Annotated in this window: 48 protein-coding genes (2 of these 48 cut by a window edge); 28 read left to right on the top strand and 20 right to left on the bottom strand. The window is 38.5% G+C overall.

Annotated features, from left to right (window positions below; translation table 11 throughout):
* On the top strand, window positions 1-816 hold the 3' end of the coding sequence (locus GQR39_RS13030; RefSeq protein ID WP_165725461.1) for a bifunctional diguanylate cyclase/phosphodiesterase. 1,095 nt of this gene lie to the left of the window's left edge; the window shows 816 of its 1,911 coding nt (coding positions 1,096-1,911); its start codon lies beyond the left edge, outside the window; the stop codon is at window positions 814-816.
* A gap of 115 nt (window positions 817-931) precedes the next feature.
* Here GQR39_RS13030 and GQR39_RS13025 read toward each other — a convergent pair whose 3' ends face one another.
* The 7 genes from GQR39_RS13025 to GQR39_RS12995 all read right to left on the bottom strand — a co-directional run bounded on the left by GQR39_RS13025 (window position 932) and on the right by GQR39_RS12995 (window position 7,713).
* Window positions 932-1,636, bottom strand: coding sequence for a TorF family putative porin (locus GQR39_RS13025; RefSeq protein ID WP_165725462.1), 705 nt, complete (start codon window positions 1,634-1,636; stop codon window positions 932-934).
* Between the two features lie 9 nt (window positions 1,637-1,645).
* Entirely contained in the window at window positions 1,646-2,863 is a 1,218-nt protein-coding gene (locus tag GQR39_RS13020; RefSeq protein WP_024592192.1) for a BCCT family transporter, read from the bottom strand.
* Window positions 2,864-3,021: 158 nt separating this feature from the next.
* A complete protein-coding gene (gene betA, locus GQR39_RS13015) occupies window positions 3,022-4,689 on the bottom strand; it encodes a choline dehydrogenase (RefSeq protein WP_024608401.1) in 1,668 nt (555 codons plus the stop codon).
* Between the two features lie 11 nt (window positions 4,690-4,700).
* Window positions 4,701-6,164 (bottom strand): betaine-aldehyde dehydrogenase, encoded by a 1,464-nt coding sequence (gene betB / locus GQR39_RS13010; protein WP_024591762.1) that lies wholly within the window; start codon window positions 6,162-6,164, stop codon window positions 4,701-4,703.
* Between the two features lies 1 nt (window position 6,165).
* The gene (gene betI / locus GQR39_RS13005; RefSeq protein WP_197113118.1) at window positions 6,166-6,741 is read right to left on the bottom strand and encodes a transcriptional regulator BetI; all 576 of its coding nucleotides are present in this window, start codon (window positions 6,739-6,741) and stop codon (window positions 6,166-6,168) included.
* Between the two features lie 409 nt (window positions 6,742-7,150).
* Entirely contained in the window at window positions 7,151-7,456 is a 306-nt protein-coding gene (locus GQR39_RS13000; RefSeq protein WP_165735801.1) for a hypothetical protein, read from the bottom strand.
* Window positions 7,456-7,713 (bottom strand): DUF3081 domain-containing protein, encoded by a 258-nt coding sequence (locus GQR39_RS12995; protein ID WP_165735800.1) that lies wholly within the window; start codon window positions 7,711-7,713, stop codon window positions 7,456-7,458. Before GQR39_RS12995 ends, GQR39_RS13000 begins: the two co-directional genes overlap by 1 nt.
* Window positions 7,714-7,859: 146 nt before the next feature.
* On the opposite strand from GQR39_RS12995, the gene GQR39_RS12990 reads away from it, so the two are divergent.
* On the top strand, window positions 7,860-9,140 hold the full coding sequence (locus tag GQR39_RS12990) for a flavohemoglobin expression-modulating QEGLA motif protein (protein ID WP_008169642.1): 1,281 nt from the start codon (window positions 7,860-7,862) through the stop codon (window positions 9,138-9,140).
* 71 nt (window positions 9,141-9,211) lie between these two features.
* On the opposite strand, the gene GQR39_RS12985 is transcribed toward GQR39_RS12990, so the two are convergent.
* The 4 genes from GQR39_RS12985 to GQR39_RS12970 are packed head-to-tail and all read right to left on the bottom strand — an operon-like array spanning window position 9,212 to window position 13,816.
* The gene (locus GQR39_RS12985) at window positions 9,212-10,015 is read right to left on the bottom strand and encodes a DUF1338 domain-containing protein (protein ID WP_165735799.1); all 804 of its coding nucleotides are present in this window, start codon (window positions 10,013-10,015) and stop codon (window positions 9,212-9,214) included.
* A gap of 36 nt (window positions 10,016-10,051) precedes the next feature.
* Window positions 10,052-11,518 carry a succinylglutamate-semialdehyde dehydrogenase gene (gene astD, locus GQR39_RS12980; RefSeq protein ID WP_165735798.1) on the bottom strand — a complete coding sequence of 489 codons (1,467 nt, stop codon included), beginning with the start codon at window positions 11,516-11,518 and terminating at the stop codon, window positions 10,052-10,054.
* Between the two features lie 7 nt (window positions 11,519-11,525).
* Window positions 11,526-12,560 (bottom strand): arginine N-succinyltransferase, encoded by a 1,035-nt coding sequence (gene astA, locus GQR39_RS12975; protein WP_007580762.1) that lies wholly within the window; start codon window positions 12,558-12,560, stop codon window positions 11,526-11,528.
* A gap of 50 nt (window positions 12,561-12,610) precedes the next feature.
* Entirely contained in the window at window positions 12,611-13,816 is a 1,206-nt protein-coding gene (locus GQR39_RS12970; protein WP_121954574.1) for an aspartate aminotransferase family protein, read from the bottom strand.
* A 194-nt stretch (window positions 13,817-14,010) separates the two neighbouring features.
* Here GQR39_RS12970 and GQR39_RS12965 point away from each other — a divergent pair, with 194 nt between their 5' ends.
* The 3 genes from GQR39_RS12965 to GQR39_RS12955 all read left to right on the top strand — a co-directional run bounded on the left by GQR39_RS12965 (window position 14,011) and on the right by GQR39_RS12955 (window position 16,140).
* Window positions 14,011-14,439, top strand: coding sequence for an Lrp/AsnC family transcriptional regulator (locus GQR39_RS12965; RefSeq protein ID WP_002958609.1), 429 nt, complete (start codon window positions 14,011-14,013; stop codon window positions 14,437-14,439).
* Between the two features lie 277 nt (window positions 14,440-14,716).
* Window positions 14,717-15,091: a hypothetical protein gene (locus GQR39_RS12960; RefSeq protein WP_121954573.1), complete on the top strand. Its 375-nt coding sequence runs from the start codon at window positions 14,717-14,719 to the stop codon at window positions 15,089-15,091.
* Window positions 15,092-15,192: 101 nt separating this feature from the next.
* Window positions 15,193-16,140, top strand: a complete 948-nt coding sequence (locus GQR39_RS12955) for a cellulose-binding family II protein (RefSeq protein WP_240918208.1) — start codon at window positions 15,193-15,195, stop codon at window positions 16,138-16,140.
* Between the two features lie 280 nt (window positions 16,141-16,420).
* Here GQR39_RS12955 and GQR39_RS12950 read toward each other — a convergent pair whose 3' ends face one another.
* Complete coding sequence (locus GQR39_RS12950; protein WP_007580756.1) at window positions 16,421-17,353, bottom strand: hypothetical protein; 933 nt, start codon at window positions 17,351-17,353, stop codon at window positions 16,421-16,423.
* A gap of 383 nt (window positions 17,354-17,736) precedes the next feature.
* On the opposite strand from GQR39_RS12950, the gene GQR39_RS12945 reads away from it, so the two are divergent.
* The 10 genes from GQR39_RS12945 (at window position 17,737) to rluF (ending at window position 33,332) form a co-directional block, all read left to right on the top strand.
* Window positions 17,737-18,039, top strand: coding sequence for an isoamylase early set domain-containing protein (locus GQR39_RS12945; RefSeq protein WP_121954768.1), 303 nt, complete (start codon window positions 17,737-17,739; stop codon window positions 18,037-18,039).
* 9 nt (window positions 18,040-18,048) lie between these two features.
* Window positions 18,049-20,043 carry a 4-alpha-glucanotransferase gene (malQ, locus tag GQR39_RS12940; protein WP_165735797.1) on the top strand — a complete coding sequence of 665 codons (1,995 nt, stop codon included), beginning with the start codon at window positions 18,049-18,051 and terminating at the stop codon, window positions 20,041-20,043.
* Entirely contained in the window at window positions 20,044-22,284 is a 2,241-nt protein-coding gene (glgB, locus tag GQR39_RS12935) for a 1,4-alpha-glucan branching protein GlgB (protein WP_165735796.1), read from the top strand.
* Window positions 22,277-24,340, top strand: a complete 2,064-nt coding sequence (gene glgX / locus GQR39_RS12930; RefSeq protein ID WP_165735795.1) for a glycogen debranching protein GlgX — start codon at window positions 22,277-22,279, stop codon at window positions 24,338-24,340. Before glgB ends, glgX begins: the two co-directional genes overlap by 8 nt.
* Complete coding sequence (locus GQR39_RS12925; RefSeq protein WP_165735794.1) at window positions 24,333-26,870, top strand: glycogen/starch/alpha-glucan phosphorylase; 2,538 nt, start codon at window positions 24,333-24,335, stop codon at window positions 26,868-26,870. Before glgX ends, GQR39_RS12925 begins: the two co-directional genes overlap by 8 nt.
* A 14-nt stretch (window positions 26,871-26,884) precedes the next feature.
* On the top strand, window positions 26,885-28,186 hold the full coding sequence (gene glgC, locus GQR39_RS12920) for a glucose-1-phosphate adenylyltransferase (RefSeq protein ID WP_002958601.1): 1,302 nt from the start codon (window positions 26,885-26,887) through the stop codon (window positions 28,184-28,186).
* A gap of 81 nt (window positions 28,187-28,267) precedes the next feature.
* Window positions 28,268-29,803 (top strand): glycogen/starch synthase, encoded by a 1,536-nt coding sequence (locus tag GQR39_RS12915; protein ID WP_165735819.1) that lies wholly within the window; start codon window positions 28,268-28,270, stop codon window positions 29,801-29,803.
* 89 nt (window positions 29,804-29,892) lie between these two features.
* Complete coding sequence (locus GQR39_RS12910; RefSeq protein WP_165725473.1) at window positions 29,893-31,107, top strand: HDOD domain-containing protein; 1,215 nt, start codon at window positions 29,893-29,895, stop codon at window positions 31,105-31,107.
* 30 nt (window positions 31,108-31,137) lie between these two features.
* Entirely contained in the window at window positions 31,138-32,208 is a 1,071-nt protein-coding gene (locus tag GQR39_RS12905; RefSeq protein ID WP_165735818.1) for a DUF418 domain-containing protein, read from the top strand.
* 86 nt (window positions 32,209-32,294) lie between these two features.
* Window positions 32,295-33,332 (top strand): 23S rRNA pseudouridine(2604) synthase RluF, encoded by a 1,038-nt coding sequence (rluF, locus tag GQR39_RS12900; RefSeq protein ID WP_165735793.1) that lies wholly within the window; start codon window positions 32,295-32,297, stop codon window positions 33,330-33,332.
* A gap of 190 nt (window positions 33,333-33,522) precedes the next feature.
* On the opposite strand, the gene GQR39_RS12895 is transcribed toward rluF, so the two are convergent.
* Window positions 33,523-34,107: a hypothetical protein gene (locus tag GQR39_RS12895; RefSeq protein ID WP_165735792.1), complete on the bottom strand. Its 585-nt coding sequence runs from the start codon at window positions 34,105-34,107 to the stop codon at window positions 33,523-33,525.
* Window positions 34,108-34,828: 721 nt separating this feature from the next.
* Here GQR39_RS12895 and GQR39_RS12890 point away from each other — a divergent pair.
* On the top strand, window positions 34,829-35,161 hold the full coding sequence (locus tag GQR39_RS12890) for a PBPRA1643 family SWIM/SEC-C metal-binding motif protein (RefSeq protein ID WP_007580735.1): 333 nt from the start codon (window positions 34,829-34,831) through the stop codon (window positions 35,159-35,161).
* Between the two features lie 109 nt (window positions 35,162-35,270).
* Here GQR39_RS12890 and GQR39_RS12885 read toward each other — a convergent pair whose 3' ends face one another.
* Window positions 35,271-38,339 (bottom strand): efflux RND transporter permease subunit, encoded by a 3,069-nt coding sequence (locus tag GQR39_RS12885; protein ID WP_165735791.1) that lies wholly within the window; start codon window positions 38,337-38,339, stop codon window positions 35,271-35,273.
* Window positions 38,340-38,341: 2 nt separating this feature from the next.
* Window positions 38,342-39,424 (bottom strand): efflux RND transporter periplasmic adaptor subunit, encoded by a 1,083-nt coding sequence (locus GQR39_RS12880; protein WP_165725477.1) that lies wholly within the window; start codon window positions 39,422-39,424, stop codon window positions 38,342-38,344.
* A 122-nt stretch (window positions 39,425-39,546) separates the two neighbouring features.
* Between GQR39_RS12880 and GQR39_RS12875 the strand changes: the two genes are divergently transcribed.
* Window positions 39,547-40,443 carry a LysR family transcriptional regulator gene (locus GQR39_RS12875; RefSeq protein ID WP_165735790.1) on the top strand — a complete coding sequence of 299 codons (897 nt, stop codon included), beginning with the start codon at window positions 39,547-39,549 and terminating at the stop codon, window positions 40,441-40,443.
* Window positions 40,433-40,744: an MGMT family protein gene (locus tag GQR39_RS12870; RefSeq protein ID WP_165735789.1), complete on the top strand. Its 312-nt coding sequence runs from the start codon at window positions 40,433-40,435 to the stop codon at window positions 40,742-40,744. The genes GQR39_RS12875 and GQR39_RS12870 overlap by 11 nt, the downstream gene beginning before the upstream one ends.
* A gap of 163 nt (window positions 40,745-40,907) precedes the next feature.
* Here GQR39_RS12870 and GQR39_RS12865 read toward each other — a convergent pair whose 3' ends face one another.
* The 3 genes from GQR39_RS12865 to GQR39_RS12855 all read right to left on the bottom strand — a co-directional run bounded on the left by GQR39_RS12865 (window position 40,908) and on the right by GQR39_RS12855 (window position 42,945).
* Window positions 40,908-41,306 carry a hypothetical protein gene (locus tag GQR39_RS12865; RefSeq protein ID WP_165735788.1) on the bottom strand — a complete coding sequence of 133 codons (399 nt, stop codon included), beginning with the start codon at window positions 41,304-41,306 and terminating at the stop codon, window positions 40,908-40,910.
* Between the two features lie 554 nt (window positions 41,307-41,860).
* Window positions 41,861-42,448, bottom strand: a complete 588-nt coding sequence (locus GQR39_RS12860; protein WP_165735787.1) for a hypothetical protein — start codon at window positions 42,446-42,448, stop codon at window positions 41,861-41,863.
* Window positions 42,445-42,945, bottom strand: coding sequence for an AHH domain-containing protein (locus tag GQR39_RS12855; RefSeq protein ID WP_240918207.1), 501 nt, complete (start codon window positions 42,943-42,945; stop codon window positions 42,445-42,447). Before GQR39_RS12855 ends, GQR39_RS12860 begins: the two co-directional genes overlap by 4 nt.
* 568 nt (window positions 42,946-43,513) lie before the next feature.
* Between GQR39_RS12855 and GQR39_RS12850 the strand changes: the two genes are divergently transcribed.
* Window positions 43,514-46,039 carry a metallophosphoesterase family protein gene (locus GQR39_RS12850; RefSeq protein WP_165735786.1) on the top strand — a complete coding sequence of 842 codons (2,526 nt, stop codon included), beginning with the start codon at window positions 43,514-43,516 and terminating at the stop codon, window positions 46,037-46,039.
* Between the two features lie 133 nt (window positions 46,040-46,172).
* On the opposite strand, the gene GQR39_RS12845 is transcribed toward GQR39_RS12850, so the two are convergent.
* Complete coding sequence (locus GQR39_RS12845) at window positions 46,173-46,802, bottom strand: hemolysin III family protein (RefSeq protein ID WP_165735785.1); 630 nt, start codon at window positions 46,800-46,802, stop codon at window positions 46,173-46,175.
* Window positions 46,803-47,021: 219 nt separating this feature from the next.
* On the opposite strand from GQR39_RS12845, the gene GQR39_RS12840 reads away from it, so the two are divergent.
* The 3 genes from GQR39_RS12840 (at window position 47,022) to GQR39_RS12830 (ending at window position 51,697) form a co-directional block, all read left to right on the top strand.
* Window positions 47,022-49,373 carry a TonB-dependent receptor gene (locus GQR39_RS12840; RefSeq protein ID WP_165735784.1) on the top strand — a complete coding sequence of 784 codons (2,352 nt, stop codon included), beginning with the start codon at window positions 47,022-47,024 and terminating at the stop codon, window positions 49,371-49,373.
* An 88-nt stretch (window positions 49,374-49,461) separates the two neighbouring features.
* A complete protein-coding gene (locus GQR39_RS12835; RefSeq protein WP_010552983.1) occupies window positions 49,462-49,812 on the top strand; it encodes a hypothetical protein in 351 nt (116 codons plus the stop codon).
* A gap of 400 nt (window positions 49,813-50,212) precedes the next feature.
* Complete coding sequence (locus GQR39_RS12830; RefSeq protein WP_165735783.1) at window positions 50,213-51,697, top strand: cellulase family glycosylhydrolase; 1,485 nt, start codon at window positions 50,213-50,215, stop codon at window positions 51,695-51,697.
* A gap of 64 nt (window positions 51,698-51,761) precedes the next feature.
* Here GQR39_RS12830 and GQR39_RS12825 read toward each other — a convergent pair whose 3' ends face one another.
* Entirely contained in the window at window positions 51,762-53,453 is a 1,692-nt protein-coding gene (locus tag GQR39_RS12825; RefSeq protein ID WP_165735782.1) for an alkaline phosphatase D family protein, read from the bottom strand.
* A 298-nt stretch (window positions 53,454-53,751) separates the two neighbouring features.
* On the opposite strand from GQR39_RS12825, the gene GQR39_RS12820 reads away from it, so the two are divergent.
* From GQR39_RS12820 to phrB, 6 genes are all read left to right on the top strand, one after another.
* Entirely contained in the window at window positions 53,752-54,024 is a 273-nt protein-coding gene (locus GQR39_RS12820) for a hypothetical protein (protein WP_165722969.1), read from the top strand.
* Between the two features lie 235 nt (window positions 54,025-54,259).
* Entirely contained in the window at window positions 54,260-54,838 is a 579-nt protein-coding gene (locus GQR39_RS12815) for an LON peptidase substrate-binding domain-containing protein (RefSeq protein ID WP_165735781.1), read from the top strand.
* A 68-nt stretch (window positions 54,839-54,906) separates the two neighbouring features.
* Window positions 54,907-55,530, top strand: a complete 624-nt coding sequence (locus tag GQR39_RS12810; protein ID WP_010552978.1) for a sigma-70 family RNA polymerase sigma factor — start codon at window positions 54,907-54,909, stop codon at window positions 55,528-55,530.
* Window positions 55,523-56,203 (top strand): ChrR family anti-sigma-E factor, encoded by a 681-nt coding sequence (locus tag GQR39_RS12805; protein WP_024591091.1) that lies wholly within the window; start codon window positions 55,523-55,525, stop codon window positions 56,201-56,203. Before GQR39_RS12810 ends, GQR39_RS12805 begins: the two co-directional genes overlap by 8 nt.
* 8 nt (window positions 56,204-56,211) lie before the next feature.
* Window positions 56,212-57,165 (top strand): DUF523 and DUF1722 domain-containing protein, encoded by a 954-nt coding sequence (locus GQR39_RS12800; RefSeq protein ID WP_165735780.1) that lies wholly within the window; start codon window positions 56,212-56,214, stop codon window positions 57,163-57,165.
* Window positions 57,165-57,671 carry the beginning of a deoxyribodipyrimidine photo-lyase gene (phrB, locus tag GQR39_RS12795; protein ID WP_024592206.1) on the top strand. Its footprint extends 888 nt past the window's final position, so 507 of the gene's 1,395 nt are visible here — the first part of the coding sequence; the start codon lies at window positions 57,165-57,167; its stop codon lies off the right edge, out of view. The genes GQR39_RS12800 and phrB overlap by 1 nt, the downstream gene beginning before the upstream one ends.

The raw sequence follows: 57,671 nt of genomic DNA, 5'->3' as shown, positions 1-57,671 counted from the left end.
TACCATTATTTACTTGAAGAGCTGCGTTTAGCGGTTGCGTGTAAAGATTTTTACTTATCTTTTCAGCCAATTGTGCATGTTGAAGATTGTATGATTGATTATTTCGAAGCGCTTACACGCTGGGACCACCCAGTTGAGGGTATGATCCCTCCTTCAGAGTTTATTCCGATAGCAGAAGAGTCTAATTTAATATTAGAGCTTGGCGATTGGATTATGCTTGAATCGTGTCGGCAAATGGCTGCTTGGCACAATGCAGGTATGCGCAAAGTAAAAATATCAGTAAATGTTTCGGGCATTCAATTAAAGCACCGTGACATTTATGATTGGGTAATGAAGAAGCTCAAAAAAACCGGCTTACCGGCGACGTCTTTGATGCTAGAAATTACCGAATCAACTTTCATTAAAGCCAGTCCAAGAATTATTAAAGAGCTAAGTAGGCTAAGAGAAGAGGGGATTACTATTGCTATTGATGACTTTGGCACAGGTTTTAGCTCGTTGAGCACATTAGCAGATTTACCAATTGATGTTATTAAAATTGATCGCTCTTTTATAGCTCAAGCTAATAAAAGCCAAAAATATAATGATATATTAAATACAATTAGTGAGCTTGGACAAAAGCTTGGCCTTAAAATTGTAGCTGAAGGCGTTGAAGAAATAGGGCAGTTTGAACTTGTTAAAAAAATGGGTGTGAGTTCTGTTCAGGGTTATTTAGTAAGTCGACCTGAGTCATCAGCTAATGTAGGTAATAAAGTATTACGCAATAACACCAGTAACCTTTCAGCATCGGGTACAAGTGCGTGGGATATTGTTAGTTAGTTAGTTAGTTAGTTAGTTAGTTAGTTAGTTAGTTAGTTAGTTAGTTAGTCAGTTTACAAATAAAAATGCCACTCTAAGTAGAGTGGCATTTTTTGTTTAATCAGTAATTATTGTATTAAAGATCAAATGTGCGTGAAATAGCAAGTACAATACGCTCATCAGCATAATCGTAATCTAAGCTTGTGTTTTCAGCAGCTACTTCAATACCAAAACCTTCGTAGCTTGTTTGATATGCTAGACGGTAGTGATAATACGATTTGTCTCCCTTAGCTTGATCCCACTCAAACTTATCACCATCAAGTGAGTTTGAAATATCAAAGCTTGCACGTAGTGCATGATTAGGAGCTAGCTCATAAGTGTGAGCGATCATCGAAATAACGTGGCCTGTATCGTAACCAAAGTAATCCCAGCTGTACCAAAAGTTAAGCTCAGTTTGGCCGTATTCACTTGCATAACCAAATTTAGTGTAAGCTTCAGCGTAGTTACCATCGCTGTTATTACCTTGATAAGTGTAATAAGCGATACCGTAATCAACGCTAAATTGCTCATCAAGTTGTACATATTTACCTACGTAAGCATCAAGTTCAAAATCAGTATCGTCACCAAAATCTACGTTTGAAGCCCATGCACCGGCGTAAACACCGCTATCAAAGGCATAGTCTAAGCTGCCTTGAATTGCAGGATCGCTATCTGTTTGTGTTACACCATTAAAAGTGTAGTCAGACGCTGCAGTGATTGTTGTTGACCAATCAGCAGCTGCGGTTGTTGATAAAACTGCAAATGGTAGTGCTACTACAAGTTGTTTTAGTTTGTTATTCATTATTAATCCCTAGTGTACTGTGTCTATTTTTGTGTAATCAATTTCGTTTGCTTTTGGTGAGCTGTCTATGTTTGTAACTGTTTTAAACTTGCTGTATCCGATAAAACCAGCACAGATAAAGAACAATCCAATAACCAATGCGCCTACCCACTGAATTTGTAAAAATTCTAATTTAAACAATAGTGTAAGTAACGATAAAGCGACAACATTTCCGATCATGTATTTCATTTTGCCAAAACGCTTTACGGTAAAGTTTAGGTTATCTGTATATAAACGCACTAACGAATCGAGTGAGTTAATTACAAATACAATACCTACAAATACCATTGCAAAGTTTTTAATGCCTTGAGTTGGAATGCCGGCTTCATGGTAGTGATAAAGTACGCTAAACCAAATCGCAATAGGAATAGAAGGGAAAATCAACATAGCACCTAATACTTGGTATGTTTTAAGTCCACCAACAAAGCGTGATGTAAATTGACCAATCATTATGCTCCACGCAAACCACCAGAATAAGTAGAACTCATGGTAATCATTAAGCGGTAAAACAAATTCATTAATGTTCGCAAAGTAAGTACCAATAGAGCCTAAGTTATCTGTAAATGCTGACATTTGACTATCACCAATCACAAATGCGCCAGCCCACATAAAGGCGATTAAAGCTAAAAATAACCAGGTAGTAGAAATACTTAAAATACGTACATATTTAATATCAGTACTTGAGTACACAGCAAAACAGATAGCAGCAAACACAATTAAGTAAAACTCAGAAACTATACTTGTTCCATCACCTAATTCGGGTAAATACCACGGTAGGTTTGTAAGCAGCAAATAAGCGGTAAATGCACATGTACCAATAATTACAACGTTATTGATAAATTTAACCCAAGGAATTTCGAAAAATTTCACTTTAGGTTCTATTACACAGAAATAAAAGCACGTAAGAAAGTAAAATCCCCAGATCAAAAATCCCCAGTAGCCAAACTCAATAGCCAGTGGATTTGCAAACGCGTATTCTGGGCTTGCTTTTATGTCTGCATAACCTGCAAACTCAGTTAAAGGAAACATGATAAGGCCAACATCTAGGCCAGAAGTAAATAGTATTGCTATAAACGTAAAGGTTCGAACTGGTGTTACACCTACTACGCGAACATTACCCCATTTAATTAAAATAGTGATAATGGCAAGTAAGGTAAAAATGATCCCTGCATTAAGCCAAATAGTCATTGTTACCCTCCAGTAATGAATAAAAATAATTCATAAGCACTCCGTATTTTATTGTTTTATTCTCGCATTAACACAACGTAACCTATTTACATCGTGTGCCACTGCAAGGCACGCATTGGTTTAGCCCGACGAGACTAAACCTAAGCATGTGGCTAAAGTTAGATCTCCGTACTACGTTGTGTTTCTTGCCAGTTTTTTGTTATGGCAACATTCACATCCGATTTCTGTAATGGGTCTTTACCTAAAATTATGTCAGCTGCTTTTTCGGCAACCATAATAGTAGGAGCATTCAAGTTTCCGTTAGGAACAGTTGGGAATATAGATGAGTCAACAACACGTAGTCCTTCAATACCATGTACTTGCGTATTTGAGTTAACAACGGCCATATCATCTTCACCCATTTTACATGAGCAAGAAGGGTGGTAGGCACTTTCTACGGCTTGGCGTACAAAGGCATCTATTTCTTCATCTGTTTGAATATGTTTACCGGGTTGAATTTCTTCATCGCGGTATTCATCAAAGGCACTTTGTTCGATTATGTCGCGTGTTAAGCGAACGCACGCTCTAAAACCTTCAATATCGTCTTGGTGTTCAAGGTAATTAAATAAAATGGTTGGTGGTTGCTCAGGATTCGCAGAAGCAATAGTGACACTACCGCGACTTTTTGGTTTGTTATGACCAACATGTACCTGAAAACCATGACCTGCAAATGCACTTCTACCATCGTAACGCATAGCCGCTGGTAAAAAGTGATACTGAATATCTGGCCATTCAACACCTGGTTTTGAGCGAATAAACGCACACGATTCAAAATGATTCGTTGCACCTAAACCCGAACGCGTTAATAACCAGCGCGCGCCAATCAATCCTTTTGAAACAATGCCTAGTTTGCCGTTAAGCGTGATAGGTTGCTTACACTTGTATTGAAAGTAAAACTCAAGATGATCTTGTAAGTTTTGACCAACACCAGGTAAATGATGCTGTACTTCAACGCCTGCTTTTTCAAGCGCTTGAGTATCACCAATACCAGAGAGTTGTAAAATATGTGGAGAGCCAATTGGCCCTGCACTTAGTACAACGTCTTTTGCAGCATGTGCAGTTTTAACGTCGCCATTTACTTTGTATTCAATGCCAGTGGCTTTTTTGCCATCTAAAATCACGCGTTGTGCTAATGCACCTGTAATAATTGTTAAATTACTACGCGATTTAACAGGGTCTAAATACTCACGAGAAGCAGAGCTGCGCACGCCGTCTTTTACGGTCATGTGCATTGGGCCAAAACCCTCTTGCTGTGACGCATTATAATCATCTGTAGAAGCATAACCGGCTTGTACACCTGCTTTGATAAAGGTGCGGTAAAGCGGGTTTTTCATTTCGTTGCCGTTATTAACGCCAAGCGGGCCTTTGCCACCACGGTAAGTATTTTCACCAAGGTAAAAGCTTTCTGCTTTTTGAAAATACGGTAAACACGATTGGTAATCCCAGCCGTTTGCACCGTGTTGCTGCCATTCGTCAAAATCTTTTGCGTGGCCACGTACATATACCATGCCATTAATAGATGACGAGCCGCCTAATACTTTGCCTCGAGGACAATGCATCTCACGGTTATCTAAATGAGGCTCAGGCTGCGTATGAAACTGCCATGCGTATTTGTCACTATTCATAGGAATAGATAACGCGGTTGGCATTTTTATAAAAATACTTTTATCGCTACCGCCAGTTTCAAGTAGTAATACGCGGTTGCTTGAATCTTCAGATAAACGGTTTGCTAAAACACAACCCGCCGAACCCGCGCCAACAATAATATAGTCGTAATGATTACTCATAGTAAGGCGCCTTAAAATGGGCTTTCTATGTCGGCCATACCAACATAAATAGACTTAGTTTGCGTGTATTGATCAAGAGTTTGTATACCATTTTCACGGCCAATACCCGATTGCTTATAACCGCCAACTGGCATTTCAGCAGGTGAGTTACCGTATGCATTAATCCAACAAATACCGGCTTGTAACTTATGAATCACGCGGTGCGCACGTTTAATATCGCTAGTAAATACGCCTGCAGCTAAGCCTAGGTGAGTCCCGTTAGCGCGTGCAATAACATCGTCTTCGTCGTCAAAAACAAGCACGCTCATTACAGGGCCAAATATTTCTTCTTTAACGATAGTCATATCGTCATTACAATCAATAAACACAGTCGGTGCTACAAAATAGCCATTAGGTGCAGATTTAGGTGAAAGCGTTGTACCACCGGTTAATAGCGTTGCACCTTCTTCAATACCTTTATTAACGTAGCTCATTACTAGTTCTTGGTGCTTTTTAGAAATAAGTGCGCCAAAGTTAGTATTTAAATCTTGTGGGTCGCCAGCAATAATGTTTTTCTCAGTGCGCGCTTTAAGCTCATCAATAAACTGCTGATATACATTTTTATGAACGTAAATACGTGTACAGTTAGTACAAATTTCGCCTTGCGTATAAAAGTTACCTAACATAGCAGCGCTAACTGCTTGCTCAATGTTGGCATCATCAAATACTAATAATGGAGATTTACCACCAAGTTCCATCGTGACATCTTTTAAAGTACCGGCAGCACTTGCCACTACTTTTTTACCTGTGCCTACTTCACCCGTAAACGATACTTTATCAATATCGCTATGCTGTGTTAGCCACTGGCCTACATCGCCCGCGCCTTGAACAACATTAAACACACCTGCAGGTACGCCAGCTTCAACAAAGACTTCTGCAAGTTTAAGTGCGCCCAGTGGTGTTTCTTCTGATGGTTTAAATATAAATGCATTACCAGCTGCAAGGGCAGGGCCCGACTTCCAACATGCAATTTGTAGTGGGTAGTTCCATGCACCAATACCCGCACAAATACCTAATGGCTCTTTACGTGTGTAGTAAAAATCATCACCAACCATTTGTTGTTGGCCTACTTGTGCTGGCGCGAGGCCTGCAAAGTATTCAATTACATCAGCGCCGGTTTCAATATCAACACAATTTGCTTCTTGCATTGGTTTACCGGTGTCGAGTACTTCTACAAGTGCCAGCTCATCGTTGCGCTCGCGTAAAATAGCCACTGCTTTTAATAAAATGCGACTACGTTCAATGGGTGTCATTGCTGACCACTGAGCAAAACCTTGCTTTGCACTGGCAATGGCTGCGTTTTGAATAAATTCGTCGGCAATTTCTACTGCGTAAATAACCTCGCCCGTTGCTGGGTTTGTTACATCAAATGTTTTGCCGTTCTGGTTTGCAAGAAAATGGCCGTTAATAAAATTTTGATAGACAGGTGTAGTCACGCTAGGCTCCATATTGCTTGATAAGTGAAAGTACATAGCTTTTTGCTAACTTTTCACTGTGTTTAAACTGATTATTGTCTGATTTACTCAGTACTGCTCTTAACCATAGGCCATCGATCATTGCGGCGCTAAGTTCTGCAGCTTGCTTTGCTTGCTCAATAGGCATTAATTGCTTAAAAGAAAATGCTAAATTACTTTGCAAGCGTTTACTGTTTACGTTTTGTAGTCTGTGTAATTCTTCATCATGCATCGATTGCGCCCAAAAACTTAACCACGTTCGGGTTGTATCATTACGCTGTTGTACAAGCGCAAAGTTGGCTTCGATAATAATCATTAAACGTTCAATGGCATTCGTTTGGTTATTTACTTTACTTATCAAGCCTTGTTTTAAGCTTGATAATAAGTATCTAACAGTGGCTTCAATTAACCCCTGCTTACCACCAAAATAATGACTAATAATGCCTGACGATAAACCGGCATTTTTACTAATGCTGTTTATAGTTGTGCCTTGTAGTCCATTAGTTGCAACTGACTCTATAGTCGCGTCAATTAGCTGCTGACGTCTGACAGGTTCCATTCCGACTTTAGGCATAATTTTTATTAATTGAACGTTCAATAAACATAAGCTTAAGGTAATAGCTCTAACAATTCAAGGCTGAAGTAAATATCTAGATGCCAAAATGTAGATTAATCATTAATAAAAGCGCAACTAATGCGATAAAGAAGATAAGGTTTTACTTTGTTTTATTTTATTTAAAACAAAGGCTTGTGAATTTTATTTTGAAATTAAATAATAGTAATGATTTGTTTACAGCAATAAATGAATAAAATGTTCAATAATCATTAGTGCAGTAATAGTTAGAGTACTAATAGTATTAATTTAATACAAAAGCGCACTAAACCTGCAATTGCTTAGTGCTCTAATAAAATTATATAGAGAGTAAACTTTGTGGTTTTATCGTTTTAAAGTGCTTGGTTTTGAAAGGTCAGGCATTATTAATAACGCCTTTAAAAAGTAGGGGGTAACGTCTTAGTCTATTGCCAATATAGTCATCAGCTAAAATTTGCTGGCAAATAAAGTCTATATCTTTGCTTGCTTCAAAAACCCAATCAAAGCGCTCTATAGCCAGTAAAAAACCACGCTTTAAATGAGTTTGAGCACGGTATTGTTCTAAATTGTCTTGAATAATTGAGACTTTGCTTGGAGCAGCTTTAAGCTCTTCTACTACTTGGTTTATAAAAGTAGTATTGAGCTTACTGGTAGGGCGGTGTCTACGTTTTCGTGGGTGCATTAGCTCTCGTTTGCAATGTTATATAATTTTTTCAAGAAGTCGTCTTTATGCTTTTCATGTTCGTAGTCAAGGTGGTAAGTATTATGAAAACCAAAGCGCAGTTCTACGCCGCTACCTTGTAAGTATATGGTGTAACCATCTACGTCTGAATAAGCAGTAACACCTTGATAATGCTTGCCTTCATCAGTCATTTCACCTTTTTGAATTATACGTTCATATACGGCTAAAATCTGTTTATTGTCGATTTCGTTTTTCATGTTTTATGCCCTTCGTTTAGTAACTCATACGATACAGATATGAGGGTCGATCAGCCTAAAAACAATAGCTAAAAAAGTGTGATATTACTTTGTAATTTCGCTTTTTTAAATTATGCTCAAAACTCATTTATTGTTGAGCTTAGAGCATGATAGACAAGGCGTTACTACTAAAAACTCGTGAGTTATCGGATCAATTAATTGCATTGCAAACGCCAATTAGGATACTCGATGCTATTAATTGGGATAAACAAACTAAAGAGGAGTTTTTTAGACAGAAATGTCAAAAAAACCCACTCATCGATCGTGCATATTATCAACAGCGCGACCTTGGTTTTGTACCTAGCGAGTTACGCCAAGCATTTTCTACTTTGCACCGTAACATTATTAACCAATTGGGGCAGTTAAATCCGATTGCTCAATATATGGGAAAAATGTGCACCGAGTATAAAACGGTATTAAGTATGCTTGAATATCGTGGTACGCCAGAGTTTCATGACTTATCGGTGGAGTTATTTGGTCACCCTAAAGACTTATTCCATGCTGGTGAGCCCTCACTTTCTGAGCTAGCTAATATGCTAGATAAACCGCTGCAAAATTTACTTATAGCCGACATACTGCCTGACGACCCTAAAAATATTGATGCTGTTGATGCTGTGCGTATTTTGTCTGAGCAAGTAAATGCCAGTATGGCAGGCATAAATGTAGAGGTAATGCTTAGCGATGGTATTGTCAGTGATGCAGCCGCAGGTGCTAATAATATAAAGCTTAATCAAGATGTTAAGTTTTCTCAGCGTGAACTTGATATATTGGAAGTTCACGAAGGGTGGATACACGTAGGTACCACTCAAAATGGTTTAGCACAGCCGTATTTAACATGTTTGAGTAAAGGCACGCCTAGCTCAACTATTACCCAAGAAGGCTTAGCAGTACTTACCGAAATTATTACTTTAAAATCGACTCCAAGGCGTTTATCTAAATTAGTTAACCGTATTCAAGCGGTTACAAAGGTAATAGATGGCGCTGAGTTTGTAGACATTTACCGTGATTACGTAGCGCAAGGTTTATCAAAAGATGACAGCTACACACTCGCGCAGCGTGTATTTAGAGGAAGTACGCCAACAGGTTTGCCTTTTACAAAAGATATTGCTTACATTAAAGGCTTTGTACTAGTTTATAACTTAATACGCGTTGCAATACAGCTTGGTCGAATCGATAGACTCCCTTTATTACTGGTAGGTAAAATATCAATAGATGACTTTAGATTAATATCGCAGCTTCATGATTTAGGTGTAATAGAGAGTCCACAATTTGTGCCACCACACTTTAAAGACTTACGCGGTTTGGCAACTTGGTTGAGCTTTGGCCGCTTTATTGGCGATTTATCGTTTGAAAAGTTAGAAAACGATTATAAACCGTTATTTTTATAATTAATCAACATAACTTACCGACATAAAAAAAGCCCATAACGGGCTTTTTAAATAAAGTACTTTAAATGTAATTATCGAGCGTTGGTGCTTTCAAATATTTTGTCAGCTGAGGCTGCAACAAAACCAGTATAAAGCTCACCGTCGGCTTTAGGGTAACGAATAGCAAACTCATAAAAACAGCTAGGGATGCTCATATCACCGTCACTAAAGGTAACAGAGTATTCATCAGCAAGTGTTGACGATTGCTCTAGTAACACCTCTGGTGAGCCTTTAACTTCGCCGCCTGACGTATTAAGCGAAAAGCCAGCGTCTTTAAGGGCTTGGTTAACATCATGAATGTTATTAAACTTAGCAAGCGTATTAATATTTACAGTAAAGTGGTTAGCACGGTAACCCCACGCCGACATCCATGCTGCATATTCGCTTTCAGCTAGCAGTTGTTTATAAGTATCAGTGCTTACTTGCCAATGCGTGCCTGAATACAAAAAGTTATCAGCTGTTACTGCGCTTTCGTCAATTTGGCTTACCATATTGGTTACGATGGCTTGTAACTCAGGCGAGCATTTTTCTACTAGTAGCTCAGAAATAAACACTTTTGGCTGATTAGGATCGCTATGCTCGTAGTGTTTTGCGTAAAGCTTTTTAGCTTCAAAATGGTACTCACCACATTCTTTGTAACCAATAGCTAAAAAATGAGCTGCGAGCTTTTCAAGACCTACTTTTTCAATATTAAACGTACGCAGCGCAATATGATCGTTAATAATGTCATCTTTTTGCGTTGACCCTAAAAGGTCATGAATTTTGTCTGCCGATGGTGTTACGTTTAAGTAGTTTTTCCAAAGGCTCTCAAATAATGTGTTTACATCAGTATGCATGTTAAATCCTTAAATCTAAAATTTTGGTTTTATTGCTTATTCAATTATCAAGCCTGGCGCTAGGGTTTGCGGTAAACTCACTTTGTCTGACTCAACAGATGCTACAGGGTATGCGCAATAATCGGCGGCATAATAGGCACTTGCTCTGTGATTACCACTGGCGCCTATGCCGCCAAATGGAGCTGCGCTAGAGGCACCCGTAATAGGGCGGTTCCAGTTAACAATCCCTGCACGAATGCGCTTTAAGAAGTGAGTGTAGTCATCTTCACTGTCGCTAAGTAAACCTGCAGATAAGCCAAAGCTTGTGTTGTTAGCTTCAATAATTGCGCTGTCAAAGTCGTTGTAACGATACACTTTAATAAGCGGTCCAAAATGTTCTTCATCTGGCATGTCGGTAATGTTTGTTACATCAACAATACCCGGGCTTACAAAACCGGTGCCTGATTTTAATTGCTTAAGTTCAACAAGGATTTGCGCGCCTTTTGACACTAATTCACTTTGCGCAGCGACCATGCCTAATGCTGCTTTTTCGCTTATCATTGCACCCATAAAAGGCTGCTCTGTAGCAAAACTGTCGTCTACAACTATGTTTTTAGTCGCGCTTATTAGCTTTTCTAAAATAGCATCGCCATTGAGCGATTTTTCAATAAATAAGCGGCGTGCACACGTACAGCGCTGACCTGAGGTAATAAAGCCTGATTGAATAATATCGTGCACAGCAGCGCTTACATCACTCACATCTTTTACAATAAGAGGATTATTACCGCCCATTTCAAGTGCTAAAATTTTGCCAGGGTGTCCTGCAAATTGCTTATGTAGTAAGTGACCTGTGTTTGAGCTACCGGTAAAAAACAATCCATCTATATCTTTATGAGAAGCAAGCGCTTTGCCTGTTTCAATTTCACCTTGGACAAGGTTAATAACACCCGCTGGCAAGCCCGCTTTTAGCCAAAGTGAGAGGGTGAATTCTGCAACGTGCGGTGTCAGTTCTGATGGCTTAAATATCACGGTGTTGCCTGCTAAAATTGCAGGAACAATATGCCCGTTTGGTAAATGCCCCGGAAAGTTATACGGGCCAAAAATAGCCACAACGCCATGCGGTTTGTGTCTAATAAACGCTTTTGCACCTGGCATTGGGTTTTCGGTTGCACCGGTACGCTCATGGTATGCTTTTACAGATATAGCTACTTTGCCTGTCATTGCGCCCACTTCGGTGCGGGTTTCCCATAATGGCTTACCTGTTTCGCGTGCAATTATGGTCGCAAATTCTTCACTGTGTTCTTTTAATTGAGCTGCGAAGTTTTCTAAAATGGCTATACGCTCTTCAAGCGGCTTATCTGCCCATTGTACCTGTGCTGCTCTGGCTGCTTTTATAGCTGAATCTACTTGATCAGCGTTTGCGCCATTACCTTGCCATACCACATCGCCATTACTTGGATTGATTGACTCAAATGCTGGACCAAGGCCCACATGCCACTGGTTATTAATTAGGTGTGTATTCATAAATAATTTACAGGCGGAAAAATCGCGCTGCATCTCCTTGACTTAAATTAAGTGCTTTAGCCACATCTTGGCTAATGACGAGAGTATGTTTTGCATGATTGTAATGTGCGTCTTTGGTAAATGTTGCTCTAAAGCCACTTACGCCTTGATTACATACAGCCAGCGTATCAGAGCTATTTTGTGATATGTGATCAAGCTCACCAATAGTAATAGGGCAAACTTGAGAGTCACGAATGCTGCGAATATTACCAAGCTTTGCTTCAACCGTTGGACCTGCGTCAAATAAGTCAACGTAGCCTCTGTGCTCAAAACCTTCTTTTTCTAATAATTTTAGCGCAGGTTTTGTTTTTTCATGCACATGCCCAATAACTGCTTGGGCTTTCTTGCTAAGCAAGTTCACATAAATAGGGTATTTAGGCATTAACTCGCTAATAAATACCTTATCGCCTAAGCCAACTAAGTGATCCGCTTCTGGAAATTCAATACTAAAAAAGTGCTCTTGCAGCCATTGCCAAAAAGGAGAATGGCCGTCTTCGTCGCTAACACCGCGCATTTCTGCGATAACAGTATCGGCAAAACGCTCGCTATGCTGAGCCATAAACAAAAAGCGTGAACGTGATAAAAATCGACCTGTTAAACCTTTACGGCTATTTTCGCGCAAAAATAATGTACATATTTCAGAGCAACCTGTGTAGTCGTTACACATGCTCAAAATATCAACGGTGTTATATACATTTAAAGTAGGCGAGTGGTGTACTGTTTTACCTAAATGATAATGATATAAAGGCACCGATAAACCTACTGCGGCTTCTATAGCGGTTGTGCCAATAACGTCACCTGTTTCACTGTCCTCTAAAACAAATAAATAGCTTTCATCAAGTGGCTGGTTAATGTTTTTGGCAAAGCTTTTTTCAGCACGTTCAATTTTTTCTTTAAGCTGTGCATCGTCCACAGGTAAAGAGGTAAACCCATGACCGGATTCAATCGCTATTTGTTTAAGCGCGTCAAAATCATTGGCAGTAATAGGACGTAATACTTGCATTTATTGCTTGCTCCAATAGCACGCCTGTAGGCGTGCTAATTTAAACTATATTAACCGTTTACTACATCGCTAACGGCTTTTTCAAAGCGCGCTAAGCCTTCTTTAATATCTTCGAACGGAATAACTAAAGACGGTGTAAAGCGAATTACATTCATGCCAGCTACAAGGTTCATTAAACCATTATTAGCACTTGCTACTAAAAAGTCGCGTGCACGTCCTTCAAATTTGTCATTTAGTACTGCGCCAATTAATAAGCCTTTACCACGTACTTCGCTAAATACGTTGTATTTTTCGTTAATTGCGTTTAATCCGTCACGGAATAATTGCTCGCGCTCTTTAACACCGTTTAGTACGTCTGGTGTATTTACTGTATCAAATGCCGCTTCAGCAACAGCACAAGCAAGTGCGTTTCCGCCATAAGTAGAACCGTGAGTACCAATTTTTAAATGCTCAGCAATTGGTGTACGAGTGATCATAGCGCCAATTGGAAAACCACCGCCTAATGCTTTTGCCGTTGTTAAAATGTCAGGAACAACACCTAAACCTTCATAAGCGTATAAATCGCCTGTGCGACCAACACCCGTTTGTACTTCATCAAAAATAAGTAACGCGTTGTGTTTAGTACACAGCTCACGTACTTTTTTAGCAAAATCATCTGTTGGTGAAATAATACCGCCTTCACCTTGTAATGGTTCCATCATAACAGCACATGTTTTATCGCTGATCAGTGCTTCAAATGCTGCTATATCGTTAAAATCACAATGTACTATGTCAGCAGGTTTAGGACCAAAGCCGTCAGAATATGCAGCTTGCCCGCCCACAGTTACTGTAAAAAATGTGCGACCATGAAAACCTTTATTAAATGCAATAATTTGCGTTTTTTCAGCGCCATATACGTCCAGTGCATAACGACGCGCTAGCTTAAGGGCTGCTTCGTTTGCTTCTGCGCCTGAGTTTGCAAAGTAAACTTTATCAGCGAATGTTGCTTCAACCATTTTTTGAGCTAAACGAAGTGCTGGCTCATTAGTCATAACATTCGATAAATGCCAAATTTTTTCGCCTTGCTCTTTTAATGCTTTAACTAATGCAGGATGACAGTGACCCAAACAGTTAACGGCAATACCACCAGCAAAATCGATAAACTCGTTATCATTTTGATCCCAAACGCGTGAACCTTCACCACGAACTGGAATGATTGCTGATGGATTATAGTTTGGTACCATTACGTCGTTAAATAAGTCTCTTGTTACTTGCATTTTTACACCTAAATTTAATGGGCTTAGATAAAAGATTAGTTGCTAACTCAAAGAAGAATATAGCCTTTATTCTTCAGCAAACACGTTATTATTTCTTGTAGAGGTCATTATCGAAGGTTAGCTGTTAAAATTGCAGTGCTATTTTGTGAAAAATGATTAAAATAAAAGTCAAAATAACGAAGAAAATAACCATTATGATAACCCCACAAGATGAAAAGCTACTTTCTGTACTAAAAACAAACGCTAGAGCGAGTATTTCTGATCTTGCTCGCATGCTTGACTTATCTCGTTCAACGGTACAAAGCCGTATGCTCAAACTAGAAGAAACGGGTGTAATTAAAGGCTATAGCGTTGATTATGGTGACGACTACCTCAGTAAAATGGTATCAGCTCATGTGTCTATAAAAGTAAGACAAAAACTAACAACTAAAACAAATATTGAGCTTAAGCAAATTGATGCAATTTCGCAGCTCTATGCCATAAGTGGTGAGTTTGATTTAATTGCTGTAGTACAGGCTCAAAATTTAGAGCAGCTTAGCCATTTACTAGACGATATAGGAAATTTGGATGGAGTAGAGCGCACAACATCTTCTGTTATTTTAGAAACTAAATTTAAGCGTTAATCGCCATTTAAGCCCTGAATTGTTTAATACTGTTTATATATTAGAAATGACTATAAACATTACTAAATAACGTGTAGTAAATAGTTTATAAATTCTTGATTTATTTATCTTGCATGCTAAAATTAAGAATAGTTGGTAATTGCGTTTTTAGTAATTACATAACAAGGATTTATTTGCTACTTACATGGATGTAGAGAGTCTCCCTCCCTCGTACTTATGTAAAAAATCGAACTATTTTATAAACAATGCAATACTAATTATTGTGTTAAGGGTAATTATGAAAACGGTTTTTACAGTGATATTATCAATCATACTTATAGGCTATTATTTAACTGCCAAAGCTAGTCATTTTTCGTCAAAGAAGAATACAGAAGTTAATACGTATAGTGATATCTATTTTAAACTCGAAACATCCTCAGTAAATATCAATGAAATAATTGCTGGCGCTACAGATTTTGCTTTAACTATGTGCGCAGATAAAGCCTATCAGGAAGCTTTAGGTAATACTGTTGCTAGCTGCAATTCTCAATTTGAAGAATCTAAAAATGTTTGCTCAAAGCATATTATGAAGAATGCTAAGCAGCACTATACAGACAAAGCTACAGTAACACTGCTAACAGAACGGTTTATTAAGTGTGTAAGCGCTGCATAGCTAGGAAATTAGAGCTGTTACCTAATAATTACAGCAAATAATGCAATTTTAATCTGTTTGGCTACACTTATTTTAATTTGTACATTATTTAGCAATGAATTATGCCTGCATATTTTTTTACCCTCTTATTGGGTTTAACTGAGCCTCTTCAGTTTGGAACAAACTTACCCACCACTGCACCTGATAATGCAGTCAACCAAGTTGAGTGTATTTTATTTGAAATGGGAGCCCCTTTTCAGCTACAAACCTTGCCATGGTTACGTGCACGTCGAGAAGTAAAGTTAGACCGCTTAGATGGTTATTTCACTACTCATTTAATGCCTGAAATGAAGGCCTATGGGCGCATATCATCCCCCATCTTTTTAGAAAGCTGGTACTGGTTTACTCATCCAGAGAGCATTAATAAACCAAAAAATAAAATGCGTTATGGTGCAGTAAGAGGGAGTTATCAGGCTAATTGGTTTAAAACTCAGAATATTATTGCTGAGGTAGAAGTAAATTCATTAGAAGAAATAGTAAATGTTATGCACCATAAGCGGATTGATAGAATTCTACTTGATTTAGACGATTTTGAATTAGCAGCCTCTAAGCTAGGCATTAATGAAGATGAGTATCAAAGAGAATTTTTTAGGTATGTACCTTTGGGATTATTTGCTTCGCATTCACTTATTAAACGCTTTCCTAAATTTATGCAGCAGTTTGATGAAAATATAAATACTTGCGCGCAGGCTCCATTTTCACTATCAAAAAGTGAAGAAAAGCAAATACTTGATAGGTTGTCCAGTAGTGCTAAAACCTTACTAAACTTACCTAGTTTATTAGAACAAGTTCAAATAAGTAATGAGTCTCCCTTAAGTGAATCTGAAATTAAAAGACTAGACCAGCTATGGATAAAAGAAAGTAAACAAGTAAAGCACCCTGATGGATTAGCTATGCTTAATTTACCGTTATCTAAAGTATTTAAAAAATGGCAATCTCAATTCAAAGGTGTTGTTACTGAGCTAATATTGACTGATAACCAAGGAAAAACATCGCTATTAGTAAGCTAACCAGTGACTACTGGCAAGGAGATGAAAATAAGTTTACTAAAACATTTAAACAGTCAAAAGATTTTAACTTTGATAGCGTCACATATGATGCATCAACACATCATTTTCAAGTTCAGCTAAGTTTTCCTGTTTTAGATGATAATAGTAGTCATATTGGAGTGTTGATTTTAGGTATTGATGTAGAAAAAGCACTTCATTCGTCAAACGAAAAGAGTAATTAACTCATTACCTTTCACATAAGTTAGCTAAGCTTTAATACTTTAGCTTAGCTAACTAGATGCTATGGAAGTGTTTTTTCTGAAATAGGTTTTTTTCTTATAACTTCTTTTTTGGCTTTATCAAGCTTTATAAAATAAGCATTACCGCCTATGCCTTTAAACTCTTCATCTGTAAATACAATCGTATTGTCATCAAAAAAGGTGACAGCTTCTTTTTGAGTAACAATCCCTAAGTCTATTTTTGATACATCACCAGAGAAAAACTTATCACCTTCAAAGTTTTCAAATAACCAAAGACTTGTTGAATCAAGTAAGACTAATTTTTTACGATCGGGGCTGAGCGCCGCAGAGGTTATCCAGCATAGTTTTTCAAGCGTGGTACACGTTTTAAAAGAGTCAATTAGCTCAGCATCAAAATTTGCTGCATGATCGCCCACTTTATACACTTTAGTAATACCATCGAAAGGTTCAGTGCGGTTTTTAGTAAATAAATATAAATGACGACCTAGTGCTACAAATGCTTCTAAATCAAAATTTCGGTCATTGGGTTTTATTGGACTGCCATCCATTTCAGGGTAGGTAAACTTAATTATTTCGGCTTGGGTTGTGTTTGTTTTTATATCTATAGGGTTTTCTATTTTATAAATAGTGAGCCATCTACGATCATTTTTGTTATTACCAAAATCCCCTAAAAAAAAGTGCCCAAATTTGTTTTGGGTCATGTCTTCCCAATCAATGTTTTTAGCGTTTTCAACTAAAATTTCTTTGGCGATAGAACCATCTTTGTTAAGGCGGTAAAGCTTTGGTTCGTTGCCTCCGTCGTTAATAGCCCATAGACGTTTTTGTTTATCAAATTCAATACCTGAGATTTCTTTTAATTTAGGATCAACTGAGATTTCTTTTTTACTATAAAGGGTATAGATTGAAGAACCAACAAGTGTGGCTATTATTAAAAAAATGATGGCTATAGTTATTAAAATGCTTTTTTTCAACATGAAAATTATGATATTTCAGAGTATTAAGATGCTGTGTATTATCGCTGATGAAAGTACAGAACAAAAGAATTTTATAAATTTAGGTAATACTTTTGGATTATTTAACTTTAAATTCGATTAAATAAATAATATGTGATGTACGCTTAGTTGGTTCAAATATTGCTCTGTACTACTGAGCTTTTTAAAAAAGATTGTTTATATACTAACCGCACTTTTTAAGTGCAGAAAAAATGAATTGTTGCACTGTAATAATGCGTAAATAAAGTTTTGGTTAACTTACAACGTGTTTAATGATTTTGAATGGAATCCACATCGCCTTTTTGTTTAGTTGTATGGCCTGTGGCAAAGATTAAGTACCCTTTTTGGTTTAGTTGGAGCCTGCTATGTTGAATAAACGTTTTTTTAAAACAAAAGATGAAGCTGAAGTAACCTTTGAATTTTCTCATCCAGAGGCAGAAGAAGTTTGCTTATTAGGCGAATTCAATGATTGGCAACCTGTGCCAATGAAGCTTAATAAAAAACAAGGTGTGTTTAGATTTAAGCAACGCTTACCTATCGATCAACAATTTCACTTTCGTTATTTAATAAATGGAGACATTTGGGATAACGACCACCAAGCTGATGGTTATATTGGCAATACATTTGGCACAGAAAACAGCATAGTAAATACTCAACGCATTAATTAAGGCGATTCAATGGATGCTCTTTCGCAGTTGTTTTACCTGCATGGTATTGGCTTTGAATTCACTAAGTATACAGGTGAACAGGTGTTTTTTAGCGAAGACACGCGTAAACGTGCTTTGCAATGTTGCGGTGTTGATACAAATAACGAAGCCGAAATAACTCAACTAACTTATGATTTAGATGCATCGCTTTGGCTGGATTTAGTACCCAGTGTGAGTTTGGTTGACCAAAAAAAATGCGCTTTAAAGCTTCGTATAGACGAACGTCAGCAGTATTTAGCCGCCAACATTAATGTCCCTTCTCTTGGGATGAATATAGCGGTTGAGAACCTTTATAATTTGGTAGTTACAGGTGAATATTACTTACATGGCGTTCGCTATATTGAGCTAGCACTACCCATAGAAACTATGCCAATTGGCTATCATGACGCTAGTGTTCAAGTAGGTGAACAGCATGCAATTACGCAACTTTGGTGTGTACCTGAGCAAGTTTATCAAGTGGAGGACACAAAGCGCACAGGGTTATCTATTCAGCTTTACACATTAAAAAATAAAGCGCATTTAGGTATTGGCGACTTTGACGATTTACTAACGCTTACAAAATTATGCAGCTCGCAAAATATGGATTACATATTACTTAATCCACTGCATTTGTTATTCGCTGATATGCCAGAGCGTGCAAGCCCTTATAGCCCTAGTAGTCGGGCTTTATTAAACCCTCTTTATATTTCTATAGTATTAAGCGAAGACGCACAAAATAACGCAGTTCTACATGACCTCATGCAACAAGACGACGTAATTACACTTATAAAAAGTAATGATCAATTTATAGATTATGAAAATGTAAGCCGTATAAAGTATGCGTTATTTGAAGCGCTTTATAATCAGTTTGAATTAACGGCAAGTGATGAGCGTCGCCAAGCGTTTACTGATTTTTGTAATACTCATTCAACTACGTTAAATACCCTCGAATCAGATAACTTAACATTTGATTATTACCTGCAGTGGCAAGCGCATACGCAATTGGCACTGTGTCAACAAAGTTGTGCAGAGCGAGGTATGGCTATTGGCTTAATCAATGATTTAGCTGTTGGTTGTGCGGGTGATGGAGCTGAATTTAAAAATCAAAAGCCACTGTTTAGCCAAGGTGCAAGTGTCGGTGCTCCACCTGATCCATGGGCCGAAGCTGGCCAAAATTGGGGGCTTCCAGCACTAAACCCTCATAGTCTTAGTAATAATCACTACCAATTTTATCGCTCGCTCATTCGCGCAAACATGCAAAATGTAGGTGGGCTTAGAATTGACCACGTAATGGCTATTAGGCGCTTATGGTGGTGCTTTGAAAATAATGGCGAACAAGGTGGCTGTTATGTTTACTACCCGTTTGAGCACTTACTCGCCATTTTAAAAATTGAGTCACATATTAATCAGAGTATTGTTATTGGAGAAGATTTAGGCGTTGTGCCGCCAGAGGTAAGGCAGGCTCTAGCTTCAAGCGGTATATTTTCTAACAGTTTATTTTATTTTGAAAAACAACACAGTGGAGAGTTTTTATCGACAGATGAGCTAGCAGCACAGTGTTTGTTAATGATAGCCAATCATGATGTACCGCCTTTTACAGGTTGGTGGCAGCATGCTGATTTAAATATTAAGCAACAATACAAGCTTATAACTTGCAGTGAATACGAGCAATTAAAGCAACAACGAGTAGAAGAGCAGCATAGGATACTACGGTTTATTAATCGCCATACCAATACAACCGAGCTTTTATTACATAGTAATTCAGTCGAAGTATATAACGCACTAGCATTGTGTTTGGCAGGTTCTCAATCGCGTCTATTTGCAATTCAAATAGATGATTTAGATGAGCAGAAATATCCGGTTAATATCCCCGGGACAGATAAAGAATATCCTAATTGGCGACGTGTATTAACGCATACCAGTGAAGAAATATTTACTAAAAATGGCTCACTTTTAGCTGCTATCGATTCAATAAGGAAAAGTTAAATGAGCAGTACAATTAATAAAAAATCGTCAGCACAGGACAGCTCAGTACATGAAAATAGCTATGATGCACAAGTACATGCATTAAATACAGGACGATTTACAGACCCATTTAGCTTTTTAGGGGCACATAAAACAGATGCCGAAGTTGAAATCCGTCTTTACTTACCTTGTGCAATAAACGTAAGTGTTACATTAAATAATAAAAGCATTGAGGCGCAGCGCTACCAACAAAGTGACTTATTTATAGCTAAAGTTGATGCACTACCCACCGCGCCTTATCAATGCATTGCTAAGTACACAAATAGCAGCGTTACCTTTTATGATGAATACAGCTTTGAAAGCACACTTGATGCAGAGGCAATGTATTTATTTAACGAAGGCAGCCTTGAACATGCGTACTCTCATTTTGGTGCACATTTTAGCACTCAACAAAATGTAGAGGGTGTGCGCTTTTGTGTATGGGCGCCTAATGCTGCAAGTGTCTCTATTATTGGTGAGTTTAATTTTTGGCAAGCTAATCGCCACTTTATGCGTTTTCATCCTGCAAGTGGTGTATGGGAGTTATTCGTACCAGGCCTTAAAGCCGACATGTGCTACAAATTTGCAATTACCGCTCAAAGTGGAGAAGTACTCGAAAAAGCCGACCCCTATGCATTTAAAATGCAACAAGCCCCGGGTACTGCAAGTGTACTGCAGTATAAACCAGAACCTATAACGCTCGGCGAGCAGGCACTTAAAAACAGACAAAAGCGTAATCATATTGATGCGCCAATTAGTATTTATGAAGTGCATTTAGGCTCATGGCAACGCGCTGAAAACAACCGCTATTTAAGTTACACAGAGCTTGCTGACAAACTCGTTAGCTACGCCCTTGAAATGAATTTTACCCACCTTCAACTTATGCCAATAAGTGAATACCCGTTTGATGGTTCGTGGGGGTATCAGCCTGTTGGTTTATTTGCACCTACCAGTCGTTTTGGCGATTACAACAGCTTTAAATACTTTGTAGAGCAATGCCACAAAGCTAATTTAGGTATTTTACTTGATTGGGTGCCTGGGCATTTTCCTAGCGATCCGCATGGCTTACATCGATTCGATGGCACCCATTTATATGAACATGCCGATAAGCGCCAAGGTTTTCATCCTGATTGGAATACCTACATTTATAACTACGACCGCCCTGAAGTTAAAAGCTTTTTGATTTCAAATGCTATGTATTGGTTACATCAATTTGGTTTAGATGGTCTGCGTGTAGATGCCGTAGCTTCTATGTTGTATTTAGATTACAGCCGAAAAGAAGGCGAGTGGATTGCTAATTGTTATGGCGGGCGCGAAAACTTAGGTGCAATTGAGTGCCTAAAGCAAGTCAATATGCGCAGCTATAAAAACAACCCAGGCATTATGATGGTGGCTGAGGAGTCAACAGCGTGGCCGGGTGTCACCCAAAGTGTTGAGCACAACGGCTTAGGCTTTGGCTATAAGTGGAATATGGGTTGGATGAACGATAGTTTGCATTACATGCAGCACGACCCTTTATACCGTCAGCATCATCATCACGAAATGACTTTTTCGATGGTATACGCTTTTAGTGAAAACTATATATTGCCATTAAGCCACGATGAAGTAGTACACGGTAAAGGATCGTTAATTGAAAAAATGCCAGGCGATGATTGGCAGAAATTTGCAAATTTACGCGCTTACTACGCATTTATGTGGGCACACCCGGGTAAAAAACTCTTATTTATGGGCGGTGAAATTGCACAGCGAAAAGAGTGGGGGCACGATCATTCTATTGATTGGCATTTACTTGAGCACCAAAGCCACAACGGGGTAAAGCACACCGTAAAAGCGCTCAATACCGTTTATAAAAACCAACCTGCGTTGTATGAGCTAGATTCGAGCGCGGCTGGTTTTACCTGGATAGATAACAATAATAATCAGCAGAGCATTTTGAGCTTTGTTCGCTATGCTAAAAACGCAAAAAACTTTGTGGTTGTTATTGCTAATTTTACCCCCGCGTCCTATGAAAACTACGTTATTGGCGTACCGAGTAAAGGGCGTTACAAGGTCATTTTAAATACAGATGATACTCAGTTTTTTGGTTCTGGCATTGAGGTAACTAAAGATTCATCGCAGATAGTTCAAGCAATAAACGAATCAAATCATGGTTTTAAACACAGTATTTCAATTGCCATTGGTGGCTTAACTACTATTTATTTACAAAAGGTTGATGATGAGTAACCGATTTGATGTAGCACCCGGTAATGTAGAACCACTTGGCTCTAGTGTTATTGATATTGGGGTTAACTTCGCGCTATATGCGCCTGGGGCAAGCCAAGCTTATGTATGCCTGTTTGATAAAAGTGGCCATTCAGAAATACTAAAAATGGCGATGAATATCAACGAAGGTGGTATTTGGAGTATTCATATTTCGCCATTAAACGCCGGTGCGCTTTATGGTTTTAGAGTTGAGGGTGAATATAACCCTAAAAACGGTCAACTGTTTAACGAAAATAAGCTGCTGATAGACCCATATGCAAAAGACTTGTTTGGTGAGTTTACTTGGAGTGAACGCCATTACGGGCAAATGCCAATCGGTACTAAAAGCACTGTAAATAATGCGATTGATATACCTAAATCAAAAGTAGCGGCTCCTACGTTGTATACGCATAAAAAGCCTAACCACCGTTGGTCAAACACGGTTATTTATGAGTGCCATGTGAAAGGTACAACGTGTCGTCATCCTAAAATTCCCAAATCTCTACAAGGGAAGTTTTTAGGGTTAAGTCACCCAAGCTTTATTGAACATTTGCAAAGCTTTGGGGTTACAGCCGTTGAGCTTTTACCTGTTCACTCTTTTATTAGTGAGCAATTTTTAACAGGGAAAGGTTTGCAAAACTACTGGGGTTACAACACGCTTAACTTTTTTACGCCCCACAAAGACTATTTGGTAAACGACGATATAAACGAGTTTAAGCAAATGGTTAAAGAGCTCCATGCTGCAGACATAGAAGTCATATTAGATGTTGTTTATAACCATACAGCAGAGGCGGGGGCGGATGGCCCTATACTATCGCTTAGAGGCTTTGATAACTTAGCCTATTACCGCGCAGTAGATGGCCAGCCTGACGTATATATAAACGATACCGGCTGTGGTAATACCATAAATATTGACCACCCTAAAACACTGCAACTGGTACTTGATAGCCTTCGTTATTGGGTTGAAGTGATGGGAGTTGATGGTTTTAGGTTTGATTTAGCGACCATTTTAGGCCGCACAAAATCAGGCTTTAGCTCCGCACATACTTTTTTACAAGTAGTTGCCCAAGACCCTGTACTTAACAAAGTTAAGTTAATAAGTGAGCCGTGGGATATAGGCCCAGGTGGTTATCAGCTTGGGGCATTCCCGCCGCCATGGCGAGAATGGAACGATCAATACCGCGATGTAATTAGACGTTTTTGGCAAAGTGAAACGGGCATAATTGCCAACGTTGCAAAACGTTTGCATGGATCGTTTGATATTTTTGAGCACAGCCAACGTGGACCACTTAATAGCATTAATTTTATAACGAGTCATGATGGTTTCACGCTTGCCGATTTAGTGAGTTATGAAGAAAAGCATAACGAAGCTAATGGTGAGCAAAACAGAGATGGGCACAGTGCAAATCACTCGTTCAACTGTGGAGTAGAAGGCTTTACCAGTGACTCAAAAATAAACGCACTGCGTTTGCAACAACAAAAGAACTTTTTACTTACTTTAATACTCTCAAAAGGTGTACCCATGATTGCCGCTGGCAGCGAAATGGCGCACTCTCAAGGGGGGAATAACAATGCTTATTGCCAAAATAATCGCACTAGCTGGCTTGCCTGGAAAGATTCTCAACTTAATCATTCGCTAACACGATTTATTGACGATGCTTTAAAAATTAGACGCGCGCACAGTGCGTTCAAACACAGTGTATTTTTAGATGATATAGACGAGCGTTTTACCGTTAAGTGGTTTACTGAACAAGGTAAAACCATGACCGACGCTCATTGGCATGAAGATACCAGACAGTTTTTAATGTATAGCTTACTTGATAAGCAAAACAATCATGCATTACTGATGGTATTTAATGCCAGTAAAAAAACAGTTTTTTGCCAAATGCCGCCTTCGCCTATTAATGCGCCGTGGCAAATGGTTTTATCAAGTGTAAATAATGCATCTGTGAGTAGTAATGAAGATGCGATGGTTGAAATTTCAGCACAAAGTAGTTGGGTTTTTAGTGCTAATTTAGAGGATGTAAGTCATGGCTAAGCAAAGTGAACAAGTGTGTGTAGTAAAGGGCTGGCAAGAAGGTCCTGTTATAGATGAAAGTACGCTTAAAGATGACTTAACACGGCATTTTTATTATACCCTAGGTCGCGATAAGGTCGGCGAATCAAGACTGTATTTATACCATGCTTTAGCGCTGACTATTCGCGACAGACTTGTTGCCCGCTGCAGAGAAACGAATCAACAAATTAAGCAAGAGAAACGCCGCAAAACGGCTTACCTTTCTCTTGAATTTTTAATGGGACGTGCGCTAGGTAATGCAATACTAAACCTAGATTTAGACGACCAAGTTGCTGCTGCATTACAAGAATACTGCACAACAGTAGAAACGCTTGAAGATGCCGAGCACGACGCAGGTTTAGGTAACGGTGGTTTAGGCCGCCTAGCTGCTTGTTTTTTAGATAGTTGTGCAAGTCTAGCGTTACCTGTCATTGGTTATGGCCTTCGTTACGAATACGGCATGTTTAACCAATCCATTAAAGATGGTAACCAAATTGAGCAACCAGATAACTGGCTGCGCGAAGGCCACCCATGGGAGCTAAGCGCGCCAGAGCATGCAAAACGTGTGAAATTTGGCGGCTACGTGCAAAGTTACACGGATAAATTTGGCCGAGAGCATCGTCAATGGATGAGTTCACAAGATGTATTAGCTGTCCCTTACGATGTCCCAGTCCCAGGTTATAAAAACAATATTGTAAATACGCTACGCTTATGGAAATCAGAAGCGACAGATGAATTTAATTTGACCGAATTTAATGCAGGCAGTTACTCAGAAGCCGTCGCACAAAAAAACCTAGCTGAACAAATTACCATGGTGCTGTATCCAAACGACAGCAGCGAAAATGGTAAAGAGCTTAGATTGCGCCAACAATACTTTTTATCATCTGCGAGTATTCAAGACGTAGTTGATCAGTGGGTTTCCCAACATGGCGAGAACTTTAGCGACTTTGCTGATTTTCATGTTTTTCAGTTAAACGACACGCACCCAAGTATTGCTGTTGCAGAGCTGATGCGTATTTTAATTGATGATTACGAACTTGATTGGAACGATGCTTGGCAAATCACTACTAAAACAATGGCCTACACAAACCATACGTTACTTCCTGAAGCGCTTGAAAAGTGGTCTGTTTCGTTGTTTTCAAAATTATTACCACGCATTTTAGAAATAGTTTACGAGATAAACGCACGCTTTTTAGCACAAGTTGCACAGCAATGGCCGGGTGATGTTAATAAACAGCGTGCATTGTCGTTGATTGAAGAGGGCGATGAGCCGCAAATTCGTATGGCTTACTTAGCCATTGTAGGTAGTTACTCTGTAAATGGCGTAGCAGCACTGCATACCGAACTGTTAAAAGCGGGTTTATTTAAAGAGTTTTACGCGCTTTGGCCAGATAAGTTTAATAACAAAACAAATGGTGTTACACCTCGTCGATGGCTTGCGCATTGTAACCCAGTATTAAGTGAATTAATTGGTGAAAAAATTGGCCATGACTGGGTTAAAAACTTTTCAAAAATTAGTGACCTATGTCGTTTTTATGACGACAAGGCATTTCATGAGCAGTGGCAAAATGCTAAACGTGAAAACAAACAACGTTTAGTTGATTTAGTTAAGGCGCGCTGCGATATCGATTTTGATGTATCGATGATGTTTGACGTTCAAGTAAAACGTATCCACGAATACAAACGTCAGCTATTAAACATACTTCATGTGATTCATTTATATGACCGCATTCGCCGTGGGGATACCCAAGGACTTGTTCCTCGTTGTGTTCTATTAGGTGGTAAAGCAGCACCGGGTTATTACATGGCTAAAAAAATTATTAAGCTTATTAATAACGTGGCAGAGGTTATAAATAAAGACCCTCAAGCTGCGCCATATTTACGCGTCGCCTTTTTACCTAATTACAACGTAACCGCTATGGAAGTTATTTGTCCTGCAACCGATTTGTCAGAGCAAGTATCTACCGCAGGCAAAGAAGCGTCGGGTACTGGCAACATGAAGTTTATGATGAATGGTGCATTGACGATAGGCACGCTGGATGGCGCAAACATTGAAATTAGAGATGCAGTTGGTGCAGACAACTTCTTTTTGTTTGGGGCACAAGCTCATCAAATTGATGATATTAAGTCACGTTACAATCCTGAGCACTTAATCGCACAAAATAGCGATTTAAATAATGTAATGCAACTACTCGAAAGCGGCCATTTTAACTTGTTTGAACCATGCTTATTTGACGATATTACAAATGCAATTAAGAGCCCACACGATCCATGGCTTGTTGCGCACGATTTTGAAAGTTATGTAGCAGCTCAAAAAGAAGTTGATAAAGCTTACGCAGATCAAACCTACTGGACACAAATGAGTATTTTAAATACGGCAGCCAGTGGAATGTTTTCAAGTGATAGAACCATAAGCCAATACAGTGAAGACATTTGGCATTTAGAACCCCTCAATATTAGTGAAACAGACTTAACGACAACTAAAAGCCATGCCACTAACAGCCTAGACTAAATGGAGAGAGTATTATGCCCAATTATGCAAATCGCTACATAAGTAGCCTAACCAGAGAAACTTACGCGTTAATACTGGCAGGGGGTCGCGGTTCTCGCCTGCATGAGCTAACCGATTGGCGAGCAAAGCCAGCAGTTTACTTTGGTGGTAAACATCGAATTATTGATTTTCCACTATCAAACTGCATTAACTCGGGTGTGAGACGTGTTGGTATTGCCACACAATATAAATCGCATTCATTAATTCGTCATGTAAACCGCGCGTGGGGGCACTTTAAAAAAGAGCTAGGAGAGTCGGTTGAAATACTACCTGCATCTCAGCGCCAAGGTGATGATTGGTACTGTGGAACCGCAGATGCTGTTTTTCAAAACATAGATATTATTCGTCACGAACTCCCTAAATATGTGATGATTTTGTCTGGAGATCATGTGTATCGCATGGACTATGGCGCTTTATTGGCTGAACATGTGCAAAAGGGCGCAGATATGACAGTGTGTTGTATTGAAGTGCCCGTAGAGGAAGCCGCAGACACGTTTGGTGTAATGACCGTTGATGAAGAAAACAGAGTGTGTCGTTTTGATGAAAAACCAGCAATGCCGAGCTCCGTACCCGGCAAGCCAGGTACATGTTTAGCATCAATGGGTAATTACATTTTTAATACTGAATTTTTGTTTGAGCAACTTAAAAAAGATTCTGAAAACGAAGGCTCTGGCCGAGATTTTGGTCACGATATTATTCCAGCAATTATAGAAGAGCATAATGTATTTGCTTTCCCATTTAGAGATCCAAACCAAGAGGGGCAACCTTATTGGCGCGATGTAGGTACCCTAGATTCGTTCTGGGAAGCTAATATGGAATTGGTAATGCCAGAACCACAACTTGATTTATACGACCCAACGTGGCCAATATGGACATATCAAGAGCAGCTACCACCTGCTAAGTTTATTTTTGATGACGAAGATAGACGCGGTATGGCATTAGACTCAACTGTGTCGGGTGGGTGTATTATTTCGGGCTCTGCGGTTAGAAAGTCACTCTTGTTTTCTAATGTCCACGTTCGCTCATTTTGTACCATTGAGCAGTCGGTAATTTTACCCGGTGCGGTTATAAATCGAGGTTGTAAAATTAAGCGTGCGATTATAGATAGGAGCTGTGAAATACCGGCAGGTCTCGAAATCGGTTTTGACAAAAAAACAGATGAAGAAAACGGCTTTAGAGTATCTAAGAAAGGCATCGTTCTTGTTACTCGTGATATGCTCACTGAGCTTGCAAAAAAGTTAGAGCGCCAAGCGCGTGAGAATAAAAAGCTAGCGTAAAACACGTTAAATATTAAGCACGACAACAAAGCTTGCTCATTTATGAGCAAGCCCACACAGGTTAAAGGAAGTAGTAAATTAATGCATGTATTAATGGTTGCAGCAGAAAATGACGCGTTACCAGGCGCAAAAGTAGGCGGTGTGGCAGATGTAGTACGCGATGCCCCAAGGGCGCTCGCAAAGCAAGGTATAACGGTTGACGTTATTATTCCTGACTACGGGTTTGAGCCGCTTGAGCGTATTTATATAGGTGAAGTAACCGTTGCATTTAATGCTCAACCCCATGTATTAACCATTTTTAAAGTACAACAAGCCCAAAATAATGTAAGCCAAATTGTTATTAGCCACCCGCTATTTAGTGAATCAGGCAGTGTATATTGTAACGATGCACCGGGGAGGCCTTTTGCAACTGATGCGACAAAATTTGCTTTATTTAATGCAGCTGTCTGCGAAGCATTATTACAAGGTGTATTAAAGCGCCCTACAGCGCTACATTTACATGATTGGCACAGCGCCTGCGTTGCAGTTTTACTTAAGTTTGAGCCACGTTATAGCTCACTTAATACCTTACCCATTGCCTACACAGTGCATAATATTGCACTGCAAGGTATAAGACCTTTTAAACACGACGACTCAAGCTTAGAGGCATGGTTTCCGTCACTTAGTTATAATGGCCAGCAACTATGCGACCCGCGTTACCCTCATTGCTTTAATCCTATGCGCAGTGCAATAAATCTGTGCGATAAAATACATGTTGTATCACCAACCTACAGCCAAGAGGTTCTTGAACCTAGTAATTACGAGCATGGTTTTTTTGGTGGCGAAGGGCTTGAGCAAGATCTGCAAAATGCAGCAAGCCAAGGTAAGCTTGTCGGTATTTTAAATGGCTGCGAATATCCAAGCAATGCACTTGAAGGAGCAACTCTCGCTGATTTTTATAGCCAAGCAGAGAACACTTTATTTACTTGGATGGCAAATAGCGAGCAGTTACAAAGCGGCTACTATATTGCCCACCAACGACTACAGCAATTTAAAGCAACGGTTAATAATGGCCCATTAATCACAAGCGTTGGCCGACTTACAGAGCAAAAAGTGTTGTTATTGTGCCAGCAGGTTAATGAGGCTTTAGCTATTGATAAAGTGTGCCAAGTCATTAATGAACATAACGGCAGACTTATTATTCTAGGCTCGGGTGATAAAGAGCTCGAAAGCATATTTACCAAAGCAATGGCGCGTAATTCTAATCTTTTATTTTTGAAAGGCTATGGTCAAGGTGTTGGCGATTTAATGTATCAACTAGGTGACTTATTTTTAATGCCAAGTTCGTTTGAACCTTGTGGTATTAGCCAAATGCTAGCAATGCGTGCGGGACAACCCTGTTTAGTACACAGTGTTGGCGGATTAAAAGATACAGTTAAACATCATGAAAATGGTTTTAGCTTTAATGGCGACACGTTAGCAACACAAACGAGTAATTTAATTAGCTGTTTAGACGAAACTCTCTTAATTAAAAAGCAGAATCCTAAAAAGTGGCATAAAATTAAGCACAGCGCAGAGAAAATGCGTTTTTCGTGGCCACAAGTGGCAACTGATTATATAACAACCTTATACCGGTAAATCGTTGCTGTACTTTAAAGTTTAGTGACAAATGTACCTGCTTAGGGTTTAATTACTTAGTATTATATAAAAACTAAGAAGTAGGTAATGTGTCTGTATTTGTTGCAAGGCAAGCAATATTCAATCGAAGTAAAAAAGTAGTAGCCTATGAGCTACTTTTTCGTGATAGTCCAAAAAATTATTTTCCAGATATTGCAGAAGGCCAAGCAACAGCAAGGCTTATTATGGAAAATCAATTAAATTTAGGTACACGCCATATTACATCAGGCAAAAAAGCGCTTATTAATATAGGACCAGAATCATTAAAGCTCGATTTATGTGCTTTCCTACCATGCCAAGACGTTGTGATTGAGTTACTCGAAACCATAGAACCCACCGACGATAACTATGAACTGTGCCGAGGTTTGTTTCATAGTAACTACAAACTCGCACTCGATGACTTTGTATATAAACCACAGTGGGATCGTTTTTTAAAGCTTGTGAAGCTCATTAAATTTGATATTGCAATTACACCTCTTAGCGAAATACAGCCCATAATTAATAAGTTACAAGCGCATAAACAAATAAAAATACTAGCCGAAAAAATAGAAACACAAGAAGACTATAAGCTCGCCTTTGATATGGGGTTTGATTATTTTCAAGGCTATTTTTTTGCAAAACCTACCATGATCAAACAAAATGACATTGATTATAATTATGGTTTAGTCGTCGCTATTTACGCCGAAATAATGAAAAACAGTCCAGATATAAAAGCTATATCTGGACTGTTTGAGCTTGATGCTGCACTTGCGTATAAATTACTGCGTTTAATTAACAGCGGTGTTTTTCCTATACAAAGCCAAATATCGTCATTAAAGCAAGCGCTTGTGTATTTAGGGCATGAACGCCTTAAAAAGTTTGTTAGCCTCATTGTTACTGCTCATACCGCAGGTAAAAAACCTGCAGAGCTAATGCAAGTGTGTGTTGTACGCGCGCGTTTTTGTGAGTTGTTAGCAAAAAAGGTTAATAAGAGCCAGTCAGGCGAAGCATTTTTAACAGGGTTATTTTCACTGCTAGATGCAATCCTTGATCAACCAATGAGCTTACTTGTTGAAAAGCTACCTTTTCCTGATGAAATAAAAACGGCATTATTAGGGGATAAAAACACACTTTATTATATTTTAAACGTTGTTAAAGCATACGAAACAGGAAGCTGGTGGGCACTTGAACAAGCTGTACTTTTGCTAAATATAGACAGTGCTATACTTCCTCCACTTTACCAGCAGTCAGTCGATTGGGCTGACAGTTATAAGAATAATATTTAACGGATAATAGCTTTAATGCGCAATTATAATATGGACTTTATTCGCGGCGTTGCCGTACTTGGCCTAGTTTACATGAATGCTTACGCCTTCGGCCTTTTTGAATACGGGTATACCTCCTTAACTAATCCTCCTGTTAGCGACTCAATTATTCACACCTTTAGCAGTTTGTTTGTAGACGGGCGTTTTAGAACACTGTTTAGTTTGCTTTTTGGTGCTGGGCTTTACATTCAGTGGCAACGTTATAAGTCTGAATTGCAGTTAAAAAGCAGGCTCTATTGGTTAATCCTCTTTGGTTTAGCGCATGGTTTTTTACTTTGGGCAGGTGATATTTTATTTGTTTACGGTGTATCTGGCTGGTTTGTTATTAAATATTTAGAGAGTGATAGCACTGTTCTTTTAAAAAGAGGACTTGAGTTTATTTTGTTATCGGGTGTGGTTACCTTACTTGTTATATCTAGCGTACCCGATGAAATAATTTACCGCGATACAGCACAGTTTATAGATTTATATAACCCACACTATATTGATTACTTTATTAGTAACCTCGCCATGAACACATTGATGCTTGTTATGGTGCCAATAATGACAATGTGGATGTGCGTGGGCCTTATGCTCATTGGCATTTATTTATATAAACAAGGCGTTTTTAGTAAAGGCTTAACGACTCAGCAATTAATAGTTTGCGGTGCAATGACCCTTGTTTTTTGTGGAATCAGGCTTTATGCATCACAGCTTAATGGCAGCTTAGGATATGGGGTGCAAGAATTTGTAAATATGTTTGCGGCCCTAGGTATGGCTACGCTGTATATTCATTTAATTGTTAAATTTTGCAATAACAGCGCACACGTCGGCACGCTTATTCAACAAGCAGGGCGCTTAGCATTTACTTTATATATTAGCCAAACACTCATACAACTGTTGTTATATAAAGTGCTATTTACACACTGGGTGCTCAGTTTTGATCGTATTGACTATTGGTTAGTTGCAACGGCATTAGTTGCGCTGCAGCTCATATTTACCTTTTTATACAGCCGCTATTTTAATCAAGGTCCGCTTGAATGTGTATGGCGTAAATTAACTAAAGTAAAAATTAGTGCTTAAACGCCTATAAATAGTAAATTAGGGGCGAAAAAATAGTGTGGGTGGTTTACACTACTCGCCTTAAAAATTACTACGCTATAAGTGCCATGACCGAATTAAAACGTTTAAATAAATTTATTAGTGAAACAGGATTTTGTTCACGCCGCGAAGCCGATAAATATATTGAGCAAGGTCGTGTCAGCGTTAATGGCTACTCACCAGAAATGGGCGTAAAAGTAGCCGCTACCGATGTTGTATTAATTGATGGTAAGCCTCTTAAAGCCACGCCAAAGCGCGTTTACATTGCCTACAATAAACCCGTTGGCATAACGTGTACTACCGAAAGTAAAATTCAAAGTAATATTATTCGCGCGGTAAATTATCCTACGCGTATATTCCCAATAGGGCGCTTAGATAGACCGTCTGAAGGGCTTATATTTTTAACTAACGAAGGCGATATCGTTAATAAAATTTTACGTGCGGGCAATAATCACGAAAAAGAATACGTTGTTACGGTAGATAAACCGCTTAATCGTCAGTTTGTTATAAAAATGGCGAATGGCGTGCCTATCTTAGATACCGTTACTAAAGAATGTAAAGTAACGCAAAGTGGCCCCAAAGAATTTAAAATAGTACTTACCCAAGGCTTAAACCGTCAAATACGCCGCATGTGTGAGTACTTAGGCTACGAAGTTGTAACCTTAAAACGTACGCGCATAATGAACGTAACACTTAAAGGTTTAAAAGTAGGACAGTGGCGTCATCTATCAGATATTGAAATGGCGCAAATAAACGATTCAATTTCTGATTCTGGTAAAACTCAAGAGCACTCGCTTGATACTAATAAGCAATCAGAAAATAATGCACCTTTAGCACCTAAAAAACGCGATTTTCAGGGCGAAAACCCACGACGCTTTAATAATGGTGATCGAAATAGTGAGCGTAGTAATGAGCGAAACACAAATCGTAACTCTGAGCGTAGCAATGCTAACGGAGAGCGCAAAAATGAGCGAACTAATACTCCTTACCAAAAGCGTTCTACAACGTATGTGGGTAAGCCAAAAAGCATTAAAGAAAACAAATCGTCTAATGCTAAATCAGACTCAAAACCAAGCTCAGGCCGTATTCTCAGCCTAAAAAAATAGTGTGCAGCTAAATGATGGTATTATACCAATCTGCTTAATTAATTGGGCTATTTTGAGGTAAGAAAACCGTGTCGATAACAAGGCAAAAATTTCGTTATTTAGTTGTTCTATATCAGAAATTTTTAACACAGTTAGCGTCAGGTTTAAGCCCTCAAATTGATCAAGTATTATTGCGGATTGGTATTCATCGCTACCACTGTATTTCTTGTACTATATTACCCAGTGGGCTTTTAACGCCCACTAAATTTATATTGTTATTTTGCAAGCTCGCCAACTTACTCTTATCTAAATACCATCTAAAACTGTGTTTCCTGTAGCTTTTTAAGTCAAGCACAGTCAGTTTTGAGCAACTGTATTCATAATCAGTTGGGCAAGTGCCTACTTCAAGTAATTGATATTCTTGCTGCCATATATTGTCGCTGTATTTATTGGCAAGTAACTTTACTGAAATACATACTGACGTCCACAACCATAAGTAAATTAAAATAGGTAAACCAATTGGTATAAATACTGAGCGGAACTTCCCATGTTCAACAATATAATCTTTAACCGTATGTTTAAATTCAAAGTTATTATTGTATTTTTTATATAGGTGCCTAAATAAAGCAACCGATAACACGATCGTCATTATTGGAAATAACGTAAATGTTAAGGTGTTATATATACCATTGGGAATAAAAGCGGGATCAGCTTGTTCATCCCATGCAAGTAAAACCAGTGGAGGAGCCGTTGCTAAAAGTAGCAGAGCGCTGTTGAATAGTTGTTTAAAGGTCACAGGTATTCACTTATAAAATGCTGCTTGTATAAAGCCCAAATTAGCGCTTAATGTTTAGTTATTAAATGCTAAAGCCAATATAAAACAAGAGTATACCTAAATAAATTGAAATCGCCGATAATGCGTTTCTAGAACGCAGGCGCTTAACTATATCGCGTGTACCATCAATCATACCGGAAATAATACCAATTCGCTTAATTAAGTAATCTATTTTGAGGATGGAAAAACGTGTTGATAGCTAGGCAAAAAATTCGCTATTTAGTTGTTCTAAATGAGAATTTTTTAACACAGGTAGCGACACGTTTAGCCCCGCAAAATGATTAAGTATTATTGCGGGTTGGTATAATCAGCAGTAAACCACCTATAAATCGGTAGTTGTTTAAGTTCACGTTACCATTATCGTCAGTTATAAAGCGTAAATAACCAAAAAGTATAAAAAGACTGCCCGCTATTAATACTGCAATTTTAAAGTTTTCCAAGGCTTTTCCATAATATTGAGTTAGATATTAAAACGCCACTGAGTTTAGTCATGATAATTTTACTATATTTCGAATTTAAATTTTGCCTAAATCCATTAAATGGTCTCATTATGTCGCTATATTAGGCGTATATACGCTAAAGCCTGATTTATATTGTGCATTAGCAAGTACACCTTAGTTATATTTTGGGTAAGCTGTTAAGATGCGCCGTCTTAATAATGTAGAAAGGTTATAGAAGTAACATGTCAAAATTTTTCTTTATGGGTAAGCCCGACATAATGGGTAAAAATAACAGTAATGGATTTGCGCCAAATCGTACTGCAAAGGTAGGCACAGAGTTGCATCCGTTAACGCTAATTGTAAACTCAGCTGAACGACAATCAGAAATAGAAGCAATACTAGAAGAGCATTCGCTGTTTGCTTCAATTGAAGTTAAAGCAGACTTACCAGAAGATATTCGCGAACTAGACTTTGCGCTTAGTAAATCAACACCACAAGTATTTGATAAAGTACCAGAGCGTAACGCACCTTGTGTATGTGGTAGTGGCAAAAAATATAAAAAGTGTTGCGGTTAGTTTCTTAACAACTAAATATGTAGCCTTTCTTTTTTATCGGTATTAAATAAAAATGCCACAGGATTTTGAGCCTGTGGCATTTTTTAATGTTAACCAATTATATGTTTAATTACTTACGAGGCTCGTAATCAATTCTAAATATCACGGTGTACAGTACCGGCACTACAATTAGAGTCAAAATTGTAGCAAAGCCCAAACCAAACATAATTGTTACCGCCATTGACTGGAAGAACACGTCAAATAACAGCGGGATCATACCCAAGATAGTAGTTATAGCTGCCATTGCAACTGGTCGTACACGGCTCACACCAGAGTCAAACACGGCTTCATAGGGCGATTTACCTTCCCTTAATTCAAGATTTATTTGATCAACTAATACAATACCGTTTTTAATTAGCATACCGCTTAAGCTTAACAAACCAAGTAGCCCCATAAAGCTAAACGGCGCATTCATCGCTAACAAGCCGGCACTTACACCAATAATAGCCAACGGCACAGTTGCCCAAATAACAAGTGGCTGTTTAAGTGAGTTAAAAAGTAATACCGTGACTGCAAACATCGCTAAATAACCCAGCGGTAATGAGCCAAATATTGCTTTTTGAGCTTTGCTTGATGACTCAAATTCGCCGCCCCATTCTAGTTGGTAACCACGTGGTAGTTCCATGTTCTCTATTGGGCCGCGAATACGTGCAAATAATTTAGCGGGTGTTTCGTCCCCTAATACATTGTGATCGGCCATTACTGTAATAGTACGTTTGCGATCGCGGCGCATTATTAGGCTGTCTTCCCACTGCACATCAAATTCATCTACAACTTGAGTCACTGGTACAAATACACCAAGAACTGGGCTGTATATTTGTAGGTCGTGTACGCTTTCTACGTTTAAGCGCTCGTTAGCAGGAGATCGAGCAATAATGGGTAGTAACTGTGTACCATCGCGATATACGCCCACTTGTTTACCCGATAAGCTCGTTAGTAATACATTGTCTAAGTCTGATTTACTAATACCTAATCGACGTGCTTTTTGCTCGTTAAATTGCGGGCGAATCATTTTGGTACGTGCGCGCCAGTCATCACGAATATTGTATGCACCATCGTCGCTACCAATTAATTCTTCGGCTGTAGCGGCGAGTTGTCTTAAAACAACAGGATCAGGGCCCGAAAAACGTGCTTCTATTTTTGCATCAGTAGAGGGGCCAATTTCCATCGGTTTAATTTTAAGCTGTGCAGAGAGTGCATGATTGCTTGAGTAATCACGCACTGTTTGCATTACAGTTGCTACGGCTTCTCTGTCGGCAACACGAATAATTAATTGCCCGTACGCGGGGTATGATTTTTCTGGCGCGTAGGTAAGCATAAAGCGCGGTGCACCTTGGCCTGTTGTGCTTGTTACTTCTTCAACAAGGTCTTCTTTTTGCAAAAACTCTTCGAGCTTTTTAACGCCCTCAAGGGTTGATCGAATATCAGAGCCTTGCTCTTGCCAGTAATCTACATAAAACATAGGTGTATTAGAGGCAGGAAAAAACGACTGTTTTACAGAGCCAAAACCAATAACCGCAGTACACAGTAAAACAACCATTAATATAAGCGTGGTTTTTCTAAAGTGCAGCGCTAAATCTAAAATCGCTTTGTAACCATTAAAAATAAAGCCTTTGTATGGGTCTTCATCTTCTTGGCCTTCTTCGTTTTTAAATTCGTTTTCTTTAAACATTAAATTGGCAAAAAATGGCGTTAGCGTAATGGCTGTTATCCAGCTTAATAAAAGCGAAATAAACAACACCCAAAACAAGCTACCGGCAAATTCACCACTGGCATCAGAGCTTAAACCAATTGGCGCAAAGGCAGTGACTGCAATTACTGTTGCACCTAGTAAAGGCCATTTTGTTTGCTCAACAATATTAACAGCCGCTTTGAGTTTTGTTTGGCCACGTTTAAGGTTTATCAGTATGCCTTCAGTGACGACTATTGCGTTATCAACCAGCATACCAAGGGCAATAATAAGTGCCCCAAGCGATATACGTTGCAAGTCGATGGCAAACAACTTCATAAATATAAACGTACCCAGTACGGTAAGCAGTAAAATACCACCAATTAAAATGCCGCTTTTTAAACCCATAAATAACAGCAGTACAACAATAACAATCGCAATGGCTTCAAGTAAGCTGATAATAAAACCATCAACCGATTTTTGAACCTCTTGTGGTTGGTTGTATACAGAATTTATATGAATACCATGAGGGCGTTGATATTCAAGTGATGCTAAATGCTCGTCTATGTTTTTACCCACATCAACCACGTTAACACCCGACATAAACGACACGCCAATAAGTAAAGCTTGCTGAGAGTTATAACGAATAATGTTATTTGGTACTTCTGCGTACTCTCTGTAAACCTTTGCTACATCGCCTAAGTAAATAAGCTCATTGGCACCTGATTTTGAAATTAATAAGGTTTCGAGCTCTTTTACATCTTTAAATTCGCCAGTAGGATGCAAGCGAATTGATTCATTGCCCACGCGAATTTTACCCGCGTTAGATACCGTATTTTGCGATTGCAATAACTGGAATATATGGCTTGGCGCAATACCTAATTGAGCAAGTTTACGAGTAGAAACTTCAACCATTACTTGCGCTTGTTGTTGCCCCGCAACGGTTACTTTACTAACGCCTTTAACCAATACCAGTTCACGCTTTAAAAAATCGACGTAATCTTTAAGCTCATCATACGAGTAGCCATCGCCGGTTACCGCATACATAACACCGTAAACATCGGCAAAGTCGTCCAAAATAGTGCTTGGGTAAACACCACTGGGTAATGACGGAGAAAGGTCGTTAATTTTACGACGCATTTCATCCCAAATTTGGCGAAGCTGCTCTTTACGATAATTGCTTTTCATTTCTACTGAAATTTGCGATTTACCGTTAGATGAAATAGACGTAACGTAATCAACATAAGGCAATTGCTGAATCGCGTTTTCAATCGGAAAAGTAACTTCTTCTTCAACTTGCTGCGGCGAAGCGCCAGGGTACATGGTAATAACCATGGCTTTTTTAAGCGTAAACTCAGGGTCTTCTAGTTGCCCTAAATCAAAGTACGACACACTACCGCCAATTAATAGCAGCAGCGTAAACATCCAACTGATTACTTTTTTCTCTATGGAGAGTTGTGCAAAGCTCATAATTATAAGCCTCGCTCTTTATTCCATGCTCTTACTTTCATGCCTTCTTTTAGTGAATGCACACCGGCTGAAACCACAATTTGGCCTTCTTCAATACCACTTAATACTTCAATGCCATCGCGGTGCAACTGGCCAACCTTTACAGCTTGTTTATGCACTTGGCTAGTTTTTGAATCAAAAAGCCATACGTAGGCGTTATCTTCAATTGATTCTTGCGGCTCAGAAAACACCGACTCGATAGGTAAGATTGTATAAGCAACTTGCGAGCGCGTTACTTTACTTAAATCAATAAGCACGCTACCCGTCATACCGGCTAGTAAATTAAAGTCCTCAGGTACTGGTAGCGAAAATACAACTTTATAAGTAAGTGTTGCAGGATCTGCTTGGGTATCCCACTCTTTAATATCAAGTATGTATTCTTTGTCGTCAAAGCCATCAAACTTTACAGTAGGGTGGTAATCGGTGCCTTTTTTAAAGCGAGCGACTATTTTTTCTGGAACCTGAATTTCTACGTCCATTAAATCGCGTGTTTCTAAGCGTAATATATTTTGCTTTGCTTGAATATTTTCAAAGTTTTTAACAAACACCTTAGCGACAGTGCCTGAAAATGGTGCGCGTAGTTCACTGTATTCAAGGTTCGTTTGTGCAATTCTAAATGCAGATTCAGCAATTTGCATATTAGCAGTGGCTTGATCTAATTCTGACTGGCTGGTGATTTTTTTCTCAAACAATTGCTCAATACGGCCAAGTTGTGACTTTGCCAATTCAAAGCGCGCTTTACGTTCGTCAAACTGTAATTGAAAATCTTCTGGATCCAGTTTTGCTAATAAATCACCCTTTTCAACGTGTTCACCAGCGAGAACCGGAAACTTAATAAGTTCACCGTTTACCCTAAAAGCAAGGTACGAGCCTTGGTTTGCAACAACTTCAGCAGGAAAACTACGAATGTTAATTTGCGTATCATGACCTATGTTGAATAATTTAACAGGGCGAATAGGCTCTTCTTTAACTTGTTGTTCTGGCTCAGAACAGGCTATTAAGCTAAGTAAGGTCGTTGTTAATAAACATAGACGAAAGAGTTTCATGTCTTCTCCGTTGCAATGATGGCAAAATAATTAAGTGCAGCATACGCTGCAAACATATAAAATAAAAATCATTAAATTTTAGAAACTCAATAAGTTTTATTTATGATGTTGCAGAGCGGTATATGAAGCTGAATCAATTAATAATTTTAGATGCCATAGTGCAAAGCGCAAGCTTAAGCGGAGCAGCACTAAAGCTACATAAAACGCAGCCAGCGCTTACACTCGCCATTAAAAACTTAGAAGCCAAAATAGGATTTGAGTTACTAGACAGAAGTAAGTACCGATTACAGCTTACTGAAAAAGGGCGTGTTTTTCACCGCGAAGCGCAGCAACTACTGCATGCCAACGACGAGCTAGCACAGCTCGCTAAAGAATTGGCATTAGGTAATGAACCCCAATTTAGAGTTTGTTACGAACAACTTTGTCATATGCAGAGTTATAACGAGATCATAAGTAATACTTTTAGGTTATTTACCAGCACAGAGTTTAGCTTAACCAGCGGGAAGCGCTTTATTTCATTAGAGCAAGTAAACAGTGGGCAAGCTGAATTAGGTATTGGTCCGTGGTTTGATTTATTTCATGCAACAGGCGATTTAGAAAGCGTACCAATTGGCAAGCTTGCTATTGGCATTGTGAGCGCTAAAGGCGTACTCCCTCAAAAACTCACCTATAGCGAACTGCAAACGTATCCGTGTTTAGCCATGTTTGAAAGTGACTTGAGTATCGACAGCGACAGGCTATCGTACTCAAAAGGCTCCGCCATGATGAAAATTGATGATGTATCGACCTTAAAATCGTTTTTACTCTCAGGTGCTGGTTGGGCAATGATGAGCCTAGAGCACTGCGACTCTGAAATAAAAGCTGGCTTACTTCAAGAAATACACATAACTGACCGAGAGCATAAATTTAGCGCGCAAATTAGAGCCTTTAGGCAGCATGCAATGCACCACGGCCCTGTAGCGCGTACTATTTGGGAGCAATTTAAAGTACTTAGTGAGGCGTATTTAAATGAACGCTGATATTGATAAAGAAACACTTATTTATACTGTTATCGCAGGCATACCAATAGGCAAAGTAGCAAGTTACGGGCAAGTTGCCGCTCTTGCGGGTTATCCTCAAAATTCACGGCTGGTAGGGCGCTTATTAAAAGTGATGCCAAACGACTCAGTTATACCTTGGCACAGGGTAGTGAATAGCCAAGGTAAAATATCGTTTCCCGAGGGTAGCGAAAAATACCAAGAACAACGCGAAAAGCTTTTATCTGAAGGGGTAATGTTTAAAAACGACAAAGTGAATATGCGCGAATGCCGGTGGGATTGATATGACTATTATTGGCAGGTAAGTGCCAGTGTAGGTCGGATAAGTGAAGCGCCATCCGACACAGTAAAATACCTTATCAATTATTATCAATATTTATGTTGTCGAGTGGCTGGAGAGTGCCATGAGCGGACTGTCGTAACCTTAGACACTTGTTATATACCTTTTACTTACCTGCTTTTATTTTAGGCAGTTGCACTTGCAATATAACAAATGCAGGAATCAATGGTAAAAAAGCTAGCCACGATAACGGAGTAACAACCCAAAACCAGATAAACCAAGATTCTGCGATAGTTAATAGGAATAATTTACTAACACGCTTAAAAAGCATTAAGTCACCCATAGCCGCTAAAGGCAAACCAAAACATAGCGAACCAAATAAGGCTATAGATGGGTGAATAGTCTCAATTTTAATGTTTTCTATCACTGAAAAATAAAATTCATAGCCATAGCTAAATAGCAAAGGACTCAATAGACAAAGCGCCCAAACAGTGCTCCAGCTAGCATCACGCTGATGCTTAGAGTGGATTTTATTTTTTTCTTGAAGCTTGCTCAATGCATCCATTTAACTCGGGCTATCCCTAGGTATATAAAAATTTAATAGTGCGCTTATCGCACATATTTCTACCGACTTAACGCTCATTTGTCTACTTTATATAGTTTTAACAAATAACCTAAGGTATTACTATCACTAAGTTTTCTAAAATATTTGAGTTAAGTTAAATAGATCAATATGCGCGTGCAGCTCATTTTCATGAATATATGCGCAAAAAGCAGTTTGACAAATCAATTAACTACTATATTTAGCAAATCTCAATGACCGGTTATCGCTCATTAGGGACTGCCAGATAAAATCAAAACACTCTTTTCAAACTGAGATGTGGACTACTACAAATTTGTTATTAAATTTTTATGTAAGAAAAATTGGTGAAAAACAACCACCATAAAAGCTGTTAAAGTTTATTGGCATATAGCACCTGATTTATTTCAGGCATTAAAAGACCCATATCCATGTGGGTATTGAAATTACTAAAATATAACAGCTGGTTTTTAAAAGGTAGTTTTGATTTTCGTTTTATATAACGCTGCCTAAATAATGTTTTCTTTATCTAAATTAACTTAATTAGAAAAAATATTATCGAGATCTTCGTCAATATAAACACCCGTTAATCCATTATCTTCTACAGCAGATTTAAACTTATCTGTACAATACAAACGAGAACCACCTGTAAATTTACTCTTAAAAACAGGTTTATTTTTTACATCATCATTTATGAAAGCAATCTTGATATAATCTAAAGGATAACCATCTAAATATTCGCGTTCACATTTTGCTTCATCTTCTTGTCCAAATGTACGCAAGTTAAAGATTACAATAGGTTCACCATCAGCTTTTGCTTCAATAAACTCACCCAAAGGCGCTAATAAATCTTTTAAAGCTTCATAAGCATTCATCCGAAGAGCGATAAACCCATCCATGATACTTATATCGTAGTTATCTTTTAGATAACCAGGTAAAAAAGACAACTCATAACCTTCAGGCCAATACTCTAATAAAGAGTCATTATTCATATGGATATCAAGTAGAAACATGCAAGCATCTTGATTAGATGGCAACATCGGTTGTATTTTTTCAGCGAATGAAAGTATGTCCCACTCAACCATGTCGTAAGAATTAGTAACAGGTTTTAACGAGAACAACTTCATGATTTACCATCCCAATTAGCATTTTTACGCATCATAACGCTGGCTGGCATCATATGATTTTTAATTTTTATTTTCACGCCACGTAATGCATTTATGAAATCAAGCTTATTTACTTTGGTCCTCAAACTAGTAGACACCCAAACCTCATAATTATGGCGATGCAGTCTTCTGTGAGAAACAGTGTCAGGCGTTGCCCAATCATCTGACTTGTTTTTTTCAAAGTTTCTTAGCCATACCCCATTCGTTGGATCATTAATACCAATACCAAACGAGTGCATTCTTAAACGCGCAGCATATGTAAGGCGCTGTCTATAACGTCCCTTACCACACACAATATGATGTGCTTCATGATATGAAGTCGGTTTTGGCTCGCCTGCCGCTCGTAAAAACTTAGCAAGTTTTTCCGTCGGATGATACTCTTCTTCTGCTAGCTCTTTAACAGAAGTACCTTCGTTTTCTGCGCGGTAAGACTCTAAGCTTTGTTGCGCAATAAGCAAGTGTTCTAAACGCTTGCGTTCTTTTTGTAAGTGGTCGTAATCTCTTTGCAGCTTTTCCTTAGACGCAGCAGATTTACGGCGCTTATCGTCGTAATGTTTTTGGCTAGTAATTCATAATTATAAATAGCCATTTCTAAAGGGCTGGGGTTACTTGGCCGATCTGGCATCGGGTAGCGCTGTAGTTGAATCATCCTTAAATCCTTAAAATTTCCTTTTATTAGCGCGTAAAATAGCAAATAGACTATTGAGGTGCAATTATAAACGTTACACATCTAATAATTGCGATCATTTTATATTGCTTACAATGAATTACATAGCGGTCAAATTTCCAAATTAACAATGACACTCATCATAAATTTTGGTGTGGCTGTCTTGCTTAATTGATATTTAATTTGTTTGCGTATTACTCATTGTCCCCAAATTAATAAGTTTTCACTTCAGGTTTATATCACGTTAATTTCCATAAAATTGTAATACTTCCCCTGTACCTTATTTACTTTATTTCTATTTGGCAGCTGTGAAGCTAAGTTGCCATAAAATTATAATTAAATAATAGGTAAATACCCTAATGAAGGCTTTAAGCAAAACCGCTTTAATAGTTGTTATTTCCAATGCTCTTTTTGCATGTGGTTCTGATAATTTAGATTCAACAGAAAATTCTGATCAAGTTGAAAATGAAAGTACGGTAAGTACTACGGTAAGTACTACGGTGACGCAAGGAGCTAATAAACTTGCAGAAAATAATAGTGATAATGTTTGGCGCTTTGCGGTTATACCCGATACTCAAGGTCGAGATGATGATGATTATAAACAAACAATTACACATACCTACGATGGTATAACGTTATCTGTCGATATTGGTTATGACGTTAATAATGATGACATTTTTGATGGTGAAGGTTGGAAGATTGACGTATCTGACCCTTATAACGCTATTTTTGTTGATGAAAATGGAGATCCGCTTGTTGCTGGCGGCTTGCCGGTCGAAATCGCAAGTAGTGAACGTTCAGATACGCCTTATGATTTTAAACACCTTCCTGCTTTATTAGTGGACCCTATTGTTTCTAAGATAAAAGAAGAGGGGGTTTCAGTTGTACTCGCCGTAGGTGATATGACCGATGTACGCACAGAAAATGAATATGTTGAATGGATGAATAAGGTTGGCACGCCTTTAACTGAAGCCGGAATGACTGTTTTACCTGTGCGTGGTAATCACGAAATTGTAGACGGTTATGATTGGCTAAGTTGGTTTACTACTTCTGTGGATACGACAGACAATCGCTCTGTAAATAATATGGATAATGGTATTGATGCATATACCGATGCGGATTCACAGGAATTCGATCAAGGGTACAATTTATACCAACAATACCCAGGAAAACTATTAAGAAAAGGGTTAGAAAGCGGCGAAATAGTCGGCTACGAAGGTATTGAAGATCTTATGTACTATACCGTTCAAAACAATACCCTATTTATTGCTATAGACTTTTATGCCAGTGATTTAGTGTCTGTTAACTATGAAGGTACTTGGCTTCTTATTTATGATTGGTTAAAAAATGTTTTAGAAACAAAAGGGACTACGGTTGATCATATCGTTATGTTTGGTCATGAAGCTTTATCAACCAAAAAGCGTCCGTCTGTTTATAATTATGATGAATATTTTGACTATATTAGTTCGTTAAAAAGCGATGGAACAAGTGGAGATGAGGATGAAACTGAGCCAGGCATATTAGGGCTTGATACTGGTCAATTAGGTTATTTACAGCTGCAAGATGAGTCTTCACCTGGCTTAATGGATAACGTCCTTAATTTATTGAGTGAATATAAAGTTAACTATATTGCTGGCCACGATCATCAATACTCTCGTAGCTTAATTCATCCAGATAATTCGAATCCATCTGTTGGCTTTACGCAAATTGTTGCCGGTAATGCATCTTGGAAAGCGTACAACAATCGTTATGGTATTCATGATAAATATGAAACGGGTTTAGCGCAGGATAATTTTGCTCAAGTAGGTGACTACGAAGGAACAAATAGTCAGTACACTAAAGATTTAACTAAGTATGAAAAATCAAACAAAATATCATTCGTGATTGTTGAAGTTAATGGTCGTCAAATTACGTTTAAAAACTATTATGCACCGGTTAATTTCTCAGAAGCAGATATGAACATGGGTACATATTGGGATGAACCTCAAAATGCTTGGGTGCAATATGATGTTGATTCAGCAGGTAAAACCATTGAAGAAATTATCCCTATTGAATGGAGTGTAGGTGATAGTGCAAGCTATACGAGCGATGCGCTACAGCGTGTTGTTTCTCCTTACGAATCTTATTGGGCAACAACAAAAACACCTGATGAAGCCGGTTATATTGGTACGCAAGCGGCTATTTTAGATGGTTTTAATTTAACGTATAACAGTGTTGAAGTGTTAACTACCGATACCCAAGATAAAAAGCAGGTGGGCGTTGATACAAACTATCAAGATGATTTAGGGACAGGTAAAGGTGAATATACAATCTTTGCTGATGCTTATAGTATTCCTCGAGAAGAGCAAGCAATGAATGAATTGTTGTCATTAAGCTGGTTTACTGACGAGGATGCTACAACTGTATCTGATATTTTGTACATTAATGGTAATTTAAACCAAGATGGCTCATATAAAAACACAAACGGATTTGTGCAAACCAGCTCTCCTTCAGAGTTGTTTTTTGATAAAGATGCAGTGGAAACCGATAATCCAACAAATGTTATTCGCGATGGTGTAGTGACAGTTGAAGATGACGCTGATGCAATGGCGATTGCAATAACAGCTCCCGAAGGCGTTGATTTATCTACTTTAACTATTGGTCGATACAATGAAGAAACGGGTGTTTGGGACGCGTTTTTAGATGAAAACTGCTTTACTGCTACCTCTTACTCGGATGACTTTAGCGTTATGTTTCAATCGGGTGCTGGTAGTGCGCCAAGTGATGTAAGCAGCAGTTGTGGGACTTATTTGTGGGGTTATAATTATAACAATAACTCTGTTTGGGGTTTTACACATAAAGACGGTCGATTTGCTTTGGTTTTAAAAGTTGATAATGCTGGGTAAAGACCTCATTATTTTTGAATTTATATAATTTAGTGTATTTTAAATCGATATAGAGCCTGACTTTATATCGATTTTACATATGTGATCCTCTAAATATTTCGATGTGCTGCTTGTTGTGCACTTTAAGTCGTTATCAATAAACGTAATTGCTAATTGAAATATAATGGCAAACACACCCAGCAATAACAAATAAGTGCCAAATTGCGTGGCTAAATTGGGTGTTTTTAGCGCTGTAAAATAATGTACCTAAACTATAAAAAATACCGCCGGCAAGTAGCCAGTAAAGTGCTTTTACATCAACACTAGAATAAAGTGGATACACTATAGCCAGTGCAAACCAACCCATGAGCAAGTAGGTGGCGAGTGATATTTTTTTATTACCGTTTTTTACAAATACTTTGTACGCAACGCCCGCCAGTGCCACAGTCCATATAAATGTAAGTGTGGCCCATGACCAAGCACCGGTTAATGAGATTAATAAAAAGGGAGTGTAGGTGCCGGCAATTAATAAGTATATGGCGCAGTGATCGCACTTTTTATAAAAGGCTCTTAAGCGCGGTTGAATACTGGCATGGTACAAAGTGGACGACAAAAACAGTACAAATAGACTGCTGCCATAAATTACAGTACTTACATACGCTTTAGTGCTGGTGGCTTGGCTAAATAAATCCCACATAACAAATGCGGCAAATACAATACCAAGTGCATGGCTAATTACGTTTAGTTGTTCTTCTTTTTTAGAATAGGGCGCTTCTAACGACATAACAGATCCTACCACTATTTGAATGAATTTTAGTGTACAAGTGTACGCTGAGTTTTTCAATATTATAATTTTTATATGAATACAATAATTTATTGTTTTTCATAAAGTTGAAACATCAATTTAACCAATGCGTAATTAATAAGACGTAAAAAAGTCGTAATAGTTCGTTAGATTACTGGTAATTCCTAAAAACAATTAACCGGACGAACAGTGAAAAACATGAAAAATAAATTAACAACACGGCCTTTTCTTAAACTTACTAAATTGTCTGTGGCGATGATTTGCGTTACATCAACAAATAGTTTTGCAGATCAAACCATAAATAAAGAACTTGATGAAATAGTGGTTGTTGCTCAAAAGCGTGCGCAATCAATACAAGATGTGCCCGTAACAATAAGCGCCTACGATGGCGACTTTTTAGAAAGCTTGGGTATAGGTGAACTAGACACTTTATCTGAAATAACACCAGGGCTTGTTATTCAAGAGCAAAGCCCTAACAACCCGGGCTTTGTAATTCGTGGTATTACGTCTGATAGTGGGTCGTCTCAATCATCCCCTCGTGTGTCTATTTATTATAACGGAGCAGATGTATCACGCTCTCGTGGTTCATACTTTGAGCTTTTTGATGTAGAAGGGATTGAAGTTGTTAAGGGACCACAAGCGACACTGTTTGGAACAGCAGCTTCTGTAGGTGCTATTAGTGTAGCAACACGTAAACCAGAAAAAGATTTTTCGGCTCAATTAAAAGCATCCGTTGGTAATTACTCGGCCAAAGGTGCTAGTGGCTTTGTAACGGGTGGCAATGATTTATTGCAAGGCCGTGTTGCTTTTACTTATCGTGAACGTGATGGGTTTATAAAAAATATTGCAGGAGATAGTAACTCCCAAAATCCGGCTGGGTTTAAGCAAGATGATATGCATGCTATTGAGCGTTTTTCTTATCGTCCGTCTTTACGTATTACACCTAGTGACGATTTAACGATTGACTTGGTGTATACGTATGAAAAAAATGATGACTCGGGTACATCTTTTAAAAATGGGCTTTATGCACCAACCGGTGGTGATACAAGTCCATATAGCTTTGTTGAAATGCCAGGTAGTCCGTATGCAGAGTCTGTGTTTGGAAAAAAAGACTTAGGTGTAGAGCGCACAGTTAACGATTTAAATTTGACTGTAAATTGGGATGTAAGTAACGATTTAACAATCACCTCAATTACTGCAGGGCGTAATTTTGACTCTTTAGAAGTGTTTGATGCTGATGGTACGCAAGCATGGTTTTTAGAATTTGCAGAAGCTGCTGAGGGCGATCAATTTAGCCAAGAATTACGCGCTGTTTATACACAGAATAAGTTTACTAGTATTTTTGGTGTGAGTTACTTTGAAGAAGATGGTAGCCAGCGTATTCCATTTAGTACAGAGGAGTCTATATTTTTAAATTGCTTGGGCGTATTGGGTTCAGGTGTTCCTTGTATTAATAATGATGGTAGCGTTAATATTTTAACGCCAGCATTAACAGGTGGTGTAGTAAACGAGTTGCCATATTCACTAGAGTTTACAAACTATGGTGAAAACAAAGCGTACTCAGCGTTTGCTGATGTAACTTATGCTACTACTGAAGCATTAGAGTTAACAGCGGGTCTTCGTTATATAAAAGAAGAAAAGCGCAGTGGTTATAGCTCTGCAGCACCCAATAGTGTTTTAACACAAGCGCCATTGTTTACGGTTGATACAAATGGTGAAACATTCTATGGCGATGCTGATTATGATGATTGGCTGCCACGTTTTAATGCGCTTTATATAATAAACCCTACTACAAATATGTATGCGACTGTTTCAAAAGGGCGTCGTTCGGAAGTACTTGAAGTAAGTTCGGCTAACAACGAACAAGGAAATGTCGAAGCCTCTATATCAGAAGTCCCAGCGGAAATTATTTGGAACTACGAAACCGGTATTAAAGGCAAAGCGCTTGACGGGCGTTTAGATTACTCTGTCGCTGTATTTTATCAAGATTACTCTAACTTTCAGGTTACGTTACAGGATGATGAAGGCGTTGCGTTTTCTGCTGATGCGGGCTCTGCCACTAATGTTGGCGCAGAGGCTGAGGTAAGGGCGTTAATTAATAATGAGTTTGAGGTTTTTGCCAATGCGGCTTACCTTGATGCTGAAATAGATGATGATAGTAATAACGGTAACCTCGCAGGCAATAAATTTAGACTACAACCAGAGTGGACGTTTAGTACGGGGCTGTTTTATTCAACAGAATTGTCGAACTCACTTAATTTAACGAGCTCTTTAATATATAGCTACCGCTCTGAAGTGTTTTTTGAGCCAGCAAATGCGCCAATATCAGGCTTAGATATTAGCCAACCTGGGCTTGGATTAGTCAGTGCGCGCTTAGGTATCGCAAATGGTGATGACTGGGCTGTTAGTGTATTTGCTAGTAACTTATTAGATAAAGAGTATTTAGTTGATGCAGGTAATACTGGAGGGGGATTTGGCAACCCAACATTTGTTGCAGGAGCACCTCGCTTTGTTGGTATTGAGTTAACTCTCGGGTTTGGTGGACAATAATACATTTAACTACTTGATATTTTAATTGAGCCACTGCAAAGTGGCTTTTTTATGTGATCACGTTAAAGTGAATTTATATTAGGTAAAAATGAAACAAGATCTAAAAGCTGCTTTACTTACCGCCATTGTTTATCCTGGAGCGGGGCATTTTTCTCTAAAAAAACACCTTATAGGCGCTATTTTTGCGGGTGTCTTTTCTGTTCTTTTAATTTTAACCCTTCAAGATATATTTGCGATTGCACAGTGTACTGCAAATGAAATTGTACACGGAAAAATCCCCATGTCGGTTACGGCCATTTTAAAAGCCGCGCAACAACCTTCTGACGCCTGCGCTCAACTCGCTGAATATAAGTATGTACCTTTAATGATTATAATTTGGGTGCTGAGCATGATGGATGCATACCGTTTGGGCAGAAAAGCGCTGCCCACTAAAAAATAAGCCACTTAATTAGAACTCGGTTTGGTTGGCTTATTAATTTTCTTCCCGCATATTTATCCCTGATATTTAGCTATTATTGATGGCGGTAATAATTATTATTACCGCCTTTTCATTTTTATACATATTTTTTGTAACCGAGATTTTTTGCCCGCATCATGTAAACATCGTGTAAATGCCTGTATATACCCAGTAAAATCCTCAAACCTCGTTAAATCGCTCACTTGTTGATATTTAGTTAATTAAAATCCTTCTCCTTGTACCTTTTTATTCATTTAATGTTAATAAATAAATGATACTTTATGCTCGCCAAATTAACTTTGTTTAATTATTAAGTATTGGTTTTCTATCAATTTATTACGTCAAGCAATGACGACTGATAATTTCAATTTAAGGAAATACGATGAATAACAGTTCAAATAATCACAAAAGAAAGGATTTTAAAGTGGCGAGCTTATCGTTAGCTTTATTATTAGGATGCTCAACAATGGCTAATGCCGCTGTTGAGAAGTTAACGGTGAGTGGGAATCAAATTCTTGCGGGTGGAGAAAACACAAGCTTTGCAGGACCTAGCCTATTTTGGAGTAATACGGGGTGGGGCGCTGAAAAATTTTATACAGCAGAAACAGTAGCAAAGGCAAAAACTGAATTTAATGCAACATTAATTCGTGCAGCTATTGGTCATGGTACGAGTACTGGTGGTAGTTTGAACTTTGATTGGGAGGGCAATATGAGCCGTCTTGATACTGTTGTAAACGCAGCTATTAGCGAAGATATGTACGTTATTATTGATTTTCATAGCCATGAAGCACATACCGATCAAGCAACTGCAGTTCGCTTTTTTGAAGACGTAGCTACCAAATATGGGCAGTACGACAATGTTATTTATGAAATTTATAACGAGCCGTTACAAATCTCATGGGTTAACGATATTAAGCCTTACGCAGAAACAGTTATTGATAAAATTAGAGCAATCGACCCTGATAACTTAATTGTGGTTGGAACGCCTACGTGGTCGCAAGATGTTGATGTGGCATCACAAAACCCAATTGATCGTGCCAATATTGCTTACACTCTGCATTTTTATGCTGGCACACATGGTCAATCGTATCGAAATAAAGCACAAACAGCACTCGATAACGGCATTGCACTATTCGCCACAGAGTGGGGAACAGTTAATGCTGATGGCAATGGGGGTGTTAATATTAATGAAACCGATGCATGGATGGCATTTTTTAAAACAAACAATATTAGCCACGCTAACTGGGCTTTAAACGATAAAAACGAAGGTGCTTCGTTATTTACTCCAGGCGGTAGTTGGAATTCACTAACATCGTCAGGCTCTAAAGTTAAAGAGATCATTCAAGGTTGGGGTGGTGGTAGTAGCAATGTTGATTTAGATAGCGACGGGGATGGCGTAAGTGACAGCCTTGATCAGTGCAATAATACTTCCGCAGGTACAACGGTTGATAGTATTGGTTGTGCAGTAACTGACAGCGATGCCGATGGTATAAGCGATAATGTTGATCAATGCCCTAATACACCTGCAGGTGAAACTGTTAATAATATAGGTTGTGTTGTTGAAGTAGTTGAGCCACAAAGCGATGCGGATAACGATGGTGTGAATGATGATATTGATCAGTGCCCAGATACACCCGCTGGTACAAGTGTTGATACAAACGGATGCAGTGTTGTAAGTTCAACAGATTGTAATGGTATTAATGCATACCCTAATTGGGTGAACAAAGATTACTCAGGTGGTCCGTTTACTCACAATAACACTGACGATAAAATGCAATATCAAGGTAATGCATACAGTGCAAATTGGTATACAAACAGTCTTCCAGGAAGTGATGCTTCGTGGACGCTTCTTTATACTTGTAATTAAGCACGTTAAATAAAATAAACGAGAAGGTAAATAATGTGTTTACCTTCTCTTTTTATACAAAATGTTAGCCCTTATAGACACTTTGGTGTTGAGCAGCAATGTTGTAGCTTGGAGAGTTTATGTTATCTATATAGCGCCAATCGGTTGTGATTTGCTCTTTAGTAATAGTCAGTAGCATATACCCACGGTGTGATAAGTCACAATAGTTTAAATCGTTTATTAACAATGAAAGCGAGTCAGCCATTTGCTTTGCTTGTGCTGTATTAAGCGCTAAATAATGCTCCATACCCGGGGATGTAACACCAGGTGTTGCAAACTCTACTCCTACGCTTTCGCCTTTTGCATTTTTTAATGTGCCATGCCACGCATTGTGCGTATCACCTGCAACCACGACTAACTTTTTATTTAATGCGGTAACGCTTTTGTATAATGCTTCGCGCTCGCTTGGGTAACCATCCCACGCATCTAAATTATAAGGCATTAAAGTATTTACGCGTGCGAGTTGCTCGGGTGTTACCGCTTTATTTTCTAACACGGCTTTTTTAATGGCAACAAGCTCTTTTAACACCTGAGGTATTTTAGTGCGATCGGATTGCGAGAATATTTCAGTAGGTAGCCACATTTTAGTCATCAATACTTGCTGGCCCAATACTTGCCATTTTGCATTTGATTTAGTTATTGCACTCGCGAGCCAGTTTAGTTGTGTGTTACCTAGTAACTGCCTATTTGGATTATTTAAATCACTGACAAAGCGCGCAACATCCATTTGTTTGGTCTCTAGGTTTTTATAGTCGCTATAAGCAAGTTGTTTATCGCGTGCTATTACGCGCGTATCTAGCATGTGCAAGCTTATTAAATTACCAAAATCGAAGGTGCGATATATTTGCGGGCTTTGTTCGCCCATAGGCGGTCTAATTGGCAGCCATTCGTAATAGGCTTGAATAGCTGCTGCGCGACGCTTAAAAAAATCACCTTCATCAGGGGTATGATTTTCAGCACCACTTTTATAGGTATCGTTAGTAACTTCGTGATCATCCCATATTGCGATAAAAGGCGCTGCAGCGTGAAGTGCTTGTAAGCCTTGGTCTGTTCTGTAAATAGCATAGCGTTTACGATAGTCGCTAAGGGTAATAATTTCACCGCTGTTATCGGCTGCTAATTGGCGGCCAATGCTTTTAGCATTTTCGGTAGCGTATCCGCCCATTGGGTATTCGTAAATGTAATCTCCCAAATGCAGGACCACATCTAAATCTTTTTGCTTAGCGGCATCTGTGTAGGCATTAAAGTACCCAGCAGGGTAGTTTGAGCACGACACAACAGCCATTTTTATTTGTTCAATGTTATTTATTGGTAATGTTTTAGCTCGGCCAATAGGGCTTTGTGTTTGCAAACCTATAAAACGATAAAAGTACTCTGTGTTTGGAGCAAGTTCTTGTACATCTATTTTTATTGTAAAGTCTCGGCTTTTATCTGTTTGTTCTTGCCCGCTGCGAATAATGTTTTTAAATTGAGAATCACTTGCCAGTTCCCAAGCAACAGTAACTTCAAAATTTGATTGAGAAGGAGTTGCACGTGTCCAAATTATTAAAGCATGACTAAGCGGGTCGCCACTCGCTACACCGTGTTTAAATTCAATAGCCGATAGAGGTTTGTTTATTAATGTTTGAGCACAACCTGTAATGGCACTCGATACTGCGACGGTAAATATGCTTGCTGCTGAGGTTTTTAAAAAATTTCGACGTGATGAAAGAGTCATACTGCACTTTTTGAATTATTTATAGTGGTGTGCACTTTAGCGGGTAGATATGACGTTTTTATAAACGCTAAATGTATTTAGTGTGACGGTATTAATACCTTTAAATCCTTTTATTTATTAACTAAAAAGTAGTCAAAAAATTAAATTAAATGGTTAAATTAACGAGAGATGAATTTTTTAAATTAAAGTAATGCGTGTAAAGTTGTTTAATTACAATTGGTTAAGGTTTGTTTTTATGTTGGCACAACCCTTGAGTATATAACTACGTCTAAACAATACACAAACAAGGAATACCATTATGAAACATTCAATTAAAATCGCTATGGCAAGTTTATTAGTATTAGGTTCTGCGCAAGTACATGCAGTAGAAGTGGACCTAGATGTAACTGATATATTAACTCAAAGTGTAGCAAGCTATGTTAAGCAAACCACAATCGAGCTTGAAAAATCACTAAAGGAAACGCTTTATTTTGATGCTAAAACTGTTTTAGAGGGGTTATTAGATGAGCCCGTTTTAACAGATAGCACAACGCTTAAAAATACTGACACTAGTATAAAAAACGTAAAATAAACCACTTAAAGGATTAAAACGATGAGCAGTGAACTTGGATTATTTGCATTAATGTTAGCACCCGTAGTCAGTATGATTAGCGCTTATTACTCGGTTCAAGTGTTTAAAGCTATGGGAGGTTGGTTTAATCTTTAACCAATTATATAGCTGGTAATTAATTCGATTCATACAAAGCTGATCGACTTAGCAAAAGCGCACGTAAATAAAGGCAGAGTGTTTGAAATAAGTAGACTTTATGAAACGTGCGATTTTTCCATTACCCATTTTTATGTTACCTGAAGGTTATACGCGATTACGCATATTTGAGCCTCGCTATTTAAATATGGTTAAAACCGCATTAAAAAATAATACAGGGTTTGTGCTTTGTACGTTCGAGCATGACACGCCTTTTAATATAAGCGCGCAAGGTTGCCTTGTTGATATTATTGATTTTGACCAAGACGATAACGATGTATTATTAATTGATGTATTTGCATCGCAAAACGTGCAAATTAATGATGTTTATCAAGACGAAGACGAATTACGTCATGGCTTGGTATCGCCTTGTAATACGCCGTATTGGTACAAAGATTCTAACAACCACATTGGTGAACATTACCTATTACACGACGCGCTTAAAAACGTGTTTCAAGGTAATCCGGAACTTAATTTGTTGTACAAGAAAACTCATTTTGACAAGCTTCCCTGGATTGCAGCACGTTGGCTCGAACTCCTACCTGTTTCTATTGAGAAAAAACAGCAACTTGCGTTTGAAACGAATTTTGATAACCTACTGAATTTCCTCCATACTGTGATTAATAACGAATTTGCCTAAATTTTATGATCCTAAATTAATTATTGCCCGTATTACTTAATACAAAAGCAATAACGGGATAAATTATTATGGTAAGTCAACAACAGTCACCACGTTGTGAACCTAATACAGGTAAGTACACTGCCATGCCAGAAACGCCGAGTAAAGAGCTCATGCAAGCGCTTATAGATGTTGCGCAATCACGCGATAAAAAAGCGTTTTCATATTTATTTGAATACTTTGCGCCAAAAATTAAACGCTTTGGAATTAAGCAGTTTGGTGTTGAAGCTCAAGCTATGGAGCTTGTGCAAGAGACATTAACGTCTGTTTGGCGTAAAGCACATTTGTATCATAGTGAAAAAGGCGCTGCGACTACGTGGGTTTATACCGTTATGCGTAACGCTTCGTTCGATATGCTTCGTAAAATGAAAAGTAATAAAGAAGAAAATATAAGCGAAGATATTTGGCCGTTACTAAACGACTCACAAGATACGCATCACGAATACAGTGATCATTTAGAAGATAAGCAAATTAAGCGCTATTTAGACAAATTACCAATTGCTCAACGCGAAGTGGTAAGAGGCGTTTATTTTCAAGATATGTCGCAAGAGCAACTTGCACATCAACTTAATATTCCAGTAGGCACGGTAAAATCACGGTTACGTTTGGCCTTGCAAAAATTACGTAATGAAATGGGAGATCAGCATGATTAAACATCACCCGAGTGAAACTTTACTGACACAGTATTGCGATGCATCACTTGCTACATCATTGAGTTTAGCCGTTTCTATTCACGTAGATATGTGCCCTGTGTGCCAAGCTAAAGTAGCTAAAATTGAAGCAAGTAATGCAAATGCATTATTTAGTGAAGAGCCTGCTCAATTTGAGAAACCTCAAACTGAGAAATCTGATTTACTTGAAGAATTTGAACTAAATGTTCTCGATATGATCATGTCTGATGATTCTATCGATGAAGTTTACGAAGTAGAGCCTGTATCTATTAAAGTGAATGAGCATAACTACCAACTTCCACGTGCTTTAACACGTATTTCTCATAGCAAATTTACACAAGTTGGTAAGCTGGCACGATCTCGCGTTTCGCTTGATGATGGTGCGCTGCGTTCTAGCTTGCTACATATTGATGCTGGTGGCGAAATTCCTGAGCATACACATACCGGATTTGAAGTTACTTTACTACTAGACGGTGAGTTTAGTGATGAAGATGGTAATTACGTACCAGGCGATTTTATTTGGCAAGATGGTAGCCATCAACATACACCTTTAACGAAAGATGGATGTTTATGCTTTACAGTTGTCAGTAGTGCGCTACATTTTAATAAGGGCTTCAGCAAGTTACTAAATCCAATAGGTAATTTGATTTACTAAGAGAATATATGCACACAGATATAATAAAAATAGGTATAAGCGCCTGCTTAGCAGGCGAAAAAGTTAGATTTGACACAGGACATAAAAAGTCAAATTTTTGTATGGATGAACTAGGCAAACACGTTGAATACACACGGTTTTGTCCGGAAGTAGCTGTTGGTTTACCGATACCTCGTCCAACTATTCGCCAAGTTAAAGTTGGCGATACTATTAAAGTATGCCGCCCAGATGGCACCGGCGAAGTAGGACAACAACTTACTGAATATGGTAAAAAAGTTGCAACTGAACAAGCTAAAGAATTAAGCGGGTTTGTATTTTGTGCAAAAAGCCCAAGTTGCGGCATGGAGCGCATTAAAATATACAATGAAGCAGGAACAGGTAATACCTCTGAAGGCGTTGGTTTTTTTGCTGAGCAAATAATGAAGCACAACCCATTATTGCCATGTGAAGAAAACGGACGTTTAAACGACATGCATTTACGTGAAAACTTTGTAATGAGAATTTACGTATTTAAAAACTGGCAAAAATTAGTACAAGAGCCGCTTACGGTTCATAAGCTTACTCAATTTCACTCTCAGTATAAGTACTTGTTGATGGCTCATAACTATCAAGCTTATCGTGATTTGGGTAACTTGCTTGGAACTTACTTAGGCGATGATATAGATGCAGTTGCAGATGAATATATTTTAGGTTTGATGACAGGTCTGAAAAAGCCAGCTTCTCGAAGAAATAATTGCAACACCCTAATGCATTTACAAGGCTACTTTAAAAATGATTTATCGAAGGTTGAAAAACAAGAACTTCGTGATGCCATAGACGAATACCGCGAAGGATTGGTGCCATTATATGTACCACTTACCTTGTTAAAACATCATTTGAAGGTTCACCCAAATGAGTACCTTGAAAAACAAGTGTTTTTTAACCCTTACCCTCACGATTTAAAACTACGATTTGGTATTTAATGGATACATTATTTTGGTTTAGGCGCGATTTGCGCCTTTTTTCTAACGAAGCGTTAATTCAAGCGCTAAATAATGGCGCTAAACACGCCATTTTTTTTGTGTCTGAAAAACAGTGGCAACAGCACCAAGCTGCGCCTATTCAGATTGACTTACTCAAGCGCCGAGTTACTTATCTTCAATCTCAGCTTGCTGATTACGGCATTACTTTACATGTTATTGAAGCGCCTAGCTTTTCTGATTGTACGCGTGAGCTTATTGATTTTTGTAAAGCAAACGATGTAAAACACGTAATTGCTAATACAGAATATGAGCTTAATGAAGTAAACCGCGATAAAGCAATTTTGCACGAATGCGATGAGCTTTCAATTACTTTTACTTTGTACGAAGGTGATTTAATTGCACCTGTTGGAACGGTTAAAAACCAAAGTAATGAAATGTATAAAGTGTTTACTCCATTTAAGCGAGCATGGTTAAAGCAGTATCAAGATACACACTTTAGTTTGCCA

This window comes from Pseudoalteromonas sp. C8, assembly GCF_011378685.1.
In the GTDB taxonomy this organism is placed as follows: domain Bacteria; phylum Pseudomonadota; class Gammaproteobacteria; order Enterobacterales; family Alteromonadaceae; genus Pseudoalteromonas; species Pseudoalteromonas arctica.
Note: the sequence above shows the minus strand (reverse complement) of the source record. Positions and strands in the feature narration are given on the sequence as shown.

What these genes read in the sequence shown, in the direction of transcription:
- GQR39_RS13025 (WP_165725462.1), bottom strand. Translation starts at nt 1,636, where the DNA reads ATGAATAACAAACTAAAACAACTTGTAGTAGCACTACCATTTGCAGTT.
- GQR39_RS13020 (WP_024592192.1), bottom strand. Translation starts at nt 2,863, where the DNA reads ATGACTATTTGGCTTAATGCAGGGATCATTTTTACCTTACTTGCCATT.
- betA (WP_024608401.1), bottom strand. Translation starts at nt 4,689, where the DNA reads ATGAGTAATCATTACGACTATATTATTGTTGGCGCGGGTTCGGCGGGT.
- betI (WP_197113118.1), bottom strand. Translation starts at nt 6,741, where the DNA reads ATGGAACCTGTCAGACGTCAGCAGCTAATTGACGCGACTATAGAGTCA.
- GQR39_RS13000 (WP_165735801.1), bottom strand. Translation starts at nt 7,456, where the DNA reads ATGCACCCACGAAAACGTAGACACCGCCCTACCAGTAAGCTCAATACT.
- GQR39_RS12995 (WP_165735800.1), bottom strand. Translation starts at nt 7,713, where the DNA reads ATGAAAAACGAAATCGACAATAAACAGATTTTAGCCGTATATGAACGT.
- GQR39_RS12990 (WP_008169642.1), top strand. Translation starts at nt 7,860, where the DNA reads ATGATAGACAAGGCGTTACTACTAAAAACTCGTGAGTTATCGGATCAA.
- GQR39_RS12985 (WP_165735799.1), bottom strand. Translation starts at nt 10,015, where the DNA reads ATGCATACTGATGTAAACACATTATTTGAGAGCCTTTGGAAAAACTAC.
- astD (WP_165735798.1), bottom strand. Translation starts at nt 11,518, where the DNA reads ATGAATACACACCTAATTAATAACCAGTGGCATGTGGGCCTTGGTCCA.
- astA (WP_007580762.1), bottom strand. Translation starts at nt 12,560, where the DNA reads ATGCAAGTATTACGTCCTATTACTGCCAATGATTTTGACGCGCTTAAA.
- GQR39_RS12970 (WP_121954574.1), bottom strand. Translation starts at nt 13,816, where the DNA reads ATGCAAGTAACAAGAGACTTATTTAACGACGTAATGGTACCAAACTAT.
- GQR39_RS12965 (WP_002958609.1), top strand. Translation starts at nt 14,011, where the DNA reads ATGATAACCCCACAAGATGAAAAGCTACTTTCTGTACTAAAAACAAAC.
- GQR39_RS12960 (WP_121954573.1), top strand. Translation starts at nt 14,717, where the DNA reads ATGAAAACGGTTTTTACAGTGATATTATCAATCATACTTATAGGCTAT.
- GQR39_RS12955 (WP_240918208.1), top strand. Translation starts at nt 15,193, where the DNA reads ATGCCTGCATATTTTTTTACCCTCTTATTGGGTTTAACTGAGCCTCTT.
- GQR39_RS12950 (WP_007580756.1), bottom strand. Translation starts at nt 17,353, where the DNA reads ATGTTGAAAAAAAGCATTTTAATAACTATAGCCATCATTTTTTTAATA.
- GQR39_RS12945 (WP_121954768.1), top strand. Translation starts at nt 17,737, where the DNA reads ATGTTGAATAAACGTTTTTTTAAAACAAAAGATGAAGCTGAAGTAACC.
- malQ (WP_165735797.1), top strand. Translation starts at nt 18,049, where the DNA reads ATGGATGCTCTTTCGCAGTTGTTTTACCTGCATGGTATTGGCTTTGAA.
- glgB (WP_165735796.1), top strand. Translation starts at nt 20,044, where the DNA reads ATGAGCAGTACAATTAATAAAAAATCGTCAGCACAGGACAGCTCAGTA.
- glgX (WP_165735795.1), top strand. Translation starts at nt 22,277, where the DNA reads ATGAGTAACCGATTTGATGTAGCACCCGGTAATGTAGAACCACTTGGC.
- GQR39_RS12925 (WP_165735794.1), top strand. Translation starts at nt 24,333, where the DNA reads ATGGCTAAGCAAAGTGAACAAGTGTGTGTAGTAAAGGGCTGGCAAGAA.
- glgC (WP_002958601.1), top strand. Translation starts at nt 26,885, where the DNA reads ATGCCCAATTATGCAAATCGCTACATAAGTAGCCTAACCAGAGAAACT.
- GQR39_RS12915 (WP_165735819.1), top strand. Translation starts at nt 28,268, where the DNA reads ATGCATGTATTAATGGTTGCAGCAGAAAATGACGCGTTACCAGGCGCA.
- GQR39_RS12905 (WP_165735818.1), top strand. Translation starts at nt 31,138, where the DNA reads ATGGACTTTATTCGCGGCGTTGCCGTACTTGGCCTAGTTTACATGAAT.
- rluF (WP_165735793.1), top strand. Translation starts at nt 32,295, where the DNA reads ATGACCGAATTAAAACGTTTAAATAAATTTATTAGTGAAACAGGATTT.
- GQR39_RS12890 (WP_007580735.1), top strand. Translation starts at nt 34,829, where the DNA reads ATGTCAAAATTTTTCTTTATGGGTAAGCCCGACATAATGGGTAAAAAT.
- GQR39_RS12885 (WP_165735791.1), bottom strand. Translation starts at nt 38,339, where the DNA reads ATGAGCTTTGCACAACTCTCCATAGAGAAAAAAGTAATCAGTTGGATG.
- GQR39_RS12880 (WP_165725477.1), bottom strand. Translation starts at nt 39,424, where the DNA reads ATGAAACTCTTTCGTCTATGTTTATTAACAACGACCTTACTTAGCTTA.
- GQR39_RS12875 (WP_165735790.1), top strand. Translation starts at nt 39,547, where the DNA reads ATGAAGCTGAATCAATTAATAATTTTAGATGCCATAGTGCAAAGCGCA.
- GQR39_RS12870 (WP_165735789.1), top strand. Translation starts at nt 40,433, where the DNA reads ATGAACGCTGATATTGATAAAGAAACACTTATTTATACTGTTATCGCA.
- GQR39_RS12865 (WP_165735788.1), bottom strand. Translation starts at nt 41,306, where the DNA reads ATGGATGCATTGAGCAAGCTTCAAGAAAAAAATAAAATCCACTCTAAG.
- GQR39_RS12860 (WP_165735787.1), bottom strand. Translation starts at nt 42,448, where the DNA reads ATGAAGTTGTTCTCGTTAAAACCTGTTACTAATTCTTACGACATGGTT.
- GQR39_RS12850 (WP_165735786.1), top strand. Translation starts at nt 43,514, where the DNA reads ATGAAGGCTTTAAGCAAAACCGCTTTAATAGTTGTTATTTCCAATGCT.
- GQR39_RS12845 (WP_165735785.1), bottom strand. Translation starts at nt 46,802, where the DNA reads ATGTCGTTAGAAGCGCCCTATTCTAAAAAAGAAGAACAACTAAACGTA.
- GQR39_RS12840 (WP_165735784.1), top strand. Translation starts at nt 47,022, where the DNA reads ATGAAAAATAAATTAACAACACGGCCTTTTCTTAAACTTACTAAATTG.
- GQR39_RS12835 (WP_010552983.1), top strand. Translation starts at nt 49,462, where the DNA reads ATGAAACAAGATCTAAAAGCTGCTTTACTTACCGCCATTGTTTATCCT.
- GQR39_RS12830 (WP_165735783.1), top strand. Translation starts at nt 50,213, where the DNA reads ATGAATAACAGTTCAAATAATCACAAAAGAAAGGATTTTAAAGTGGCG.
- GQR39_RS12825 (WP_165735782.1), bottom strand. Translation starts at nt 53,453, where the DNA reads ATGACTCTTTCATCACGTCGAAATTTTTTAAAAACCTCAGCAGCAAGC.
- GQR39_RS12820 (WP_165722969.1), top strand. Translation starts at nt 53,752, where the DNA reads ATGAAACATTCAATTAAAATCGCTATGGCAAGTTTATTAGTATTAGGT.
- GQR39_RS12815 (WP_165735781.1), top strand. Translation starts at nt 54,260, where the DNA reads ATGAAACGTGCGATTTTTCCATTACCCATTTTTATGTTACCTGAAGGT.
- GQR39_RS12810 (WP_010552978.1), top strand. Translation starts at nt 54,907, where the DNA reads ATGGTAAGTCAACAACAGTCACCACGTTGTGAACCTAATACAGGTAAG.
- GQR39_RS12805 (WP_024591091.1), top strand. Translation starts at nt 55,523, where the DNA reads ATGATTAAACATCACCCGAGTGAAACTTTACTGACACAGTATTGCGAT.
- GQR39_RS12800 (WP_165735780.1), top strand. Translation starts at nt 56,212, where the DNA reads ATGCACACAGATATAATAAAAATAGGTATAAGCGCCTGCTTAGCAGGC.